The 57,671-nt window shown below is 27.9% G+C and carries 54 protein-coding genes, 1 tRNA gene, 1 other RNA gene and 4 pseudogenes (1 of these 60 running past the window's edge); 54 read left to right on the top strand and 6 right to left on the bottom strand.

Annotation, left to right across the window (positions count from 1 at the left end; translation table 11 throughout):
• A protein-coding gene (locus tag ACTNAO_RS06385; protein WP_441027578.1) for a hypothetical protein crosses the window boundary here: on the top strand, positions 1-747 show its 3' portion. Its footprint begins 312 nt before the window's first position; 747 of the gene's 1,059 nt are visible here — the last part of the coding sequence; its start codon lies beyond the left edge, outside the window; it ends in the stop codon at positions 745-747.
• A 34-nt stretch (positions 748-781) separates the two neighbouring features.
• Here ACTNAO_RS06385 and spoVB read toward each other — a convergent pair whose 3' ends face one another.
• Positions 782-2,272, bottom strand: coding sequence for a stage V sporulation protein B (gene spoVB, locus ACTNAO_RS06380; protein ID WP_441027601.1), 1,491 nt, complete (start codon positions 2,270-2,272; stop codon positions 782-784).
• 219 nt (positions 2,273-2,491) lie between these two features.
• Positions 2,492-3,607, bottom strand: a complete 1,116-nt coding sequence (locus ACTNAO_RS06375) for an aminopeptidase (protein ID WP_441027577.1) — start codon at positions 3,605-3,607, stop codon at positions 2,492-2,494.
• Positions 3,608-3,745: 138 nt separating this feature from the next.
• Here ACTNAO_RS06375 and ACTNAO_RS06370 point away from each other — a divergent pair, with 138 nt between their 5' ends.
• The 23 genes and pseudogenes from ACTNAO_RS06370 to ACTNAO_RS06260 all read left to right on the top strand — a co-directional run bounded on the left by ACTNAO_RS06370 (position 3,746) and on the right by ACTNAO_RS06260 (position 26,518).
• Positions 3,746-5,035, top strand: a complete 1,290-nt coding sequence (locus tag ACTNAO_RS06370; RefSeq protein ID WP_441027576.1) for a hypothetical protein — start codon at positions 3,746-3,748, stop codon at positions 5,033-5,035.
• Between the two features lie 146 nt (positions 5,036-5,181).
• Positions 5,182-5,682 carry a hypothetical protein gene (locus ACTNAO_RS06365; protein ID WP_441027575.1) on the top strand — a complete coding sequence of 167 codons (501 nt, stop codon included), beginning with the start codon at positions 5,182-5,184 and terminating at the stop codon, positions 5,680-5,682.
• A 362-nt stretch (positions 5,683-6,044) separates the two neighbouring features.
• Complete coding sequence (locus tag ACTNAO_RS06360; protein ID WP_441027600.1) at positions 6,045-6,173, top strand: DUF4080 domain-containing protein; 129 nt, start codon at positions 6,045-6,047, stop codon at positions 6,171-6,173.
• Positions 6,174-6,228: 55 nt separating this feature from the next.
• Positions 6,229-6,453, top strand: a pseudogene (locus ACTNAO_RS06355) (DUF4080 domain-containing protein); the annotation flags it as partial.
• A gap of 134 nt (positions 6,454-6,587) precedes the next feature.
• Positions 6,588-6,914 (top strand): ATPase, encoded by a 327-nt coding sequence (locus ACTNAO_RS06350; protein WP_441027574.1) that lies wholly within the window; start codon positions 6,588-6,590, stop codon positions 6,912-6,914.
• Positions 6,901-8,871 (top strand): V-type ATP synthase subunit I, encoded by a 1,971-nt coding sequence (locus ACTNAO_RS06345; RefSeq protein ID WP_441027573.1) that lies wholly within the window; start codon positions 6,901-6,903, stop codon positions 8,869-8,871. The genes ACTNAO_RS06350 and ACTNAO_RS06345 overlap by 14 nt, the downstream gene beginning before the upstream one ends.
• Before the next feature lie 29 nt (positions 8,872-8,900).
• Positions 8,901-9,389 carry a V-type ATP synthase subunit K gene (locus ACTNAO_RS06340; protein ID WP_441027572.1) on the top strand — a complete coding sequence of 163 codons (489 nt, stop codon included), beginning with the start codon at positions 8,901-8,903 and terminating at the stop codon, positions 9,387-9,389.
• Between the two features lie 53 nt (positions 9,390-9,442).
• On the top strand, positions 9,443-10,042 hold the full coding sequence (locus ACTNAO_RS06335) for a V-type ATP synthase subunit E (protein WP_441027571.1): 600 nt from the start codon (positions 9,443-9,445) through the stop codon (positions 10,040-10,042).
• Positions 10,043-10,054: 12 nt separating this feature from the next.
• Positions 10,055-11,056 (top strand): V-type ATP synthase subunit C, encoded by a 1,002-nt coding sequence (locus tag ACTNAO_RS06330; protein WP_441027570.1) that lies wholly within the window; start codon positions 10,055-10,057, stop codon positions 11,054-11,056.
• The gene (locus tag ACTNAO_RS06325) at positions 11,049-11,360 is read left to right on the top strand and encodes a V-type ATP synthase subunit F (RefSeq protein WP_441027569.1); all 312 of its coding nucleotides are present in this window, start codon (positions 11,049-11,051) and stop codon (positions 11,358-11,360) included. Before ACTNAO_RS06330 ends, ACTNAO_RS06325 begins: the two co-directional genes overlap by 8 nt.
• 17 nt (positions 11,361-11,377) lie before the next feature.
• A complete protein-coding gene (locus ACTNAO_RS06320) occupies positions 11,378-13,159 on the top strand; it encodes a V-type ATP synthase subunit A (protein WP_441027568.1) in 1,782 nt (593 codons plus the stop codon).
• Complete coding sequence (locus ACTNAO_RS06315) at positions 13,152-14,531, top strand: V-type ATP synthase subunit B (protein ID WP_441027567.1); 1,380 nt, start codon at positions 13,152-13,154, stop codon at positions 14,529-14,531. The genes ACTNAO_RS06320 and ACTNAO_RS06315 overlap by 8 nt, the downstream gene beginning before the upstream one ends.
• 3 nt (positions 14,532-14,534) lie before the next feature.
• A complete protein-coding gene (locus ACTNAO_RS06310; RefSeq protein ID WP_441027566.1) occupies positions 14,535-15,176 on the top strand; it encodes a V-type ATP synthase subunit D in 642 nt (213 codons plus the stop codon).
• A gap of 123 nt (positions 15,177-15,299) precedes the next feature.
• The gene (locus ACTNAO_RS06305) at positions 15,300-16,277 is read left to right on the top strand and encodes an MraY family glycosyltransferase (protein ID WP_441027565.1); all 978 of its coding nucleotides are present in this window, start codon (positions 15,300-15,302) and stop codon (positions 16,275-16,277) included.
• Positions 16,278-16,336: 59 nt separating this feature from the next.
• The gene (locus tag ACTNAO_RS06300) at positions 16,337-16,792 is read left to right on the top strand and encodes an S-ribosylhomocysteine lyase (RefSeq protein WP_441027564.1); all 456 of its coding nucleotides are present in this window, start codon (positions 16,337-16,339) and stop codon (positions 16,790-16,792) included.
• An 8-nt stretch (positions 16,793-16,800) separates the two neighbouring features.
• Positions 16,801-17,487, top strand: coding sequence for a methionine synthase (locus ACTNAO_RS06295; protein WP_441027563.1), 687 nt, complete (start codon positions 16,801-16,803; stop codon positions 17,485-17,487).
• Positions 17,477-19,876: a homocysteine S-methyltransferase family protein gene (locus ACTNAO_RS06290; protein ID WP_441027562.1), complete on the top strand. Its 2,400-nt coding sequence runs from the start codon at positions 17,477-17,479 to the stop codon at positions 19,874-19,876. The genes ACTNAO_RS06295 and ACTNAO_RS06290 overlap by 11 nt, the downstream gene beginning before the upstream one ends.
• A gap of 383 nt (positions 19,877-20,259) precedes the next feature.
• Positions 20,260-22,536 carry an RNA polymerase recycling motor HelD gene (gene helD, locus ACTNAO_RS06285; RefSeq protein WP_441027599.1) on the top strand — a complete coding sequence of 759 codons (2,277 nt, stop codon included), beginning with the start codon at positions 20,260-20,262 and terminating at the stop codon, positions 22,534-22,536.
• Between the two features lie 119 nt (positions 22,537-22,655).
• Positions 22,656-22,898 carry a DUF1292 domain-containing protein gene (locus ACTNAO_RS06280; protein WP_441027561.1) on the top strand — a complete coding sequence of 81 codons (243 nt, stop codon included), beginning with the start codon at positions 22,656-22,658 and terminating at the stop codon, positions 22,896-22,898.
• 14 nt (positions 22,899-22,912) lie between these two features.
• Complete coding sequence (locus ACTNAO_RS06275; RefSeq protein WP_441027560.1) at positions 22,913-23,296, top strand: hypothetical protein; 384 nt, start codon at positions 22,913-22,915, stop codon at positions 23,294-23,296.
• 119 nt (positions 23,297-23,415) lie between these two features.
• Positions 23,416-23,602: non-coding RNA, 6S RNA (ssrS, locus tag ACTNAO_RS06270), on the top strand.
• Positions 23,603-23,770: 168 nt separating this feature from the next.
• Positions 23,771-24,115, top strand: coding sequence for a starch-binding protein (locus ACTNAO_RS06265; RefSeq protein ID WP_441046098.1), 345 nt, complete (start codon positions 23,771-23,773; stop codon positions 24,113-24,115).
• 141 nt (positions 24,116-24,256) lie between these two features.
• Positions 24,257-26,518, top strand: coding sequence for an alpha-amylase family glycosyl hydrolase (locus ACTNAO_RS06260; protein WP_441027558.1), 2,262 nt, complete (start codon positions 24,257-24,259; stop codon positions 26,516-26,518).
• Between the two features lie 101 nt (positions 26,519-26,619).
• Here ACTNAO_RS06260 and ACTNAO_RS06255 read toward each other — a convergent pair whose 3' ends face one another.
• Positions 26,620-26,829, bottom strand: a complete 210-nt coding sequence (locus ACTNAO_RS06255; protein WP_441027557.1) for a hypothetical protein — start codon at positions 26,827-26,829, stop codon at positions 26,620-26,622.
• Positions 26,830-27,180: 351 nt separating this feature from the next.
• Between ACTNAO_RS06255 and ACTNAO_RS06250 the strand changes: the two genes are divergently transcribed.
• The 3 genes from ACTNAO_RS06250 to ACTNAO_RS06240 all read left to right on the top strand — a co-directional run bounded on the left by ACTNAO_RS06250 (position 27,181) and on the right by ACTNAO_RS06240 (position 30,096).
• The gene (locus ACTNAO_RS06250; protein WP_441027556.1) at positions 27,181-27,399 is read left to right on the top strand and encodes a DUF896 domain-containing protein; all 219 of its coding nucleotides are present in this window, start codon (positions 27,181-27,183) and stop codon (positions 27,397-27,399) included.
• An 11-nt stretch (positions 27,400-27,410) separates the two neighbouring features.
• Entirely contained in the window at positions 27,411-28,334 is a 924-nt protein-coding gene (gene hprK, locus ACTNAO_RS06245) for an HPr(Ser) kinase/phosphatase (protein ID WP_441027555.1), read from the top strand.
• A gap of 370 nt (positions 28,335-28,704) precedes the next feature.
• Positions 28,705-30,096, top strand: a complete 1,392-nt coding sequence (locus tag ACTNAO_RS06240; RefSeq protein ID WP_441027554.1) for an aminopeptidase — start codon at positions 28,705-28,707, stop codon at positions 30,094-30,096.
• An 87-nt stretch (positions 30,097-30,183) separates the two neighbouring features.
• Here the strand turns inward: ACTNAO_RS06240 and ACTNAO_RS06235 are convergent, their stop codons facing one another.
• Positions 30,184-31,020 (bottom strand): PHP domain-containing protein, encoded by an 837-nt coding sequence (locus tag ACTNAO_RS06235; protein ID WP_441027553.1) that lies wholly within the window; start codon positions 31,018-31,020, stop codon positions 30,184-30,186.
• 140 nt (positions 31,021-31,160) lie between these two features.
• Between ACTNAO_RS06235 and ACTNAO_RS06230 the strand changes: the two genes are divergently transcribed.
• Genes ACTNAO_RS06230 through folK form a run of 7 tightly spaced genes read left to right on the top strand, consistent with a single transcriptional unit; the run spans position 31,161 to position 36,631 of the window.
• Positions 31,161-31,751: an anthranilate synthase component II gene (locus ACTNAO_RS06230; protein ID WP_441027552.1), complete on the top strand. Its 591-nt coding sequence runs from the start codon at positions 31,161-31,163 to the stop codon at positions 31,749-31,751.
• A complete protein-coding gene (gene pabB, locus ACTNAO_RS06225) occupies positions 31,741-33,105 on the top strand; it encodes an aminodeoxychorismate synthase component I (protein ID WP_441027551.1) in 1,365 nt (454 codons plus the stop codon). The genes ACTNAO_RS06230 and pabB overlap by 11 nt, the downstream gene beginning before the upstream one ends.
• Positions 33,106-33,117: 12 nt before the next feature.
• Positions 33,118-33,873 (top strand): aminotransferase class IV, encoded by a 756-nt coding sequence (locus ACTNAO_RS06220; protein WP_441027550.1) that lies wholly within the window; start codon positions 33,118-33,120, stop codon positions 33,871-33,873.
• 3 nt (positions 33,874-33,876) lie between these two features.
• On the top strand, positions 33,877-34,437 hold the full coding sequence (gene folE / locus ACTNAO_RS06215) for a GTP cyclohydrolase I FolE (protein WP_441027549.1): 561 nt from the start codon (positions 33,877-33,879) through the stop codon (positions 34,435-34,437).
• Between the two features lie 5 nt (positions 34,438-34,442).
• Positions 34,443-34,973 carry an HD domain-containing protein gene (locus ACTNAO_RS06210; RefSeq protein WP_441048056.1) on the top strand — a complete coding sequence of 177 codons (531 nt, stop codon included), beginning with the start codon at positions 34,443-34,445 and terminating at the stop codon, positions 34,971-34,973.
• A gap of 21 nt (positions 34,974-34,994) precedes the next feature.
• A complete protein-coding gene (folP, locus tag ACTNAO_RS06205; RefSeq protein ID WP_441027547.1) occupies positions 34,995-35,807 on the top strand; it encodes a dihydropteroate synthase in 813 nt (270 codons plus the stop codon).
• A gap of 2 nt (positions 35,808-35,809) precedes the next feature.
• Positions 35,810-36,631 carry a 2-amino-4-hydroxy-6-hydroxymethyldihydropteridine diphosphokinase gene (folK, locus tag ACTNAO_RS06200; RefSeq protein WP_441027546.1) on the top strand — a complete coding sequence of 274 codons (822 nt, stop codon included), beginning with the start codon at positions 35,810-35,812 and terminating at the stop codon, positions 36,629-36,631.
• A gap of 47 nt (positions 36,632-36,678) precedes the next feature.
• Here the strand turns inward: folK and ACTNAO_RS06195 are convergent, their stop codons facing one another.
• The gene (locus ACTNAO_RS06195; protein ID WP_441027545.1) at positions 36,679-37,179 is read right to left on the bottom strand and encodes a DUF4883 family protein; all 501 of its coding nucleotides are present in this window, start codon (positions 37,177-37,179) and stop codon (positions 36,679-36,681) included.
• Between the two features lie 124 nt (positions 37,180-37,303).
• Between ACTNAO_RS06195 and ACTNAO_RS06190 the strand changes: the two genes are divergently transcribed.
• The 17 genes and pseudogenes from ACTNAO_RS06190 to ACTNAO_RS06110 all read left to right on the top strand — a co-directional run bounded on the left by ACTNAO_RS06190 (position 37,304) and on the right by ACTNAO_RS06110 (position 55,443).
• Positions 37,304-38,305: a pyruvate kinase gene (locus ACTNAO_RS06190; protein WP_441027544.1), complete on the top strand. Its 1,002-nt coding sequence runs from the start codon at positions 37,304-37,306 to the stop codon at positions 38,303-38,305.
• A 54-nt stretch (positions 38,306-38,359) separates the two neighbouring features.
• A complete protein-coding gene (locus ACTNAO_RS06185; protein ID WP_441027543.1) occupies positions 38,360-39,151 on the top strand; it encodes a nuclease-related domain-containing protein in 792 nt (263 codons plus the stop codon).
• A gap of 92 nt (positions 39,152-39,243) precedes the next feature.
• Positions 39,244-39,330: transfer RNA gene (locus tag ACTNAO_RS06180), tRNA-Leu, on the top strand.
• Between the two features lie 107 nt (positions 39,331-39,437).
• Entirely contained in the window at positions 39,438-40,151 is a 714-nt protein-coding gene (locus ACTNAO_RS06175) for an IMP cyclohydrolase (protein ID WP_441027542.1), read from the top strand.
• 203 nt (positions 40,152-40,354) lie between these two features.
• A complete protein-coding gene (locus ACTNAO_RS06170) occupies positions 40,355-41,545 on the top strand; it encodes an HD-GYP domain-containing protein (protein ID WP_441027541.1) in 1,191 nt (396 codons plus the stop codon).
• A 38-nt stretch (positions 41,546-41,583) separates the two neighbouring features.
• A complete protein-coding gene (locus tag ACTNAO_RS06165; protein WP_441027540.1) occupies positions 41,584-43,026 on the top strand; it encodes an alpha-amylase in 1,443 nt (480 codons plus the stop codon).
• Positions 43,027-43,106: 80 nt separating this feature from the next.
• Positions 43,107-44,552 (top strand): DEAD/DEAH box helicase, encoded by a 1,446-nt coding sequence (locus ACTNAO_RS06160; protein ID WP_441027539.1) that lies wholly within the window; start codon positions 43,107-43,109, stop codon positions 44,550-44,552.
• A 70-nt stretch (positions 44,553-44,622) separates the two neighbouring features.
• Positions 44,623-46,323, top strand: a complete 1,701-nt coding sequence (locus ACTNAO_RS06155) for a sensor domain-containing diguanylate cyclase (RefSeq protein WP_441027538.1) — start codon at positions 44,623-44,625, stop codon at positions 46,321-46,323.
• Positions 46,324-46,518: 195 nt separating this feature from the next.
• Complete coding sequence (locus ACTNAO_RS06150; protein ID WP_441027537.1) at positions 46,519-47,742, top strand: NlpC/P60 family protein; 1,224 nt, start codon at positions 46,519-46,521, stop codon at positions 47,740-47,742.
• Positions 47,743-47,902: 160 nt separating this feature from the next.
• On the top strand, positions 47,903-49,987 hold the full coding sequence (locus ACTNAO_RS06145; protein WP_441027536.1) for a methyl-accepting chemotaxis protein: 2,085 nt from the start codon (positions 47,903-47,905) through the stop codon (positions 49,985-49,987).
• 501 nt (positions 49,988-50,488) lie between these two features.
• Positions 50,489-50,776 (top strand): YjdF family protein, encoded by a 288-nt coding sequence (locus ACTNAO_RS06140; protein WP_441027598.1) that lies wholly within the window; start codon positions 50,489-50,491, stop codon positions 50,774-50,776.
• On the top strand, positions 50,749-50,904 hold the full coding sequence (locus tag ACTNAO_RS06135) for a hypothetical protein (RefSeq protein ID WP_441027535.1): 156 nt from the start codon (positions 50,749-50,751) through the stop codon (positions 50,902-50,904). The genes ACTNAO_RS06140 and ACTNAO_RS06135 overlap by 28 nt, the downstream gene beginning before the upstream one ends.
• 165 nt (positions 50,905-51,069) lie before the next feature.
• The gene (locus ACTNAO_RS06130) at positions 51,070-52,050 is read left to right on the top strand and encodes an alpha/beta hydrolase (protein WP_441027533.1); all 981 of its coding nucleotides are present in this window, start codon (positions 51,070-51,072) and stop codon (positions 52,048-52,050) included.
• Positions 52,051-52,152: 102 nt separating this feature from the next.
• A pseudogene (locus ACTNAO_RS06125) lies at positions 52,153-52,449 on the top strand (GNAT family N-acetyltransferase); the annotation flags it as partial.
• A gap of 387 nt (positions 52,450-52,836) precedes the next feature.
• Positions 52,837-53,400: a class I SAM-dependent methyltransferase gene (locus ACTNAO_RS06120; protein WP_441027532.1), complete on the top strand. Its 564-nt coding sequence runs from the start codon at positions 52,837-52,839 to the stop codon at positions 53,398-53,400.
• A gap of 10 nt (positions 53,401-53,410) precedes the next feature.
• Entirely contained in the window at positions 53,411-53,968 is a 558-nt protein-coding gene (locus ACTNAO_RS06115) for an NUDIX hydrolase (RefSeq protein ID WP_441027531.1), read from the top strand.
• 50 nt (positions 53,969-54,018) lie between these two features.
• Positions 54,019-55,443, top strand: a complete 1,425-nt coding sequence (locus ACTNAO_RS06110; RefSeq protein ID WP_441027530.1) for a hypothetical protein — start codon at positions 54,019-54,021, stop codon at positions 55,441-55,443.
• A gap of 30 nt (positions 55,444-55,473) precedes the next feature.
• Here ACTNAO_RS06110 and ACTNAO_RS06105 read toward each other — a convergent pair whose 3' ends face one another.
• Positions 55,474-56,808, bottom strand: coding sequence for a DUF2334 domain-containing protein (locus ACTNAO_RS06105; RefSeq protein ID WP_441046096.1), 1,335 nt, complete (start codon positions 56,806-56,808; stop codon positions 55,474-55,476).
• 364 nt (positions 56,809-57,172) lie between these two features.
• On the opposite strand from ACTNAO_RS06105, the pseudogene ACTNAO_RS06100 reads away from it, so the two are divergent.
• The 3 genes and pseudogenes from ACTNAO_RS06100 to ACTNAO_RS06090 all read left to right on the top strand — a co-directional run.
• Positions 57,173-57,379 (top strand): annotated as a pseudogene (locus ACTNAO_RS06100) (1-deoxy-D-xylulose-5-phosphate synthase N-terminal domain-containing protein); the annotation flags it as partial.
• The gene (locus ACTNAO_RS06095; RefSeq protein ID WP_441027528.1) at positions 57,369-57,494 is read left to right on the top strand and encodes a hypothetical protein; all 126 of its coding nucleotides are present in this window, start codon (positions 57,369-57,371) and stop codon (positions 57,492-57,494) included. The pseudogene ACTNAO_RS06100 and the gene ACTNAO_RS06095, both read left to right, overlap by 11 nt.
• 99 nt (positions 57,495-57,593) lie before the next feature.
• Positions 57,594-57,671, top strand: a pseudogene (locus tag ACTNAO_RS06090) (IS607 family transposase); the annotation flags it as partial.

Genomic DNA, 57,671 nt, shown 5'->3' with positions numbered 1-57,671 from the left:
AAAGATAAATTATCAACTTATGATAAAAATATAAGAGCAATATTTGCTACAATTAAGGCTTTGGAGTTTAATGATAATGTATTTGAAAGTATTTCGTTGCCTATAATTGAAGGAAATAAAAACATAGATTATTATGAAAGTATAAAAATTTTATTGAAATATGCCATAAAACTTTTAAAGGAAAGTAAAAACACAGAGGTTTTAAATTTTTACATTTTAAGAGAAACAGAAGAAGGAAATTGGAATAAAGCTTTTGAAAAAACTTTAGGAAGAACATATTATAAGCAAGGAAGTCTTGTTGTAATTGAGTCGTTGATAGTTAGCATTAAAGAAATTATTTCTGATATATTTAAAAGTGGGGAATATAAGGAACTGGAGTATATTTTAAGAATAATTGAAAGTGAATTAGATGAAGTTGATTCCTTATCAATTAACAGTATTGCTATAAACTCTAGAAAAATAAGTGAAATAATCGCAAAAAGTGTGGCTAGCAAGCATAATCTTAATATTTTTAAAATTAAGTATGATTTAAGTTCTATATTAAATTTACTTTCAAGTAAAGACATATTAGCACCATGGATTATTCAGTACCTTCATATGTCTAGAGTTTTTGGTAATAAATCAGCTCATGTTGAAACTTCTAATAAATATGTACCAAAGAAATTTTATAATAGTGATTTTATATCAATATTGTCATCTTTATATAATATATTAGCTTTTTGGTATTATAATAAAGATAAAATTTAATAATCTAAATGGATATATTGGCAAATGGAGAAGTTTAACTTTCTCCAAATTTGCCCCAAAATATGAATATTCCAAAAGTTAAAGCAATAATAAGAAGACTCCAAGTTAAATTTAAAGGGTGTACAAATTTAGATATTAAAATATTTAATATAAAATAGGTTAAAATTGAAAGTAAAATATAAATTATTACATTTGTTAGTGATATATCAATATCTATATTTTTAGTTACTTCATATAAATTTATTATTACACTTACAATGGAAGTTAAGAAAAGTGTTATAACATAACCATAAATATTAATCCAGGAGATTGAGGTAAATAGAAACAAACCTATTAATTCCAATATTGCAACGATTATTGAATTTCTAAGAATTATACCTTGTTTATTTATGCCATTTAATATTCCAAACATTGTTGTAGATACAAAGAAAATCGGGGCAGAAAGTCCTGCATATTTTATGTAATTTCCAAGGTCATTTCTTTGATAAAATATTTGGCCAAGTTCATCTGGAATTAAAAAGCAAACAACGGAAGTTGCTAGTCCTAAAATAAAGGCAACTTTCATTACTTTCCTTATTCTTGTTGATGCACTATAGTAATTTCCTTTACTTATAGTTTGAGAAAGATCAGGGATTAAAAGTGTATTAATAGAGCTTACAACAATAAGTGGCATTCCTATAATCATCATTGCCATACCTGTAAATTTTCCAATCATAGATAAAGCTTCAGTGTGTGAAAAACCAGCATAATTTAAACATCTAGGAATAACTAATGTAGACATGGTATTGAAAATATTACTTAAAAATCCATTAAGAGTTAAAGGGAGACAAAGAGCTAAAACATTAAATAGAAGTTGAGAACGTCTTTCAGGCCTTTCATTTGTATGAGGTATAGATTTTTGAATGTGTTTGTAGTACAAAAATAGTAGAATTAAACTTTGAAGTTCTCCAAGACACAAGGCTACATAACATAATGTAACAAGCAAAGTTAAATCAGTAGCATTAAATGCAAATATTAAAATAGCTACAGTTAATATTCTAAGAGCTTTTTCTAAAATATCTATTGAAGCTGGAAATACTATTTTTGATGTACCCCAGAAATATCCTTTTAAAATATTTGAAAGAGCAATAAATATCATTGCAGGACATGTTACTTTAATAGAATTTATAGTACGTATATCCTTTATTCCATATTCCCCAATATAAGGGGCAAATACAAACACTAAAATTGCTACTAAAATTCCCCATAAAAAATTAAAAAATGCAACTGTTTTGATAGTTTTTCTTAAATTGGTGAATTGTTTTTTTTCTGAATAAACAGCGGATATCTGTGAAATTGAGGCAGATACACCTGCTGACATTATACATATAAATAAATTATATATGGGCATAACAAGGTTATATAACCCCATGCCTTCAGCACCTAATATATGAGAAAGATATATTGAAAAAATAAAACCTAAAATTCCTGTTGTTATATTTGAAGTAGTAAGTAAAAAGGAATTTTTTAAAAAGTCATCTTTGATGACTTTGGCATCTTTCAAGACTTTGTTTTTTGGAATGGTAGTAGAATTTTTTCTATTTGAGGCTATATCAATATTTTTTGGCAAAAATATTCACTCCTAAAACTTGATTATACATTAGTTTATTCTATTTGATAATTAAATATACAATGAAATTTTTAATATATAAGTAAAAAACTAGGTGCTAAAGTGCACCTAGTAGAAATGAAATTTTGCCTATTTTTATTTTAAGTTTTCTGGGTTTAAGCATTCAAGTTCAGGAATTACAAAAATTCCATCTTTTCTTATTAAAACATCATCAAAGTAGATTTCTCCACCACCATATTCTTTTCTTTGAATTAATACAAGATCCCAGTGAAGAGCTGATTCATTGCCGTTATATGCATCATCATAGCAACTACCAGGTGTAAAATGAATAGAACCACATATTTTTTCATCAAATAATATATCTTTCATTGGAGTTAGTATATATGGATTTACACCTAGGGCAAATTCTCCTACATATCTTGCTCCATCATCCATATCAAAAACTTCATTAATCTTTTGTGTATCATTAGCAGTTGCTTCGATTATTTTGCCATCTTTAAATGTTAACTTAATGTTTTCATAAGTAAAACCACCATGAAGAGATGGAGTATTATAGCAAATTGTACCATTGACAGAATTTTTTACAGGGGCAGAATATACTTCGCCATCAGGAATATTCATTTCTCCTGAGCATTTTATAGCTGGAATATCTTTAATTGAGAAAGATAAATCTGTTCCATTTCCTGTTATTCTAACTTTGTCAGTTTTATTCATTAAATCAACTAGTTTATCCATAGCTTTTGACATTTTTGAATAATCTAAATTGCATACATCAAAATAGAAATCTTCAAAAGCTTCTGTACTCATATTAGCTGATTGTGCCATAGAACCATTTGGGTATCTAAGAATTACCCATTTTGTTTTTGGAACTCTTATTTTACCATGAACTGGTTCTGCAAAATGCATATTATATAATTTGTTTTTGTCAGATGGAACATCAGATGTTTCAGCAGTATTATTACCAGCTCTTATGCCGATATAGGCATCCATGTCATTCATTCTCTCACTTTCGTATTTAGCCATAAGATCAAGTTGTTCTTTAGTAGCGCCCATTAGAAGTTCTCTGTCAACTTCTTTATTTTTTAATGTAACTAATGGTATTGCAGAAACTTTATAGGCTTCTTTTATAAGTTCTTTAACTAAGGGCAGGCAATCACCTATTCCTTCAATTAATACTTTTTCTCCAGGTTGCAAATTGCATGAATAATTAATTAAATTTTTGGCAAGTTGTGTGTATCTACTATCTTTCAAGTTAAGTCCTCCTTTTTATTGATTTCTTTAAAAATAGTATAACATTGTTAGATTAAATTTATAAGTATATGTAAAATAAATGTTATATTTTTCTGAAATAAAAATATAAATAAATAAAGCATTATTTTTGGAGGAAATATGAAAAAACACTTAAAAGTAATTATAGTTTTTTTACTTATAGTATTATTTGGACTTGGAATATATAATGTGGTATCTATTTATAATATGAAAATAGTAACTGATAATATGGATTGTACAATTATTAATAAAAACATGAAAAATGGTGTAAGCCTTGAAATAGATAATAGTAATAATATTTATGTGGCCAAAAGGACTCAAATTAAATTAATAACGCCTGAAGGAAAAGAAAAAAATGTTATTTCAAATGGAAATTATGATATTGAAGATATTTTATATAATGATAATAAGCTTTATTTTATTTCTAAAACTACTTTATATAAGCTTGATTTAGAAAATTTAGATATTGAAGATTATTTGGAAAATATTCCTTTAAGCGGTAACAATGTTGACAGAAAGTTGTTTTTGGTTAATGGAAATATGGGGTTAGCTATTGGTGCATGTACCAATTCTGGAGTTTCAGAAGGACCTAATTTTGAAATACCTCCAATAGATATAACTTTAAATGGAAATAATTTTGGGGATAGTGAAGACATTACTTATTGTAAAAGACCTGGGATAAAAGGTATAGTAGGTGAAAAAATAGATGGACAAAGTATTGGAAATGCAGCTATATATTTAATTGATAAAGATACAAAAAAATTAGAACTTTATGCAAGTGGTATAAGAGCAATAACAGGTATTGATGTAAACAGTCAGGGTGAAATATATGCAGCTGTGCAAGGAATGAGTAATGAAGGACTGAGGCCAATAAATGATGATTGTGATTATATATATGAGATAAAAAAGGGTATTTGGTATGGATTCCCTGATTATTCAGGTGGAGATTACATTGAATCTCCAAGGTTTCAAGACAATGAAGGAAATCTTGTAAAACCAATATTACTTTTAGAATCAAAAACTTCTGAAAAAGCAAATGCTCCTTTATTTGTGTCAGATAAACAAAATACTATAAAATCATGTGCTATTGATAAGGATGGTAATATTTTTGAAAAAGATAGTATAGTGTTTTTTGATAAAAGCTCCAAAAAAATTAAAGTGTTGAGCAAAACTGGCAGTTTAAATGATATAGTGACTGTTACAAATAAAAGTGATATTAAAGATATAGTTTATTATAATAAGGGATTCTATATAATGGATAGCTATTTAGGATATATATACAAGATTTCGCAAAAAGAAAATTCTAGAAATTTTTATATACCAAGAAATATATGGATTTTCATCACATTACTTTCAGCTATTTTAATAATTATAGCTATTTACAAGCTTTTAAAAACTACTTCTAAATAGTGAAAGCATTGTTATTTATAATGGTAAAAGAATTTTGTGAAAATGTTTCTCATCACTGTTATTTATAACAGTGCATAAGAATTAAAATATATAACATACAAGATACAAATATTAAAAAATAATAATACTTATAGGTGGGTGAAAAAATGGAAAAAACATTAATAATAAATATGGATTATGTTGCCATCAACGGAGATGTTCTTGATGTTACTAGCGATAAAGCAGGAATAATTTATAATTTATCCAAAGACGTTATAGATGAAATATCAGTAGATTATGTTGATGAAAATAACAAAGATATTTTGCTAAAAAGACGCTACGATATTTGTACTTTTTTCTTTAATTTAAATGAAGTATGGAGTAATAGAAAAAGAGAGTGTATAATAAAAGAGGCTAGCCAATATTTAAAGAAAGATGGTAAAATATATTTGTGGGATATAAATAAAGAAAGGGGTAAGATAGTAAATAGTAAAGTTAAAATAAAAATGCCAAACAAGACATTTAAAGAAACAGATGTTATAAATTTAAATCCATTAATTGAATTTAACTATAAAGATGTAGAAAAGATTTTATCAAAATATTTTGTAATAAACGAAGAAAAAGTTTGGGAAGATATGTTTTATATAAAAGCAACAAGAAAATTATAAACTTTATATAAAAGAAAAATTATAAACTAAGAGGATTAGATATTTATGAAAATTCTACTTGTTGCAATTAAATTGCAGTATATTCACAGCAATTTAGCTGTAAGATATTTATAATCCTTCACAAAAGATCTCCCTTATTATTCTAAAATAAGGGAGTTTTCTATTAATGAAATAGAGGAAAAATTTAAATCTTTTGTAAATTCTTTTGATGATGGTTTTTAATAAAACCAGATGAAATACAACTTTTTTTTAAAAGCTATTAAAGGGATCACAGATGCTTTTAGAGGCAAAAAAATGGTATAGAATATTACCTATATCCTCCATATAAAATACTTAAGACAAATAAAATTTAATATTTTAAAATTTTAATACTTAAGAGAGTTGAAAAAGTAGTCGATAAGTATTATAACAGTCAAAAATTTAATAATATATTTCATTTTTTCTATTATAAATTTGATACTCCTTTTGATTTTTTCTATTTATTTAGGTGATTTTTTTGAGGAAAAGGGTTACTTTAATAGCAATATTTGAAATACACAATATTACAAGGTATTTTTAGACTTTAATAAGGAAATATTAAAAGGAGAGGAAGAATATTTAATAGATATTATTAAATATGATTATTTAAATTATAACAAAAGAAGAGGAATACCTGACTTCTTAAAAGGAGGGGTGCCAAAGAATGTTGAACTTAAAATAAAAGAAAAGTTTAAAGGAATATATTCTTTTAATATTGAAAAAAATATTTGGAGTGTGTATAATGTGATATAAGAAGTAATTAATACTACATAATCAAGTAATCTAAAACAAAAGATATTAATTACTTTTTAATACATTCTATAAGTAAGAAAAGCTAAAGTGCTTTACTTTAGAAAATGCACAGTCTATGAAAAGGTGGTGATATTTTGGCATTAAAAGCAATACAAGAAGTAAAAAAAGCTGAAGCAGAAGCAACTGATATTATAAAAAATGCAAATGCGGAAGCAAAAACTATTGTATCTGATGCACATAAAGAAGCTCAGAAACAATACGAAGCAATTTTAGATGGCGCTAGAGAAGAATCAGATAAAATGATAAAAGCAGCCATAAACGAAGGGCAAAAACAGGCTGAACCTATAATTGCAAAAGGCTCTGAAGATGCAAAAGCAATTTTAAACACAGATGAAAGCCAAAAGAGTAAAGCAATTAATTTAATTATTGAGAGGATAGTGAAAGTAAATGGCAATAGTTAAGATGAACAAATTCACATTGCTTGCATTTGAATCCCAAAGAGCTGAGCTTTTAGAAAAACTTCAAGATTTTTCAGAAGTAGAATTTACAGATCTTCAATCTGAAGTTCTAAATGAAGAAAATGTAAATGAAGAATATGAAGGCTTGGATTTTGATAATGCTGGTTCAAGTTATGAAAAATGTGAAGAAAAATTATCTAAGGCTAAATCTACTCTTAAGTTTTTAAAAGAGTATGTTCCTCAAAAATCAATGATTAAGTCAATGCGAGAAGGAAAAAGAGAGCTTACATTAAAGGAACTTGAAAAGGCAGCACTTAATTCACCTTTTGATGAAATCTGTTCAAAGGTTAAGGATAAAGAAAATGAATTAGCTGCACTTGAAAGTGAAAAGTCAAAACTTCAAACAGAGATTGAAAGTCTTAAATTAATTGAAAATTTTGATGCACCATTAGAAAGCTTAAATGATCTTAAAACTCCTGTATTTTTTGGAAGTATTCCAAAACAATATATGGATGAACTTGCTCATTTTGATGATTATTATATTGAAATAGTAAGTGAAAATGATCAAGATGTATACTTCTTAAGCATGTGTAATGAGGACCAAAAAGAAGAACTAGAAGAAAAGCTTAGGAGTTTTGGATTTAGTCCATTTAAAACTACCCTTAAGGAAAAACCTATTGAAATTATTCAAAACAATATGGATAGTATTGAAAAAATTAAATCTAAGGAATTCTTTGTAAAAGAAGAATTAGCATCTTTTGATGAAGATGTGAATACTTTAGAGTTAATTTGCGAATACTATGAAAATATTGTAACTAGAAAAAATGCAGTAGATAATTTCTTAAGAACTAACAATGTAGTTATTATAAAAGGATGGCTTCCTTCAGAAGAAAATAAAAACTTTGTATCTTTATTAAAGGAAGTTTTAGGTGAAGATTACTATATTGATTTTAGTGAAGTTACTGATGAAGATATTGAATCTGGAATTGTTCCAGTAAAGCTTAAAAATAATGAGCTTAATAGTGCTTTTGAAGACATAACTAAAATGTATAGTACTCCAAGGTATAATGAAATAGACCCTACACCACTTCTTACACCATTTTATCTTTTATTCTTTGGTATGATGGTTGCAGATATGGGATATGGACTATTAGAAATTATAGTTGTTGGATTAGCACTTAAGTTCTTTAAATTTGATGAATCTAAGAGAAGATTTGCTAAATTTTTCTTTTATTTAGGTTTCCCTATATTTGGCTTTGGTCTTATATATGGAACAGTATTTGGTGTTGAACTTCCAATACCAGGACATATTTCACAAACAAATGACATAAATACTGTATTAATAGCATCAATAGTATTTGGTGCAATTCAAATATTTGTTGGACTTGGAATTAAGGCATATATGCTTATTAGAGATGGTAAAGTAAAAGATGCATTTTATGATGTATTTTCTTGGTATTTTGCACTAATTGGTACAGGACTATTATTAGGTTCTATGTTGCTTGGACTTCCAGCAATTGCAAAAAACATAGGAATTGTATTAATGGTTATTGGTATGGGAACAATAGTTTTAACTAACGGTAGGGGAGCAAAATCAAAAGTTGCTCAAATAGGATCAGGAGCATATGAATTATATGGAATTACAAGCTATATAGGAGATCTTGTTTCATATACAAGACTTATGGCCCTTGGATTATCTGGTGGTTCACTTGCAGCAGCATTTAATATGATGGCTGGAATGATTCCTGGAGTTGCAATGTTCTTATTTGCACCATTAATTTTAGTTTTTGGTCATATATTTAACTTAGGATTGTCACTACTTGGTGCATATGTACACACTTGTAGATTACAATATGTTGAATATTTTGGAAAGTTCTACGAAGGTGGAGGAAAAGATTTCACTCCATTTAAAGCAAAGAATGAATATATTAATACAAAAAAAGAAGAAATAATAAAATAATTTTTAATTAAGATTAGGAGGATTACAAAATGGAAATAACAACATGGATACAATATTTTATGGAAAATAACGGAGGATTTATTTTTGGAGCACTAGGAATTGCACTTGCAGTTGGTTTGGCTTGTATAGGTTCTGCAAAGGGTGTTGGTCTTGCTGGTGAAGCTGTTACTGGACTTTTAACTGAACAACCTGAAAAATTCGGTAAAGCATTAATTCTTCAATTATTACCAGGTACACAAGGTCTTTATGGATTCGTTGTTGGTCTTTTAGCACTTGGAAAATTATCATCACAAACTGAATTATCATATGGTATTTACTTATTCTTAGCTTGTCTTCCAATAGCTATCTGTGGTCTTTTCTCAGGTATTGCTCAAGGTAGATGTGCTGCAGCATCTGTTCAAATTTTAGCTAAAAAACCAGAACACAATACAAAAGGTATAGTTTTAACAGCAATGGTTGAAACATATGCACTTATTGGATTCGTTGTATCAATAATATTAGTAACAAAAGCTTTCTAGTTTAAATTAAAGAAAGTTAAAAACAAAATTACTAAGATTGGAGAAGATTAGCTATGTCAGATATAAATAATTTGACTTCCAAAATCTTAAGTGATGCGGAAGCAAAAAAAGAAGAGATTTTAGCTAAAGCTTCAGAAGAAAAGGAAAAAATTCTTCAAAAGAAGCAAAATTCAGCAAAGGCTTTAGAAAAGGAAATTCTTGAAAAAGCTAAAAGCGAAGCAGCTACTAGAAAAGAAAGAACAATATCTAGTGCTGAGCTTACTGCTAGAAATGAAAAGCTAAAAGCAAAGCAAGAAGTAATTGCAGATGTCTTTTTAGAAAGTGTAGATAAATTATCTTCATTAGATAAAGATGTGCAAGTTAAATTTATAAAAGATACTATCTTAAATTTAGATATAGATGGTGATGAAAAATTAATCCTAAATGATGCAGGTAAAGAAATGGTTACTGATTCAGTTTTAGGAGACATAAATAAAAGCTTAAAATCAAAGGGTAAGAAAGGTGAAATATCTTTAAGTACTGAAAATGGAAGCTTTAAAGGTGGATTCATTTTGGAAAAAGCCGGAATAGAAATAAATAATACTTATGAAGCTTTAGTAAGTTCTTTAAGGGAAGAATTAGAGTTTGAAGTGGCTAAAGTATTATTTAGTTAAGGAGGAAAGGTAATGGATGGAAAACAGTTTACTCAAGTTATATCAAGACTTAGAGTATTAGAAACTAGACTCCTTGATAAAGCCAAGTTAGATAGAATGATAGATTCAGATTCTGCTGACGAAGCGATAAAAGTGCTTCATGAAACAGAATATGGAAATGTTATGACAAATGTTAAAAGAGCAGAAGATTATGAAGAAATGTTATCTGCAGAGCTTAAAAGAATTTATCATGAAGCATATGATATGTCTCCAGTGAAAGAGCTTGTTGATATTATGAGTATGAAATATACTTACCATAATGCAAAAGTTATTTTAAAAGGTATGTTTCTTAAGGAAGATTTTTCTTATATGCTAATAAATATGGGAAGAGATGATCTTCAAAAGATGAAAACATCTATTGAAAATAGTAATTTTTCGGATTTTAATGGTAATATGAGAAAAGCTTTAGAAGAAGCAATTTCAGATTTTGAATCTAAAAAAGATCCTCAAAGAATAGACATTATATTAGATAAATATATGTTTGAAGAAATGAAGGATATTGCAAAAAAATTAGATGATAAATTTGTTAATAAGTATATTGAAGCTTTAATTGATTTAACTAATATTAAGAGCCTTTTAAGAATAAAAAAACAAAAAAAGGGAAGAGATTTCTTACTTTCAGTTGTAATAGATGGCGGAAAAATTGATAATGATACTTTAGTAGCACTTTTAAATGATGCTACAGAAAATATTCCTAGTAAGCTTGCATATACAGATTATGTAGAGCTACTAAAAAATGGAGTAGAGGATTATATTAAAAATTCTTCTGCAAGCTTAATAGAAAAGTTAGTTGATAACTACATAATGACAATAATGAAAGAAGCTAAATTTATTCCTTTTGGAGGTGAACCTCTACTAGCTTATATTTACGCTAAAGAAACTGAAATTAAAGTAGTTAGAATTATTATGGTTGGTAAACTTAATAATATTTCACCTGAGGTTATTAGAGAAAGGCTGCGTGATATTTATGTTTAAAAAAATAGGTGTAGTTGGAGATAAAGACTCAATTTTAGCATTTAAAGCACTTGGAATTGATGTTTACCCTTCACTTTCTCCAGAGGAAGCAAGGAAAAATATCGATAAAATGGCAGCTAGTGATTATGCAGTTATATTTGTAACAGAGCAAATTGCTAAGGATATAGAAGAAACTATTGAAAGATACAATAGAATGACACTTCCAGCTGTAATATTAATTCCAAGTAATCAAGGATCATTAAATATAGGTATGCAAAGAATAAGCGATAATGTTGAAAAAGCTGTAGGCGTTAATATTTTATAAGAAGGAAGGTTGGTAAGGTGAGGACCGGAAAGATAATTAAAGTCTCAGGACCTTTGGTAGTTGCTGAAGGAATGGACGAAGCAAATATATACGATGTTTGTAAAGTTGGAGATAAAGGACTTATTGGTGAAATTATTGAAATGAGAGGCGATAAGGCTTCAATCCAAGTTTACGAAGAAACTTCAGGTATAGGACCTGGGGACCCTGTTATTACTACAGGAGAACCTCTTAGCGTTGAGCTTGGACCAGGTCTTATAGAATCAATGTTTGATGGAATACAAAGACCACTAGATGCTTTTATGGAAGCTGCACATTCTAGTTTCTTAACAAAAGGTGTTTCAGTTCCATCACTTAATAGAGAAAAGAAATGGCCTTTTGTTGCTACTGCAAAAGTAGGAGATGAAGTAGAGCCAGGAGATGTAGTTGGAACTGTAAAAGAAACAGAAGTTGTAACACAAAAAATAATGGTGCCTTTTGGTATTTCAGGTAAAATAAAAACAATTGCACCATCTGGTGATTATACAGTAGAAGAAGTAGTTGCTACTGTTGAAACAGAAAAAGGTGAAAAAGAAGTTAAATTAATGCAAAAATGGCCAGTAAGAAAAGGTAGACCATATGCAAAGAAATTAAATCCAAAAGCTCCTATGACTACAGGACAAAGAGTTATTGATACATTTTTCCCAGTTGCTAAAGGTGGAGCAGCAGCAGTGCCAGGACCATTTGGAGCTGGTAAGACAGTTGTACAACACCAAATAGCTAAATGGGGAGATGCAGAAATAGTTGTTTATGTTGGTTGTGGTGAACGTGGTAACGAAATGACTGACGTTTTAAATGAGTTCCCAGAATTAAAGGACCCTAAAACAGGCCAAAGCTTAATGAAGAGAACTGTACTTGTAGCAAATACTTCAAACATGCCAGTTGCTGCCAGAGAAGCATCAATATATACTGGTATTACAATAGCTGAATATTTTAGAGATATGGGATATTCTGTATCAATTATGGCAGATTCTACATCTAGATGGGCAGAAGCATTAAGAGAAATGTCTGGTAGACTTGAAGAAATGCCTGGTGATGAAGGTTATCCAGCATATCTTGGATCAAGACTTGCTGATTACTATGAAAGAGCTGGTAAGGTAGTTTGCCTTGGTAAAGATGGAAGAGAAGGAGCAATTACTGCAATTGGTGCTGTATCACCTCCAGGAGGAGATATTTCTGAACCAGTTACACAATCTACTCTTAGAATAGTTAAAGTATTCTGGGGATTAGATTCACAACTTGCTTATCAAAGACACTTCCCATCAATTAACTGGTTAAATTCATATTCATTATATCAAGAAGAAATTGATGAATGGATGGATGAAAATGTTCATAAAGATTGGGCAGAACTTAGACAAGAATGTATGTCTCTTTTACAAGATGAAGCTAACCTTCAAGAAATTGTTAGACTTGTAGGTATAGATGCATTATCTGAAAAAGATAGATTAAAGCTTGAAGTTGCTAAGTCAATAAGAGAAGATTATCTTCAACAAAATGGTTTCCATGAAATAGATACTTATACTTCTCTTGAAAAGCAATATAAAATGCTTAAAGTTATAATTGAATTTAAGCGCGAAGCAGAAAGAGCTTTAGAAAATGGAGTATACTTAAATGAAATCTTAGGTCTTGAAGAAATTAGAGATAGAATTGCAAGATGTAAGTATGTAGAAGAAAAAGACATAGCAAAAATTGATAAAGTAGCTGAAGATTTAAAAGCGCAAGTAGATGAATTAATCAACAAGGGAGGGGTACAAGATGCTTAAGGAATATAAAACAGTTACAGAAGTAGTTGGCCCTTTAATGGTTGTTGAAGGTGTTGAAGGCGTAAAATACGATGAACTAGTTGAAATAGAAATGCATACTGGTGAAAAGAGAAGAGGTAAAGTACTAGAAGTTAATGGAACAAAAGCTATGGTACAAATCTTTGAAGGTTCAACAGGAATAAACTTAAAAGGAACAAAAGCTAAATTTTTAGGAAGACCACTTGAAATTGGTGTTTCAGAAGATATGCTTGGAAGAGTCTTTGATGGAATGGGTAGACCTAATGATGGAGGTCCTGATATAATTCCAGAAGAAAGAAGAGATATAAATGGTGAAGCTATAAATCCAGTTGCTAGAGATTTCCCATCTGAATTTATTCAAACAGGAATATCTGCCATAGATGGACTTAATACATTAGTTAGAGGACAAAAGCTTCCGGTTTTCTCAGCTTCAGGTCTTCCACATGCTAAGCTTGCAGCACAAATTGCTAGACAGGCAAAAGTTTTAAATTCTGATTCTAAGTTTGCAGTTGTGTTTGCTGCAATAGGTATAACATTTGAAGAAGCTGAATTTTTCGTTGATGAATTTAAAAAGACTGGTGCCATTGATAGATCAGTTCTATTTATGAATTTAGCATCAGACCCAGCTATTGAAAGAATAGCTACTCCAAGAATGGCTCTTACAACTGCTGAATATTTAGCATATGAAAAAGGAATGCACGTTCTTGTTATTATGACAGATATTACAAACTACGCAGAAGCATTAAGAGAAATTTCTGCAGCAAGAAAAGAGGTACCAGGTAGAAGAGGATATCCTGGATATCTTTATACTGACCTTTCAACATTATATGAAAGAGCAGGAAGAATTAGAGGAAAAGAGGGTTCCATTACTCAAATACCAATACTAACAATGCCAGAAGATGATAAGACACATCCAATTCCTGACCTTACTGGATATATTACAGAAGGGCAAATAATTCTTTCAAGAGAATTATACAAAAAAGGAATTATGCCACCAATAGATGTTTTACCATCACTTTCAAGACTTAAGGATAAAGGTATTGGTAAAGGAAAAACTAGAGAGGATCATGCAGATACAATGAACCAATTATTCTCTGCATATGCTCAAGGTAAACAGGCAAAAGAATTATCAGCAATATTAGGTGAATCTGCATTATCAGATACAGATAAAAAGCTTGCTAAATTTGCTGAAGCTTTTGAACTTGAATATGTTTCTCAAGGATTCAATACTAATAGATCTATAGAAGAAACTCTTAACTTAGGTTGGAAACTACTTAAGATGCTTCCTAAGTCAGAGCTTAAGAGAATTAGAGACGAATATCTTGAAAAATATATGCCAAGAGAGGAAGAGTAGTTTATGGCAAAGTTAAATGTCAACCCTACAAGAATGGAACTCACTAGACTAAAGAAAAGACTTCAAACATCTACTAGAAGCCACAAGCTTTTAAAGGATAAACAAGATGAATTAATGAGGCAATTCATTAATCTAGTTAAATATAATAATAATATTAGAAAAGAAGTGGAAGGACAACTTGAAGGCTCATTAAAAGACTTTGTTATGGCAAGAGCTGTAATGAGTTCTGAGTTCCTTGAAGAAGCTATTGCATATCCTAAAGAACACATAAAGGTGGAAGTAGGAGAAAAAAATGTAATGAGTGTAAATGTTCCTGTTATGAACTTTAAGCGTGAGCTTGAAGGGGATGAAGGAAGTATATATCCATATGGTTTTGCAAATACTTCATCTGAACTTGATGATGCTATTGCAAAACTTTATGGTATACTTCCAAAGCTTCTAGAACTTGCCGAAGTAGAAAAATCTTGCCAGCTTATGGCTGATGAAATAGAAAAGACAAGAAGAAGAGTTAATGCTCTTGAATACATGACAATTCCTCAACTTCAAGAGACAATTAAATATATAAGAATGAAGCTAGATGAAAATGACAGATCTGCTACAACTAGACTTATGAAGGTTAAGAGCATGATTGAACAAAGAGGCTAGCAAATAAAAAAGCAGGACTTTATGTCTTGCTTTTTTATTTTACATTAGTGTAACCATTGCGTTAAGGATGATTAAATAGTATAATACGAAATAGGTAAAAGTAAAATTATAAGGAGAGTCATAATGATAAGTATAATAGGAGCTATAGTTTCTTTCGTTATAGTATATTTTACTATTCCACCTATAATGAAGTTAGCTAAAGAGAAAGAATTTACAGATAAGCCAACCAAGAGAAAAAAGCATAGAGGCCCTATTCCACTTTCTGGTGGCATAGGGATATATATAGGATTTTTTATTACATATTTTGTTTTGCTTTTTATATCAAATAATAAAGAAAATTTTGTTGAAAATTTTAAAGAGCCTTTTTGGATTTTTATATCAAGTACACTTATTTTATTAATTGGACTTGTAGATGATTATTTTAAGTCAAAGAAAAAGGAATTCCCAATTTATCCAAGGCTTATTGTTCAGATATTTTCTGCTATTTTAGTTTATAGAGCAGGAATCGTATTTGAAGGATTTGATAATCCTTTTACAGGTACATATATATTGCTTCCAGAATGGATTCAATTTTTACTTACAATAACATGGATTTTTGGAGTAACTACAGTTATAAATTGGTCTGATGGTATGGATGGATTAGCTAGTGGCATTTCAATTATTTCAGCACTTACTTTTTATTTTGCTGCCATAATACTAGGACAAAATTATTCGGCTTTTATGTCACTTGTTTTAGCTGGATCAGTTTTAGGCTTTTTTATGCATAATAAATATCCGGCTAAGGTGTTTATGGGTGATTCAGGAGCAAACTTGATAGGATTTTTATTAGCTATTATAGCAATAGATGGGGCTTTTAAACAAGCAACAGTTTTAAGTATTTTTATACCAATACTTGCACTTGCTGTACCTATATTTGATAATATTTTTGTAATATTTAAAAGATTTAGTGAAGGCAAGCCAGTATATCAAGCAGATAGAAGTCAAATGCATTTTAGATTAGCAGAAAAAGGACTTAGTGTAAATCAAGTTGTATCATGTATTCTTGGAATAAGTCTTTTATTTAGTGCGATTTCTATAATTTTGCTATTTATAAAACATTAACATGAGATATCATTAATATGACATAAAAATAAAGTATTTAATAAAACAGGAGGTTTATAATGGAAAAAGTAGAAAGTTTTGAATTGGATCACAGAAAGGTTAAGGCACCTTATGTTAGAAAATGCTGTGTTTTAGAAGGCGCAAAGGGAGATAAAGTAACAAAATTTGACTTAAGATTTCTTCAACCTAACAAAGAAGCATTCGGTACAGCTGCTATGCATGGTCTTGAACATATTTTAGCCCATGAATTAAGAACAAGATTAGATGGAATTATAGATTTTTCTCCAATGGGTTGCAGAACAGGTTTTTACATGAGCATTTTTGGAGATATAGATCCAAAAGATGTAAAGGTTGCTCTTGAAGACAGCTTAAAGACAGTATTGGATGCTACAGAAATTCCAGCAGCTAATGAAATTCAATGTGGCAATTATAGAGATTTGTCTTTATTTGGTGCTAAAGAATATGCTAAAAAAGTTTTAAAAGAAGGGTTTTCTCTTAATATTTATGGAGAATAGTAAGATAAATGGATAAAATAAGAGAGATAAAGATACCTAAGGATGAAGTCCTTAGGTATTTAGGTTATAAGAAACAAAAAATGGATGATTCTTTTCTAAAACTCATTGATGAAACAATAAAAGAAGCAGAAGATATAATTGAACTTAAATATTTAGCTAATAAATATAAAATAGAGCTAAAGGATGCGGGAGTACTTATTGAAGGAACTAATCTTTTGCTTACAGGAAATGACATAAAGGAGCATCTTAAAAATTCACAGGAAGTAATTTTAATTGCTGCAACCCTTGGGCGTAATATTGAAAAAAAAATATCTTATTATGAAAGAATAAACTTAACGAAAGCTGTTATTTTAGATTCATGTGCTACAGCTGCAGTAGAAGAATTATGTGATAAAATCGAAGTTTTAATAAAAGAAGAAATGATAAGTAAAATGCAAGGAATTACCTTTAGATATAGCCCTGGATATGGTGATTTGCCTTTAGATATTCAAGGAAGCTTTATTAAAAGTATAAATGCTGAAAAGTTAATTGGACTTACAGTTTCAAAGCATAATCTTTTAATGCCAAGAAAATCTGTAACAGCAATTGTAGGCATTATAGATAAAAAATACGAACAGCATAAAAAAGGCTGCGAAGTTTGCAAAAATTATGAAAATTGCAGTTATAGAAGAGAGGGGATAAGTTGTGGACGTTAAAAGTTTTATTAAGGATAATATATTAGTATTTGATGGAGCTATGGGAACAATGCTTCAAAAGAAGGGCCTAAAGCTTGGAGAATGCCCAGAAGGTTTTAATATAAAGGAAAAGGATATTTTAAGGGAAATTCATGAAGAATACATAGATGCAGGTGCAATGGTTATTACAACTAATACTTTTGGAGCAAATGAAATAAAGCTTGAAGAAGCAGGATATGAAGTAGAAGAAATTGTAGATTCAGCTATTTCTATTGCAAAAGAAGCTATTAATGGTCGTGACGTTTTAATAGCACAGGATATTGGACCTATTGGTCAGCTTTTAGAACCAATGGGAACATTAAGTTTTAATGAAGCATATGAAATATTTAAAAGGCAAATTATCCAAGGTGTAAAATCTGGAGCAGATTTATTTATTGTAGAAACTATGACAGATCTTCAGGAAACAAGAGCTGCCATTCTTGCTGTAAAGGAAAATTCAGATTTACCTGTTTTTTGTACTATGTCTTTTGAAGAAAATGGAAGAACTTTTACAGGTTGTACACCAGAAAGTATGGTTTTAACTTTAGAAGGTCTTGGGGTAGATGCAGTAGGAGTTAACTGTTCACTTGGACCAGATGAACTTATACCTATAGTAAAAAGAATTACTGATGTTTCTAATATTCCTATTATGACACAGCCAAATGCAGGGCTTCCAGTAATTGAATTTGGTGAAACAACATATAAATTAACTGCAGCTGAGTTTAAAAAGACATTAACTGAATTTGTAAGCTTTGGTGTAAGTATAGTAGGTGGCTGTTGTGGAACAACCCCAGAATTTATTAAAGGCCTTAGGGAAATTGCAGATTCCACCAAGAGAGTAAAGAGGAAATTGAATAATGATAGTGCTGTCTGTACACCATCAAAGGTTGTTAAAATTGACAGTCCAAAAGTTATAGGTGAGAGAATTAATCCTACAGGAAAGAAAATTTTCCAGCAAGCTTTAATAGATAATAATATAGATTATATTATAGGAAAAGCCATTGAGCAGGTTGAAGCTGGGGCTGATATATTAGATGTTAACGTGGGACTACCACAAATAGATGAAAAAGCAATGATGATAAATGTTATAGGAGAACTTCAAGCAGTAATAGATACACCTCTTCAAATAGATTCATCTAATAGTGATGTTATTGAAGCTGGTCTTAGAAAATATGCTGGGAAAGCTATTGTAAACTCTGTTAATGGTGAAGATGAAGTATTAGATAGAATTCTTCCTATAGTAAAAAAATATGGCGCAAGTGTTGTAGGTCTTACTTTAGATAAGCGAGGAATTCCCAAAACAGCAGAGGAAAGATTTAAAATAGCAGAAAAAATAGTTAATAGAGCAAAGGAATATGGTATAGATAAGAAAAATGTATTTATAGATTGTTTAGTTCTTACAGCATCAGCAGAACAAGATAAGGTAAAGGAAACATTAAAAGCAGTAAGAATGGTTACGGAAAAATTAGGTGTTAACACAGTACTTGGTGTATCAAATATATCTTTTGGTTTGCCATGCAGAGACTTAATTAATGAAACATTTTTCTCATTAGCATTAGCAAATGGATTAACTCTTCCAATTATGAATCCTAATAAACAAGGAATGATGAATGTAATAAATGCATACAATGTACTTTATAATATTGATAAGGGTTCTAATAAATTTATTTCAATGTATGCAGGTGCAGAGGTAAATGGACCATCAATTACACTAGCTCAAAAAAAAGATGATTCTTCATCAGAAGAAAAAAGTGATGATATAAAATATATAGTGGTTAAGGGCTTAAAAGATCAAGCAGCACCTGCTACAAGAAAACTTCTAGAATCATTAGATGAACTTGAGGTAGTTAATAACTATTTAATTCCAGCTCTTGATATTGTAGGTGCTAAATATGAAAAAGGAGAAATATTCCTTCCTCAACTTATACAAGCTGCAGAAACGGTAAAAAAAGCCTTTGATGTTATAAAAGAAAACTTAGTAAAAAGTAGTAGTGAAAACATATCAAAGGGAAAAATTGTAATAGCTACAGTAAAAGGTGATATTCACGATATTGGAAAGAACATTGTAAAAGTTATTCTTGAAAACTATGGCTATGAAATATTAGACTTAGGTAAGGATGTACCTATTGAAAAGGTAGTAGAAACAGCTATAAACGAAAATGTTAAACTTGTAGGTTTAAGTGCCCTTATGACTACTACAGTTAAAAGTATGGAAGATACAATAAAAGCACTTCATGAGTCAGGATACAAAGGTGAAGTATTTGTAGGTGGTGCAGTACTTACACAAGAGACAGCTGATCTTATAAAGGCAGATTATTATTGTAAAGATGCAAAAGAATCAGTTGAAGTTGCTAAAAAGGTATTTGGGTAATTGAGAATTATTAGTTTAGGTCTTTAAAGTTTAATTAGGCTACAAATTTAGCTTTGAAATTAAGAATTAATAATTAAGTGGCTTTTGCGTGATGCTTAAAGCCAATCTCCACAGGAGATAATTAATAATTATTTTAGTTAGTCACAAAGCATTGGCATAATTAGATTTTTATATAGGTTGTTGTGTAGGCACTGAAATATGGAGCTTGTCCACCCATACAATATAATATTAAGATTTTTACGACGTAGGAGTAAAAATATCCTCAATTATTAATTCTTAATCCTTAATTATTAATTATCAAAGTTGTAAGTGATAAAGAACAGAAAGCTTAATGAAGCAAATATTTGAGGCCACATTAAAAAAAGGAGGTGTAATTGTTAACAGTGAACTCAGAGTTAGAGTGTGAAAGAGAAGTTTTAAAAGAAAAAAGAAAATTAATAAAAAAGGAACTTGAAATAAAAAATGATAATTTAGAAAATGCTTTTGAAAAATATAAAGCTTTAAGTAAGGAAGCTAAGGGAAGCTATAGTGAAGAAAAGGAAACATCAGAAAAAATATATAATGTTTTGCTTAAGGATATAAGAAAATATGAATCAGCTATAGATGAGCCTTATTTTGGACGTATTGATTTTAGAGAATACATGGGTGATGAGGAAAGCGTATATATAGGAAAAAAAGGAATAAATAGTAGTAAGGATGGAGAAGAAATTGTAGTTGACTGGAGAGCACCTATTGCGGATCTTTATTATAGTGGCACTGGAGGTAAGGTATATTATAAGGCACCCAAGGGAATAATAGAAGGTGAGCTTAATTTAAAAAGAAAATTTTTATATGATAATAATCATAATTTAGATAGAATCTTTGATGAAGGAATAAATGAAATTATTTTAAATAATGAAGAAGGTCTTGTAGATGAATTTTTAAAAATAAATCTAGAAGAAAATACAGGTAAAAAGCTTAAGGAAGTAGTTGCAACAATACAAAAAGAACAAAATGATATTATAAGATGGCCTAAAAATATTCCGTTAATTGTGCAAGGATCAGCAGGTTCTGGTAAAACTACTATAGCACTTCATAGGCTTGCATATCTTTTATATAGATATAGAGAAGCTATAAAAGGAGAAGAAATTTTAGTTCTTGCACCTAATAAATTGTTTTTAAATTATATATCAGATATACTGCCAAACCTTGGAGCTGATAAAGTAAATCAAAGTACATTTGAAGAGCTTATACTTAAAAAGTTAAAACTAAGAGGCAAAATATACAATAAGGATCAAAAGCTTGCAAATATAATAGAAGAAAAGGATCAAAATAGAAAAAACTTAATGGTAAGATCAAGCAAAATGCGAGGAACTCTTACATTTAAATCTATTATAGATAGATATATTGTACTTTTAGAGGGAACTTCTCTTGAAATAGAGGATATTAAAGTTGAAGGATATTGTCTATTTTCTAAAAAAGAAATTATGAGGCTGTATTTTAACGATCTTAAATATTATCCTATTAACAAAAGAAAAGATGAAATAAAAAAGCATCTTAACGGTAAATTAAAAAATAAAATGGAAAATATATTAATATTAATAGATCAAAAATGGAATAGTCAGATTGTATCAGTAAAAAAGGAAATGGAAGATTCTAAAGAAAGAAGAGAAAAGCTTATAGAAGTATATGAAGCACGTGACAAGATAAAAGATTCCATAAAGAAAAATGCTAAAAAGGTTTTTAATGATTATTTTAAAAACTGGAGAGGAATAAATTCAAAAGATATTTATTATGATTTTTTTAATAATAAAGAAGCATTCTTTTTAGCTGCTGATAAGGAAATTCCTGAAGATTTGTATGAATTTATGAAAGATGAATATAATTACAATTGTGAAAATAATATTATAGATGAAGATGATATGCCTGCCCTTGCACATATTAGGAATTTGCTTGAGGGTATAGAAGAAAAGGAAAAGTTTAAACATATAGTAGTAGATGAAGCCCAGGATTATAGTCCTTTTCAAGTATTTTTAGTAAGTGAATTTTCTACTAACAATTCTTTGACATTAGTTGGTGATTTAGCTCAAGGAATATATTATTATAAAGGTCTAAAAAAATGGGATGATATAACAGAAAAATTATTCTTAGGTAAAGGCACCTTTAAGGAGCTTTCCCAAAGTTATAGATCAACAGTAGAAATAATAGAATTTGCTGATAAAGTTTTAAAAGCACAAAATGTTGGGCTTATTAGTGCAAAGCCAGTTTTAAGACATGGAAATAAGCCTAAAATACTTAAAGCTAGTTGCAAAAATGAATATATATCATTAATAGAGCTAATAATAAAAAAAGTACATGATTTAGGAAAAAGTACAATTGCAATTATTACAAAAGATTTAGAAACTGCAAAAGTTCTTAATAAATTTTTAAAGAGAAAAATTAAATATAAGTATACATTAGTAAGTGGTAAGGAAAAAATGATAGATAGTGATATTATAATTATTCCATCCTATCTTACAAAAGGGTTAGAATTTGATTGTACAATAATTTTTAATCCTACTGATAAGTATTATAGTGATAATATTTTAGATAAAAGATTATTATATGTTTCTCTTACAAGAGCACTTCATGAGGAATATATTATCTATGATGAAAATTTCAGTATTACACAATTTATTTAATTTTAAATTACAAAAGTGTAAAAATATTTACAAGATTTAAAATATTTTTAGATATTACTTGACTAGAAATAATAAAAAATATAAAATTATCATACTAAATTATAAATAGGGGTGATTTTTTGGAACAAAAAAATATAATGAAATTTATGGATGAAGATGGCAATGAAATTGAATTAGAGGTAGTAGAAAGAATAAATATTGAAAAAAAAGAATACTTATTATTAGCACCTTTAGATGAAGATAGTGATGATGTATTTGCATTTAGAATAGATAAAGTAAATGATAAAGAAGAATATAATTTAGTAGAGGATGATGAAGAATTTAATAGGGTTAAGGATGCATATGATAAGCTATTCGAGTAGGAGTGTGACATAAAATGGAAGAAATAGTAGATTATTTAGAAAGTAATGGATTAACAGAATTAGAAGTAGTAAAATCAACTAAAGAATATATAGCAGTTAAATTTTGTTATGATTATGATAAGGATGAAATTAGTGCAGCAGAAGCTTATTCCAATGAAGAGGGAGATTGTGAAGAAGGAAGTACTGAGTGGTATGAAAATTGGTATTTGCCTTATCTAGTTGATATTGCAAAGGACAATATTCAAGAGATAGTAGAAGAAATTTGTGAAGAATTTGATGTGGATGGTGAATTTAGACAAATAGAAGAATATGAAAATCACATAGAATTTTTCAAGGGATTAGTAGTATTTAGTGCTGATTCAACAGATATAGATTTTGAAGATTTCCTAGATCAATAAATATAAATAATTTAGTAACAAAATATTCAAAAAATAGTAACAATAAACGATTACATTATTTAAAATAAGTACTTGAAAAGATTAAATTATATGCTATAATAAATACATAAATTAAATAAAAAGTCCTGAGATGTTCGCCTAGTTTACTGTTTCAACCTACATTACATTTCCGGGATTTGCAATAATATTATGGCTGTTGGACTTCATATTTCACTTTGTGGCAGAAGATAACAAAAGTAATATGAGCAGAACCCACCTGCGAGGCGCAGGTATGGATAAGTAGACAAACGGCATGTTGGGAAATGATTAGTTTTTAGCACCTCAATACTTAGTATTGAGGTGTTTTTTGTATTGAAAAAAATTGAATAATGAGTTAATATAAAAGGAAAATGAATACATTTTTAATAAAAAGTGGGGGATAAAAATGATAACAAAAAAGAAAACAGTAGCTACTGTTTTTGTAAGTATTGTAGTATGCTTACTTTAATAATAACTGCTGCAGGAAGTTCAAGAAGTATATTTGCTTCTTCAACTAGTAATGGGATAATAATTCATTATAAAGATGAATATGAAAATCCTAAAATATATTATTGGAATTCGTTACCGAAAAACTTAGAAGTAGACTGGCCAGGGAAGAAAATGAAAAGTGAAGATAATGGTTGGTTTACAGATGCTATAATAGGTAATAAAGCTGTAGTATCAGATGGGACTTTAACTACTGATGCAATATCTAAACCAAATATGAGAATCTATGTTTTAGATACAAGTAAAACAAAAGCTCCAGGAAAACTTTCTGGATATAGTCCATATTTAAAATAAAAAAATTAAGCTGTAGAATAAAAATTTCTGCAGTTTATTTTTAATAAATTAATTGAAAACGGTTAAAAAACATGTTAATATGATATTATGTAATTGTAAACAAATTTTGAATTAAATTTACAAAAAACTAAGGGGGATATCATGAGTAAATTAAAAAGTAAAAAAAGTTTAATTAGCCTTTTTGTTTGCTTGGTACTATTAGTTGGAAGTGTATTTGTTACTACAACTGCAAAATCAAGTAGTAGTACTATTACTGTTCATTATAAGGGTGATTTTAGTAATCCTAAAATTTACTATTGGAATGCACTTCCTAAGAATCAGGAAGTAGATTGGCCAGGTGAAGATATGGATGAAGACTCAGATGGATGGTTTACTTACACATTCAAAAATGCAACAAAAATCAATCTATTATTTAATGATGGTAATGGAAATCAAACAGAAGACTTAACTGCTAATTCTAGTGAATGGTGGTACAATGATGGTAAATGGACAGATGAAGATCCTACATCAGGTGATAGTGGTGAAGATAAGCCAGGAACTGGTGGCAGTGAAGCAGGTAGCACAACAGGTTCTCAGCTTACTGACAGAACAGATTTTAGAGAAGAAACTATTTATTTTGTTATGACTACTAGATTCTATGATGGTTATAAAGATAATAACCTTCATTGTTGGGATGAAGATACAAGCATGAAAAAAACTGAAGGAGATCCAGGTTGGAGAGGAGACTTTAAAGGTCTTATAGAAAAGCTTGATTATATTAAAGCTTTAGGTTTCTCAGCTATTTGGATAACTCCAGTAGTAGAAAATGCCAGTGGTCTTGATTATCATGGATATCATGCAATTAATTTCTCAAAAGTTGATCCAAGATATGAATCACCAGGAGCAACATATCAAGATTTAATTGATGCATGTCATAAAAAAGGACTTAAAATAATTCAAGATATAGTTTACAATCATACAGGAAACTGGGGAGAAGAAAATCTTTTAAAGACATTTAAAAAGAAAGATACAGGACTTGAAAGTGCAGAAACTTGCATGGTTCCAACAGCAGAAAGTTTAGGAACAGCAGAAGAATATTTTTCACAAAAACCAGGAATTCAATATGATAAGAGACTTGCACTTTTAAAGAATACTGATGGTGTAAACCATGATACTAATTATATTTATCACCACTATGGTAACTTTAACTGGGATGAATATGATTCACAACTTGCTCAAATTGCTGGTGACTGTGTAGATTTAAACACAGAAAATCCAAAGGTAACTAATTACTTAAATGATTGTTATAAGAAGTATATTTCAATGGGAGTAGATGGCTTCAGAGTTGATACTGTTAAACATATTTCAAGACTTACTTGGAATGAATCTATACTTCCAGAACTTACTAAAGCAGGTGGAGATAATTTCTATATGTTTGGTGAAGTTTGTACAAGAGATAGAAATTACTGGTATAGAAATACTCCAGGTTTATCAGCTCCATTCTATACTTGGAAAGAAAGTAAAGAATATCCATGGAGTGATAATCCAGAAAATAATATTAAATTAACAGAAGAAGAATTTAATGATAACAGAGATCCAGAGAGTCAACCAACAAGCGATAATGCTTTCTTAAATGGAAATGACTATCACACACCAGATAGATCAAAGTTCTCAGGAATGAATGTTATAGATTTCCCAATGCATTGGAACTTTAAGAATGCTCGTGATGCATTTAGTGTTGCACTTGCAGGAGATCATTCTTATAATGATCCAACATGGAATGTAACTTATGTTGATTCACATGACTATGCTCCAGATTGTGCTCCAGAAGGGGAAAGATTTAATCAAGATCAAAAGGTCTGGGCAGAAAATTTAAATTTAATGTTTACATTTAGAGGAATTCCTTGTATTTATTATGGTTCTGAAATAGAATTCAAAAAAGGTAAGAATATTGATCCTGCTAATCAAAAAACAACATTTGAAGAATCAGGAAGAGCATATTATGGTGAAAACTTAGAAGGTGATGTTACTGCAACTGATTTTGGTGAATATACAGCAAGTGGTACAGTAGCAGAAACATTAAAGCATCCATTAGCACAACATATTATAAGATTGAATAAAATAAGAAGAGCAATTCCAGCACTTCAAAAAGGTCAATATTCAACTGAAGGAGTTTCAGGAGATGGAATGGCTTATAAGAGAAGATATACAGATAACAAGACAGATAGTTTTGTATGTGTATCAGTTTCAGGTGGTGCAACATTTACAGGAGTACCAGCTGGTAAATATGTAGATGCAATTACAGGTGATACTATAAATAGTGATGGTACATTAACTATTCCAGCTATAGAACAAGGTAACATGAGAGTATATGTTTTAAATGGAAGTGGCCAAATAGGAGAAAGTGGTAAGTATTTAAAATAGTATAATAAAAAAAGGTTGTCCAAATTGCAATAAAAATGCTGTGGACAACCTTTTTTAAAATATATTATAAATAAATATATGTATTTTAAAAATACTATTTATTATGCAGCAATATCTTCTACAAAAAAGTAATTTTGTGAGTTAGCTACCTTATATTTTTTTGCAATAAAATTTTGATATTTATGAATGTACAAATCTAAATTTTGTGACAATTTTACTGACAAAATACATGTTGGAGGGAGGAATAATAGTAAGAAATTTAATAACATTTTCCTCCTCTCAATTTTTTTTAATATTCTTTTTGAGTTCATAATCTAATCTCCTCTCCTTTCATAAATTATTATACTTAAGTATGTATATATTATATCATTTTATACATAATTGTAAAAATATTTCATACGCCATTCTGTGACAATTATTAACAATTTTAAATGAAATAATTATTTTATTTAATAAAACCATATCTAAAATATTTACATTAAAGATATACAAAAAGAAAAATGTCTAAAAGTAATTTTCTTAATATGCCTTTTATATGAAATTAACAATAAAGGTTGATATTATTAGTTCTTATATGCAATAATAATAGTATGTTTTAATTATTAAATGTATGTAGTTTGGATTTTTATAATTATAAAAGTATATATAAGGAGTATCAACATATGGATATTAGAGAAATTAAGATTGAAGAAATAAATATTAGTGAAATGAAAATTGAAGAAGTAATAGAAAACATAAATTATTTATATAAGAAAAGTCAACAAATAGGGTTAACTGATGAAGAAAAAGAACTTCAACAAAAACTTAGACAAAGATACATAGATAATGTAAAGAGAAATTTCAGGGCACAATTAAATGGTTTAGAATATAGAAAAAAATAGGGGGGATTAATTTGGCAGTAACAGTAGGAAAACTTATTGAGGATTTAAAATTGGAAGTTTTAGTTGAAGGGGATAAGGATAAAGAAATTACTGTAAACGATATAAATAGACCTGGACTTCAGCTATCAGGTTATTATAATTACTTTGTCCCAGAAAGAGTGCAGGTTATAGGAAAAGCAGAGTGGAGCTTTTTAGATGATATGCAACCTGAGATTAGAAAAAAAAGACTAAAAAAATATTTTTCTTTTGATATGGCATGTATAATTATCTCAAGAGGTCTTGAGGTCCATGAGGAGCTTATACTAGCAGCTCAAAAGAAAAATGCATGGGTTCTTAGAAGTCAATTAGTAACAACTCAGATAATTAATAAAGTAACAATGTACTTAACAACTAAACTTGCACCAGAAACTAGAATTCATGGGGTTTTAGTAGATGTATCAGGTATAGGAATATTAATTACAGGTGAAAGTGGAATTGGTAAAAGTGAAACAGCTCTTGAACTTATAAAGAGAGGTCATAGACTTATTACAGATGATGCTGTTGATATTAAGGAAATTGATGGAACCCTTATAGGAACATCTCCAAAGGTTACAATTGGTATGCTTGAAGTAAGAGGAATTGGAATTATTGATGTACCATCCCTTTATGGATTAAGTTCTGTACTTCAAGAAAAAGAAATACAGCTTGTTATGCATTTTGAAACATGGAAGCAGGATAATAATTATGATAGATTAGGCATAGATTACGAATATATGGAAATACTAGGTGTAAAAGTTAGAAAGCTTACGGTTCCTGTAACTCCAGGTAGAAATATAGCAGTTATAATTGAAGCAGCAGCAGTAAACTATAGATATTCTTTAATGTCTGAAATTACACCTGTTGATATTATTACAAAGAGAATGGATGAGGAAAATTCTGTTTCTAATAATAATTAATAATTATTATAGTTAGGCTCAAAGCATTAGTATAATTAGATTCTTGTATGAGATTAGGTATCGGCTTTGAAGTTGTAGCTTGTCCATCCATCATCCATACAATATATAATTAAAATTTTTGCGAGGAAGGAGCAAAAATGTCCTTAATTATTAATTATTAATTCTTAATTCTTAATTCTTAATTATTAATTATTAATTCTTAATTCTTAATTCTTAATTATTAATTATCGAAGTTGTAAGTGATAAAGAACAGAAAGTGAAATGAAGTAAATAATTGAGGGCACAATTTAACAAAATAAATAGAAATGTGTTAATATAAAAGAGTAACAAATAATATTATAAAAATTATAATAGAGTTGGAGATGGTAATATGAATAAAAAAGTAGAGAATGCATGGGAAAAGTATACTGAAAAGCAAAAAAAAGAAGTTTTCGCATTTAGTGATGAATATAAAAAATTTATGTCAAGGTGTAAAACTGAGAGAGAATGTGTTAAAGAATCAATAAGAATAGCTGAAGCAAATGGATTTAGAAATTTAGATACAATTATAAAAAATAATGAAACATTAAATCCTGGCGATAAAGTTTATGCTATTAATATGGAAAAGGCTCTAGCGTTATTTGTTATAGGTGAAAGACCAATGGAAGATGGTCTTAAAATTTTAGGTGCTCATATTGATTCACCAAGACTTGATTTAAAACAAAATCCGCTTTATGAAGATACTTCATTAGCATTTTTTGATACACATTACTATGGAGGTATAAAAAAATATCAATGGGTTACATTACCTTTAGCAATACATGGTGTTGTAGTTAAGAAAAATGGTGCTAGAGTTTCAGTTGTTATTGGTGAGGATGAGGATGATCCAGTAGTTGGAATATCTGATCTTTTAGTACATTTATCTCAAACACAACTTGAAAAGAAAGGTAATAAGGTAGTTGAAGGTGAAGATTTAAATGTATTAATTGGAAGCATACCTTTAAATGGTAAGGATAAAGAGAAAGAAAAAGTGAAAAATAATATCTTAAAACTTTTAGATGAAAAATATGGAATAGATGAAGAAGACTTTAAGTCTGCAGAACTTGAAATAGTTCCAGCTGGAAAAGCAAGAGATTATGGAATAGATAGAAGTATGATTATGGCTTATGGTCAAGATGATAGAGTATGTGCATATACTTCATTAATGGCAATGATGGATATAAAAGATGTAGATAGAACATGTGTATGCCTTTTAGTAGATAAGGAAGAAATAGGAAGTGTTGGCGCTACTGGAATGCAATCAAGATTTTTTGAAAATACAGTAGCAGAAGTAATGGATAGAAAAGGAGAATATTCAGAACTTAAACTTAGAAGAGTCTTGAAAAATTCAAAGATGTTATCATCAGATGTAAGTGCTGCATATGATCCAAATTATCCATCTGTAATGGAAAAGAAGAATGCTGCTTACTTTGGTCATGGAATAGTATTTAATAAATATACAGGAGCTAGAGGTAAATCTGGTTGTAATGATGCTAATGCTGAATACATAGCAGAGCTTAGAGATATACTTGATAAAGATAATATATCATTTCAAACAGCAGAACTTGGAAAAGTAGACCAAGGCGGTGGTGGTACTATAGCATATATACTAGCATCATACAATATGGAAGTAATTGATTGTGGTGTTGCACTTCATAATATGCATGCACCATATGAAGTGTCAAGTAAAGCTGATATTTTTGAAACATATAAAGCATATAAGGCATTTCTTATTAATGCTTAATTAAGCTAGCGTGACAATATGGCCACTTAATTCTTATAATAAATAATGAAGAATTAAGTGGCTTTTGCACTGCACTTAAAGTCAGCCTTAATTCATTAATTTCTTCAAAAATTCCTTTAGAAATTCATCATTATATCTATTGCTTATGCATCCAATATCCCCATGTTTTGTATCATTTATTAAATCTCCGTGGAAATCAGAACCTGCACTTATAAGAAGTCCTTTCTCTTTTGCAACATTAATTATTTTTTCTTCAAATTCTTTTGTATTTTGAAAATAAATGCCTTCTATACCATCGAAGTCCATATTAAGAAAATCTGATATAGGTGATTTGTTAATAAGTATAGGATGTGCTAAAAATACTAAAGCATTATGTCTTTTTAAAAGACTTATACCTTCTTCTGTAGTTATTTTTGTAGTAGGAACGTAAGCCTTGCACTCTTTTCCTATTAATTTTTCAAATATTTCATCAAGGGTGTAGTTATAAGAAGAGTCAATTATTTCGTGAGCTATATGAGGTCTTGCGATAACTCCATTACTTCTTTTTAATACATTTTCAAAAGAAATATGTATATTAAATTCACTTTCTAATTTTTGTATCATTTCTTTAGCACGAATTGTTCTTCTATTTTTTAACTTATCCAAAAAATCTAAAAGTTCTTTATCTAAAAAAGATTTATCTTTAAAATATCCAAGTATATGTATACTTTCGTTATTATAATCTGTTGAAAGTTCTATTCCTGGAATAAAATTTATTCCTAGATTCTTAGCCTCATTAATAGCTTCACAAAGTCCAAGAGTAGTATCATGATCTGTAAGTGCATAGTAGTTTAACCCTTTTTCTTTTGCTCTTTTTACCATATCCTTTGGTGATAAAAGTCCATCAGAGCATGTTGAGTGGGTGTGAAAATCAACCTTTTGCATAAATTATCCTCCTAATATTTAAAATTGCGACAAAACTTGCGCTTTTATGTTATAATCTATAATTGATATATTTATAATGTAATTATACATTATAATATTATCTAAAACCATTTTAAATAATATAATAAGGTGATATAAAATTGATATTGATGATAGATAATTATGATTCATTTGTATATAATCTTGTAAGATATTTTGAAGAACTTAATGAAGAAGTACATGTTGTAAAAAATAACAAAATAGACATAAACATACCTTTAGATAAAAAATATGATGGAATTGTTATTTCACCGGGTCCTAAAAGCCCTAATGAAGCTGGTCTTTCTCTTAAAATTATTGAAAAATATCAAGGTAAAATACCAATTCTAGGTATTTGTCTTGGACATCAATGTATAGGTAAATATTATGGATATAATATAAAAAGGGGAAAAAGGCCATATCATGGCAAGGTAAGTGAAATATATCATAATGGTAAAGGTATATTTGAAGGTATTAATAATCCCTTTAAGGTTACTAGGTATCATTCACTTATTATAGAAGAAAATCCCAATAAGTTAAGTGAATTAGATATTATAGCAAAAACAAAGGATGGTGTTATTATGGCTGTAAAACATAAAAAATATCCTATATTTGGTGTGCAGTTTCATCCGGAAGCACATCTTACAGATAATGGTCATAAACTTTTAAAAAATTTTATAAAAGAATGCAAGAGGTTCAAAAATGAAATTTAAAATAGAAATGATGAACAAATACTATGAGCCTTTTTATGTATATAATATTTTTAAAAATAGGGAAGATTCAATATTTCTTGATAGTTCAAAGGAAGATGAAAATTTATCAAGATTTTCATTTATTGCATTAAATCCTATAAAAAAGCTTGTAAAAAGGAAGGATGAACTTTTGGTTGATGGAAAAAAGAAAAATCCTTGTGATTTCTTTTATGAACTTAACAAGCTTGTAGAAACTTATAAAATTTATTATGAATCAGATATTCCTTTTGTATCAGGATTAGTTGGTTATATGTCTTATGATTTAGCTCTTGGAAATGGAATGAATTATTCAAGCTTCAGTGATAATTTAAATATAAAAGAAGAAGTAATTCCAGAAGCAATATTTGCTCTTTATGATAATATAATTATATTTGATCTTATAAATAAAAAAACATATATATCTTCTCTTGGAATATATAATGAAAATATTTTAGATATAATAAAAAATAATTATAAAATTATAAGTGAAGAAATTTTAGAGAAAGATACAGTAAGCGTTGAATCTGATTTTAATGAAGAAAGCTATATAGGAGCTTTAGACAAACTAATTGAGTATATAAAAGATGGTCATGTTTATGTAACAAATATGACAAGAAGGGTAGAAGGTAATACAAATAAAAAAGCATTTTCAATATATGAAGATCTTAGAAAAATAAATAAAGCACCCTTTTCAGCCTTTATGAATTACAAGGATTTTCAAATAATTTCATCTTCTCCAGAAAGATTTTTGAATATTGTGAATAAAAAGGTTATTACAAGACCTATTAAAGGTACAAGACCTAGAGGAAGTACAAAAGAAGAAGATAATATATTAAGAAATGAACTTTTAAATTCAGAAAAGGATAAATCAGAACTTTTAATGATTGTGGACCTTGAAAGAAATGATTTAAGTAAAGTGTGCAAAGCAAATACTGTAAAGGTACCGGAACTTTTTAAAATAGAAGAATATGATACAGTGTTTCATCTTGTTTCTACAGTAGAAGGAATTTTAAAGGATAATATATCATCTGTTGATTGTATAAGAGAATGTTTCCCTGGTGGGTCAATTACAGGTGCACCAAAACTTCGTGCTATGGAAATTATAAATGAACTTGAAAAATCAAATCGTGGTATATACACTGGAATAATAGGATATTTTGATTTAAGGGGAAATGCAGATTTTAATATTGTTATAAGAACTATACTAAAAAAAGATAAAAAGGTCATTTTTGGTGTAGGTGGAGGCATTACTTATGAATCTGTAAAAAAAGATGAATGGCTTGAAACTATAGATAAGGGGAAAGCACTTATTAGAGCGTTAGGTATAACTAATTAAAGAGGTGTTAAAATGAGGGAGATAATATATAATAAGGACAGAATTAACTTAGATGATGGAGTATTTTTTGGAAGAGGAGTTTTTGAAACCATATATTCAAATGGAAAGCTTGCTTTTTTAAGTGAACATATATCAAGACTTAAATCTTCTATGAAAATTTTAAATATGGAAGAATTAGAAGAGGAAAAGTTGTTAGATTTTATAAATTCAAATAAATTTATAAATGGTGCTGTAAAAATATTAGTAACTGAAAAAAATATAATAATAACAGAAAGAAAAAGTCCTTACAATAGAGAAAGCTATGAAAAAGGATTTAATATAACCTATAGCAGTGTTTTGAGAAATACTACATCTATATTGTCTAAAATTAAATCAATAAATTATATAGAAAATATAATAGAAAAACAAAAGGCAGTAAAAGCTGGATATAATGATGTTATATTTTTAAACGAAAAAGGTTTTATTTCTGAAAGTAGTTGTGCTAATATTTTTATAGTTAAGAATGATAAAATTTTTACTCCTGATAAAAATCAAGGACTCTTAAGTGGTATAATAAGAAATTGGATAGTAAAGAATTATGAGGTAGAGGAAAAAGCTATTAGTAAAGAAGAAATTGAAAATGCAGATGAAGTATTTTTAACAAATAGCTTAATGGGAATAATGAGTGTTAAAAGACTCAATAATATAAAATATTCACAAATAAATAAAGCTAAATGTATTATGGCAGCATATGAAGAAATTATAAATAAATATACATCTTGGAGGTAGAAAATGGTAAACAAAGAAAAAGTACGTGAAGGTGTAAAACTTATATTAGAAGCTATAGGTGAGGATGTAAATAGAGAAGGTCTTGTAGAAACTCCTGACAGAATAGCTAGAATGTATGAAGAAATATTTTCTGGAATAAATAAAGAGGCTAAAGAACATTTGCAAAAGACATTTAAAGTTGATAGTGATGATTTAGTACTTGAAAAAGACATTACTTTCTATTCTATGTGCGAACATCATTTAGTGCCTTTTTATGGCAAGGTGCATATAGCATACATTCCAAATGGTAGGGTGGCAGGTCTTTCTAAACTTGCAAGAACTGTAGAGGTATATGCTAAAAAGCCACAACTTCAAGAAAGACTTACAAAGGAAATTGCAGATGCGATAATGAAATATTTAGATGCAAAGGGCGTTATGGTAGTAATTGAAGCAGAACATATGTGTATGACTATGAGAGGTGTGAAAAAACCAGGTACTAAAACTATGACTACTACATATAGGGGTCAGTTTAAAGAGGATTATAATTTAAGAAAAGAAGTACTATCATTAATTAAGGATAGGTAATGACTTTGGATAGAGTTAATGAAATACTAAAAAGCAAAAAATTCATAGAATATGTATCAGAATTAAAAAGGCTTGAAAAGAATAGAGTCTTTTGCAAACATGGAATAGATCATTCTCTAGATGTTGCAAGAATATCATATATTAAGGTTCTTGAAAATAATTTTAAATTTTCTAAAGAAGTAATATATGCAGCTGCTCTTTTGCATGATTTAGGCAGAGTAGACGAATATAAACATGATATACCTCATAATGTAGCAGGTGTAAAAATAGCTAAAGAAATTTTAAATGAAACTACCTTCACTACAAAAGAAAAAAATCAAATAGTAAATGCAATTTTAAATCATAGAAAAAAATCAAATGATTATGAATTTTTTCATAATGAAGAGGATATTTTAGATGATGATTTAAATGATATAATTAAGCTTTCTGAAATTATATTATCAAGCGACAAGGAATCAAGAAATTGTTTTGATTGTGATTCAGTAAATATGTGCTATTGGGACGAAAATAAAAAGAATTTTAAAATTAAAATATAACATAAAAGGAAGATGATTAATTTGAAAATTGGAAATAGGGAATTTGTATTAGGTGAAAGAACATATATAATGGGAATACTTAATTTTACTCCAGACTCATTTTCAGATGGAGGCAAATTTAATAATTTAGATACAGCCCTAGAAAGAGTAGATAAAATGATAAAAGATGGAGCAGATATTATAGATATTGGTGGTGAATCAACAAGACCTAATTTTGAAAAAGTATCTGAAGAAGAAGAAATAAAAAGAGTAGTTCCTATTATAAAAGCTGTAAAAGAAAAATTTGATATTCCGGTATCAATAGATACATATAAGGCTGGGACAGCAAGAAAAGCTTTAGAAGCAGGAGCAGATATGGTAAATGATGTATGGGGATTTAAAAAGGAACCTGAAATAGCAAAAGTAACAGCAGAATTTAATGTTCCATGTATATTAACACATAATAGGGAAAATCCTAAATACAATAATTTAATGAATGATGTTTTAATGGATTTAATAGATAGCATACATATAGCTATGGAAGCTGGAGTTAAAAGAGAAAATATAATATTAGATCCAGGAATAGGCTTTGCTAAAACTTACGAAGAAAATTTAACAGTTATGAATAATCTAGAAAAAATAAAAACTTTAGAGCTTCCGGTGCTTCTTGGAACTTCTAGAAAATCAATGATAGGATTAGCTCTTGATACTGATGTAAATAATAGATTAGAAGGAACTATTGCAACAACAGTAATGGGAATAATGAAAGGCTGTGAATTTATAAGGGTGCATGATGTTCTAGAAAATAAAAGAGCAGCTGTTATGACAGATAAAATATTGCAAGTAGGAAGGTAATTATGGATAAGATAATTGTTAAAGATTTAGAGATTTTTGCAAATCACGGAGTGTTTAAAGAAGAAAAGGTTTTAGGACAAAAATTTGTAGTAGATCTTGAACTTGAAACAGACATAAAAGAAGCTGCGGCTTACGATGATTTAAATAAAACTATTAATTATGGAGCTCTTTCTTTAGAAGTGGAAAAACTTCTTAAAGAAAAAAGCTATGACCTTATAGAAACCGCTGCAGATAAAGTATGCAAATATATACTTATAACTTACCCATCAGTAAAAAAGTGTAGTGTTACATTAAAAAAACCTTTTGCACCTATAGGAAGATCTGTTAAGTATGCCGCAGTAAATATACAAAGAAGCAGTCATGAAGTTTATCTTTCTATTGGAAGTAACATAGGTAATAAAGAAGCTAATTTAAATGAAGCAATAAAAAGACTTGAAAGTTACAATGAAATTACAGTAGAAAAAAAATCAACTTTTATAAAAACAGAGCCATGGGGCTATTTAGATCAGGAAGAGTTTTTAAATGGTGCCTTAAAAATAAATACCATATTTGATGAAAGAGAGCTTATGAAGGTACTTTTATCTATAGAAAAGGACATGAAAAGAGAAAGAAAAGTTAAATGGGGACCAAGAATAATTGATCTTGATATAATATTTTTTGATGATTTAGTATCTTCTGATGAATTTGTTACACTTCCTCATCCAAGAATGGAGGAAAGAGAATTTGTACTTAAACCATTAAATGAAATTGCTCCCTTTAAGCTTCATCCGATACTTAAAGAGAGAGTATTTAAATTGCTAGAGAAATTAAGAATTAAGGATTAATAATTATTAATTCTTAATTTCACAGCTAAATTTGTGGCCTATTTAAATTAATCCTTATAATTATTTTTCTGCCTATTTTCTATAAATGTACAAAAGTTGTAGGGGTTGTACTTTGTAGGAAGAGTATCTGTTTTTATATAATCTTCTGAAAATATACCATCCCATGGATTAATAGAAACTAAAGAAGGACTAAAAATCTTTATTATAAATATTTCACCAGATTCAAATTTTACCTTAAGTTCGTAAGGAATTTCATCTGAAATCTTTTCTAATTCCTCTTCTGATATATAATTTTCATTCTTTGCACTATTTATAAAATTAATTAATATTTTTTTGTCATCATTATTTAATGTAGTAGAGGTGCAAAGATTAGTATTATAAAGTTCTAAAGAGTAATCGTTTTTACTTAAAAGTAGTTTACCTATTTCACATGTATAGTAATTTAATTTGGGCTTTTTTTCAAAATGAATATATTTAGGATTGTTTGCTTTGCAGCCTAAAAGGGTTATTGAAAAGAATATTATAAATAAAAAAAATAACTTTTTCAAAGAAATCTCCTTAATTAATTGTTGTAGTATATTTTTATTTTAAAAAAAAATCAATATGCATAAAGTAATAAAACAAAAAAGAAATCATAAAAATAAAAAGACATTAAGTTTGGGGAGAAAGTAAATGCTTATAATTGCAAGTATTGGACCAGCATCAATTAGTAAAAATATATTAAGAGATATAATTAATTCTGGAGCAGATATTTTAAGGCTTAATTTTTCTCATAATAGAAATGAAGATTTTAGGTTTGTAGTAAGTGCAGCTAGAAGTATAAATAAGAATATACATATTATGCAAGATTTGTGTGGAAGTAAAATAAGAGTGTCAAAAAAATTGTCAAAAACTTTTAAAGTTTTTAAGGGTCAAAAAGTAGTATTTTGTAGTGAAGAAGCTTATAGTAATGAATTTGGAAATAATAAAGATGCTCTTGTTCCAATAACAATAAAAGAAAAGTTAATAGCAGAAATAGAAAGTAAATTTATAACAATGAAGGACAATACAATGGTTTTTGCAGTTAAAAAAATAGAAAAAAACAAAGTATTTTGCATAACAAAAAAAGGAGGAATTATTAGAGCAGATAAAGGATGTAATATAAAAAATATAAATAGGGATGATGTTTTATTATCTGAAAAAGATAAAAAGGATATTCTTTGGGGCTATGAAAACAAAGTAGATATAATAAGTCAATCTTTTGTAGAATCTCCTATAGATATAAAAAATTTAAAAGAATACATTAAAGATTTTAAAGATTTTAATCCTAAAATTTATGCTAAAATCGAATCTAAAAAAGGCATTAAAAATATAAGGGAAATTGCTTCTATATGCGATGGAATTATTATAGGAAGGGGAGACCTTTTACCTGAAACATCTATGTATGAGGTGCCCTTTTATGAAGAATACATTTTAAAAAAATTAAAAAACTACAATACAAAAATTATTTTTGCTACTCATTTGCTTGATAGCATAATAAGAGATTCTAGTCCAAAACTTCCAGAAATTGAAGCTATATATAATATCATAAAAACAAGGGCTGATGGTTTTTTATTAGCAGGTGAAACATCTGTAGGAAAATATCCTGTAAGGGCTGTAAAAATATTAAAGTCCCTTATAGATAAATATGAATAAAATTGATAAAATTGGTGATAATAACTTATATAACATTACAAGTAAGGTGAAAGTATGAGAACTTTAAAGCAGATTATTTATTTGTTGTATGAGATTATTATATCTTATTATGTTTATTGTATTTGTGTATTATTTCTTAAAATAGGGTTTAATGAAATTTCAAGAGATATTTATTTTATATTTTTTGGAATGTTCTTATTGTTTCCTCTTATAAAAAGTTATAAAATTACCAAAGGTACAAATTTATTATTGCTTCAAAATCAGTATAAAATAAACAATAATTTAAAAAAGCTTAAAAATATAAATAAATTATATAATCCCATTCTTAAAAATGAAAATGAAAAACAACAGTTAGATTGTATAGTTATTACAGATAAAGGTGTTTTTAATGTAGTAAGATCTAATTTAAAAGGAAAAATAAAAATATTAAATGATAATGAGTGGTACCAAAAGAATGGAAAAAATTATATAAAAGTAGAATCACCTATAGAAAGAGTAAAAAATTATAGAAAAATCTTAAGAAATGCTTTTAAAGAAGATATAATTTATGATGTTATTGTAATGATGGAAGATAGGGTTAAAATTGAATCAGAAAATAATTCTAATGCTCCAATTATAAGTTACCATGAACTTAAGAAATTTATAAGTGAATATAATAATAAAGAAATTTTTAAATCAGATGAACTTTATGATAAGCTTTATCCATATATATATGAACACAAAGATTCTTCTGGGTATATGAATATTTATAATAAATATATAGAATCAAAATGGAAGTATAGAGGACGTCTTGCAGTAATACTTGTATCGTTTGTTTTTTATATAAAAAATATAATCATAATTTAATACTCTTTTATGTTGGTTAAAAAAATATTGATAAATAAATATTGATAAATAAATTTTACTGTGTTATAATAACATTCGTGCTAGTTTATTAAGCTGGTTTGGCGGAATTGGCAGACGCACAAGACTCAAAATCTTGCGTGGGTGACTACGTGTGGGTTCAAGTCCCACAACCAGCACCAGCATTAAAATGACTTCATGATTATTTTTAATTATGGAGTCTTTTTATTTTTTAATATTTAGTTTATAATATTTTTGATAGTTAAATTATTATGTAAGGAGAGATTAGATGGAATCTATATCTATTGAAAAAGAATTAAGAGAAAATTGTTATCCTGGAAGAGGAATAATAATTGGTAAATCTCAAGATGGTAAAAAGGCAGTAACAGCTTATTTTATTATGGGTAGAAGTGAGAATAGTAGAAATCGTGTATTTGTAGAGGAAAATGAAGGAATAAGAACTGAGGCTTTTGATCCTTCAAAGTTAACAGATCCAAGTTTAATTATATATGCACCAGTTAGAGTATTAGGAAATTCTACAATAGTAACAAATGGAGATCAAACTGATACAGTATATGACTTGATGAAGGAAGGAAAAACATTTGAACAATCTCTAAGAACTAGAGAATTTGAGCCAGATGGTCCAAATTATACTCCACGTATTTCTGGAATATTAAATGTTAAAGATGGGAAATTTGATTATGCAATGTCAATATTAAAAAGTGCAAATGGAAATCCAGAGTGTTGTAATAGATATACTTTTACATATGATAGTCCAATAAATGGACAAGGTCATTTTATTCATACATATAAAACTAATGGAAATCCATTACCAAGTTTTGAAGGTGAACCAAAGTTAATATCTATTCCTAATGATATTGAAAAATTTACTGAAGCATTATGGACAAACTTAAATGAAGATAATAAAGTTTCATTATTTGTAAGATTTATAGATATAGAAACTGGAAAATATGAAACTAAAATAATTAACAAGAATAAATAATTAAAGGCGTGTGCAAATTGATTAATTTTTTAATCATAAGCCACGCTATTTTTTATTATAATTATAGTCTTTAAAATTGTATATGTTGTATATAATAAAAGTGAAATTTTCACCTTTTTTAAAATGATAAACAATGTTATAATATATAATGTTGAAAAAAAATAATAAACAATGGGGGGAAAGGCTATTTGCCTTATTAACATATGATATTAGAAGAACAGTTTTATAATAACAATAGAATGGAAGCAGATAAATGTACAGCATTATGTTTAGATTTATCATTAATTACAATTATAGTAACTTGGATATGTAATAAATTAGGATGTTTTAGTGCTTCTATACCTCAAAATACTATGAATATAGTGTTAAGTATTACAATAATATTGTTAGGTGGTCCTATTATTTTAACAGAAGTATTGAAAATACATAAAATTTGGGTAGCTTATTTAAACATGACAGGACTTGTTATTGTTGTTTCAGTACTTTATTGTGTTTTTAATGTAGAAGCATTATTTGCATTATTATTACCACTATTTGTTGTAGAATTATACTTTGACAAAAAGGTAACTATATATACAATTATTTTGTCTTATTTATCAATAATAGCATCACATTATATAGGAATTTATACTAATTGTATACCTGAAAAAATAGCTGGAACTATTAATACACCTTATGAAGTTACAATTTATGCACTTATTCCAAGGCTTGTAGTATTTTCATCTTTTGTAGTTGTTACTATAGTACTATCTAAAAGGGCTTCTAATATGCTTCAAAAATTATTTGTTACAAATAAAAAAATGCAAACTACTCAAGAAGAACTTGTTAGAAATTTTGCTGAAATAAGCGAATCAAAATCAAGACATACTGGCTCTCACATTAAAAGAGTTGCAAAGTATATGAAATGTATTGCAAAAGCTACTAACTGGGATGATGAAACCTGCGAAAATTTATCAATTGCATCAATGATGCATGATATTGGCAAACTTATGATTCCATCTGAAATAATAGAAAAAAGAGGACCTCTTACTGATGAGGAATTTAACATAATAAAAGAACATGTTATTTATGGTTATGAACTTTTAAAAGATTCGCCAGGGGAAATAATGGAAATGGCAAGTATTATAGCTCTTGAACACCATGAAAGATGGGATGGTACTGGATATCTTGGAAAGAAGGGAGAAGAAATACATATATATAGTAGAGCAATGGCTCTTGTAGATGTATTTGATGCAATGGTATCAAAAAGACCATATAAAGAAAAGTGGCCTATTGAAATAGTTTATGATGAAATAGTATCTCAAAGAGGTAAACAATTTGATCCTAAAATGGTAGATATATTTATAGAACACTTTGACGAATTTAAAGAAATTTTAAGACAATTTCCTGATTAGATTAATAATATTAAAAAAGGCTATATGTAGGTGATATTATGGACAATAAAGTTATGATGCAGTACTTTGAATGGTATCTGCCAAGTGATAAAACATTGTGGAGAAATGTAAAAAAAGATGCAGCTCATTTGAAAGAACTGGGAATTACTGAGGTTTGGCTTCCACCAGCATATAAGGGAGCTAGTGGTGTTACAGATGTTGGCTATTCTGTTTATGATTTGTATGATTTAGGAGAATTTTATCAAAAAGGATCTCTTGAAACAAAATATGGGTCAAAGGATGAATATTTAGAGGCTATAAATGAACTTCACAAAAATAATATTAAGGTTTATGCTGACACTGTTTTAGGTCATAGAACAGGAGCTGACGAGCTTGAAAAAACTTATGCTGTAAAAGATGATCCTTATAATAGAAATGAAACTATTGGAAAAAAGAGAAAAGTACAAGTTTGGACAAAGTTCGATTTTTGGGCAAGAAATGGTAAGTATTCTAACTTTAAATGGAATTGGACTAATTTTCATGGTGTTGATTATGATGAACTTAATCATGAAAATGGAATATTTAGATTTATAGATAAAGAATGGGATAAGGATGTAGATAAGGAACTTGGTAATTATGATTATCTTCTTGGTGCTGATGTGGATATGGATGATGCAGAAGTAATTGAAGAGTTAAATAATTGGGGGAAGTGGTATTTAGATTTTACAGGAATTGATGGATTTAGGTTAGATGCAGTAAAGCATATTAAGTTTTCATTTTATAATGACTGGATTAAAAATATGCGAAAGCATTCAGATAAAGAACTTTATGCTGTAGCAGAATATTGGAGTGGAAATTTAGAGGCCCTTAAAAATTATATTAGTAAAACTAGCAGGCAAATAAAAGTATTTGATGTGCCTCTCCATTATAATATGTTTAAAGCTACTAAAGATTTTGATAATTTTGATATGAGAACTATTTTTGATGGTACTGTTGTAAAGGAAGATGAAGAAATGGCAGTAACCTTTGTAGATAATCATGATAGTCAATATGGTCAAGGATTAGAATCATGGATAGGTGAGAATTTTAAGGACATGGCTTATGCACTTATTCTTTTAAGAAAAGGTGGAGATCCATGTATATTTTATGGTGATTTATATGGAGTTAAATGTCAAAATATAAATAAAACAAGACATTTGGAAGAACTTTTAAGGGTTAGAAGATTATATGCATATGGCAAAGAAGAAGATTACTTTGATGATAAAAATGTAATAGGATGGACTAGATTAGGAGATAATGAACATGAGGGTTCTGCTGTTGCAGTTATTATGTCAAATGGAAAGGAAAAATCAAGCAAAAAAATGTTTATAGGAAGTAAATTTGCAGGAAACATTTTTTATGATTATCTTGGTAATGTAGAAAAAACAGTTACTATTGATAAAGAAGGATATGGAATATTTAATGTTAATGAAAAAAGTTTATCAGTATGGGTAAGAAAATAAATTAAAATATTATAATTACATAAAATATTGGGGATTTAAAAAATCCCTTTTTTTTATTAATTAATAAGGATGGTAATGAAGTGAAAAAAGGATTTGAAAAGTTTAATTTAAGTGAAGAAATATTAAAGGCTCTGCATTTACTTGGATATAATAGTCCAACTAAAATTCAAGATAAGGTAATAGGTGAAGTATTACTTAATAAGGATTTAATAGTAAAAGCTCAAACAGGTAGTGGGAAAACAGGATCATTTGTTATTCCTTTGTGTGAAAAAATAAAATGGGAAGAAAATGATCCACAAGTACTTATTTTAGCACCTACTAGAGAACTTGCTATTCAAATACAAAAAGATGTTAAGAACATTGGAAGATATAAAAGAATAAAAGGGGTTACTTTATATGGTAAGGCTCCCTTTAAGGATCAAGAAAGAGAATTAAAAAGCAAAACTCATGTGGTAATAGGAACTCCAGGAAGAGTTTTAGATCATATGGATAGAAAAACATTAAATACAAAAAATATAAAATATGTTGTTATAGATGAAGCAGATGAAATGCTTAATATGGGGTTTATTAAACAAATAGAAGCTGTTTTTAGAAGGCTTAATAAAAAGAGAGTTACACTTTTATTTTCTGCTACAATAAAAGATGAAATTAGAAATCTTGCATGTAAAAATTTATATAAGCCATTAAATATAGAAATAGAAAGTGATAAACTTATTACTGATAATATTGATCATTATTTAATAAGAACAACTAATGCAGAAAAGGATGACTTTTTATTAAGATTATTAATAAAGGAGAAACCTGATACAGCTGTTATTTTTTGTAGAACAAAAGAAAATGTAGATAAAGTATTTAAATTATTAAAGGATGAATCATATTCAGTAGATAAAATTCATGGTGGTATGATGCAAGCTGATAGAATAAAGTCTATGGAAAATTACAAAAGTGGTAAATTTAGAATATTAGTAGCTACTGATGTAGCAGCAAGAGGTATTGATGTAGAAAATATCACACATGTTATTAATTATGATATTCCAATGGAATTAGATTCGTATGTCCATAGAATTGGTAGAACAGCAAGGATAGGGAAAAGTGGTAAAGCTATTACTATAATAAGTGAATATGAGGAACAATTCCTTCAAAAGCTTCAAGAATATATTGGTATAAATCTTACTGAAATAAATAAGGATAAACTTATGTGTTCTAAGGAAGAAGTTCAAAAGGCTAATGAAATATTAAGTGAAAAACCAAAGGAAAAGGATAAGAAAGATAAAAATTTAGATAAAAATATTACAAAGATATTTTTAAATGGTGGGAAGAAGAAAAAAATAAGGGTACTAGATATTGTGGGAACCATATCTAACATTGAAGGAATTTCTTCTGATGATATAGGTATTATAGATGTAAAGGATAATTGTAGCTATGTTGACATACTTAATGGAAAAGGAAAACATGTTTTAGATGTTCTTGAAAATAAGACTATAAAAGGAAAAAAACTTAAGGTGGAAATTGCAAAAGAGAAATAAATATTATTATAAAGTGGTATAATAAAAATGGATTATTAATTAATAATAATTAAAATAGTGGGGAATTAAAATGAAAAGATACAATATGCAAATTATTTTTTCGAAATTGAATATTATTATTGGTATGAATTTTATATTGCTTTTTATAATTCTTTTTGCTTATGTTGGTGAAAATGATACTATAAGAGTTTATTTATTAGCTATACTTGGATTTTCATTTATTTTAGAAGAAATAACTAAGGAATTAACTGGTGAATACAGTTATATTTTTATTAAAGCAATGAATTTAATTAAGCAGCTATTAATAGTTTTTTTATTCTTTTTGTTAAAGGATATGTTTTTAATGTCTGTATATTGTTTTTCTATACATATTTATACATCGCTTCAATTATTGCTTGTTTTTAAAAATACTAATATAAAACATCGTGTATATGCTTTTGGGCAAATAGTTATTTCATTATTTATTGTTTTTGGGGTAGAAGTATATAAGAAATGTATATCATTAGATGAACTACTAGTATGTGTTTTATTGTTTATTACATATGTATTTATGCTTAAAGTTGTTGAAAAGTATTTACGTATTAGCGACAAAATTATATTAAATAGTGATATTAATGTAGTTTCAGTATGTGAAAATGATAATACAATAATAGAAGATGAATCTCGTGCCTCTTCTAAGGTAATATCAAGAATGCTTGGAATAAAAGAAAGTGATGCTTCAAATTTTAAATATCATAAGGAAATAGATATTGAGAATTTTAAGAAATTTAGCCAAAATATAGATATATCTAATGAAATTAAGTCTTTAGTTAATGAACTTATGAAAAAAATTAAAGGTACTCATTTTGTTTTAGTATTTCTTGAAAATGACTCTCAAAAAACAGTTAATACAATGGGCATAGAAACAGTAATAGGAAGAGATTTAGTAAATAGAACAAAAGAAGCTGTTAATAATGGATTATTTAAAGATATTTTTAATACTAAAAGCACTGTTATAGATAATAATATTGATTATAATAAATACAAATTTTTAAAAAAAGAAGATGGTATAAAATCTATATTATTTACTCCTTTATTAAAATATGATTTAATTGTTGGATGGTGTGTATTAGCATCAAAAAATGAGGGATTTTTTAAGGAAAGTGAATTGATGTTTTATGAAATTTTAACTGACGAAATTATACCAAGATGTGAAGAAATATATTTATTTAAACAAATGGAACAATTAGCAATTAGAGATTCTCTTACAGGAGTATATAATAGAAGGTATTTAACAGAATTATTTAATGAAATATCAAATGAAGTAAGAAGTATAAAGAGTAATAAATTTAAGATGTCTATTATATTGTTTGATTTAGATAGATTTAAAAGAATTAATGATACATATGGACACTTATTTGGAGATACAGTAATAAAGGTTTGTGCAAATATTGCCAAGGATATAGCTTCAAAAAATAATGGAATAATATCAAGATATGGTGGCGAAGAATTTGTTATTATATTTCCAGGAAAGAATGTAGAGGAAACACAGAAAATTGTAAAAAATATAATGGATGAAATAAGCAATTTTGAATTTGTTGTAAATGAAAAAGTAGTTAATGTAAATATAAGTGTTGGAATAACTGCTTATCCTGAAATTACAAAGGAAATTGAAAACTTATTAAAGGAAGTTGATTGGGCTATGTACTATTCAAAACAAAATGGCAGAGGTATTGCTACTGTATATAGTAACAATGTATTAAAATATTTGAAAATGATAGGTGAAATATAAAAATTATAAATTAACAAAATGTTAAATATATACTTTCATTTATAAATATAGTAAGATAATGTGGTATAATTAAATAGTAATTTAATATCATTAAATTTCTATTTAATTATTTTTTAAATTTTATTACAAAAAAAGTAATCTAAGAATTTATTTTGTAAAAAATATATAATATATTAATAAAAGAGGTAGAGAGTAATGTATAGTAGCAAACTAAGAACAGTTGTAGTAATATCATGCATTTTAATGACAAGCTTTACATGGAACACTATTGCATATGCAACACCTAGTGTAGCAGATGAACAAATTCAGCAACATGATGAATTGGACAAGCAATATAATGAAAATGAAGCAAGTATACTTAATTTAGAAACTGAAATACAAAAAATAGATAATGAACTTTCTATGTTAACATTAGAAATGGAAAAAACTCAAAGTGATCTTAATGAAATTAATAAAAATCTTGAAACTGAAAATAAAAATTTAGAAGATGCAGAAAAATTAATGGATAGTCGTATAAGAGAAATATATAAAAATAAAAGTACTTCAATTAATTATCTTGAATTTTTAATGAAGTCAGATAGTTTAGGTGATTTTTTACTTAGAGTAGATTGTGCAGTTAAATTAGCAGATACTGATAAAAAGAATGTTGAAAATATTGAAGAGTTAAAGGAAAATATTGAAAAAAACAAGGAGGAACAGGAAAATCTTAAAACTCAGCAACAAAACCAGCAACAGGAATTAGATAATAAGAAAAATCAATCTAATGAAAAAATGAAAGAACTTATTGAAATAAGAGCAAAAACTCAAACATCTATTAAAGATACTGAAATAGCTATGGTTGAGCCTCTTATAAATCTTGCTAATTCATCTCAATCTATTGAAGAATTAAATGGAATTATTTCTGCATTAGAAGGTGTAAAGCCTAAAATAAAAACACAGGAAATATTAGATAAAATAAATAAGGCAATAGAAGAGATTAAAACAAAGGTATCAGGACTTGTTGGCCATGGAGAAACTCCACCTGCATCAACAAATGCAATTGTATTAGAAGCTTATAAATATTTAGGAATACCATATCTTTGGGGTGGAGATAATCCTGCAACTGGTATGGATTGCAGTGGATTTACAAGTTATGTATATAGACAATTTGGATATGAAATAACTAGAACAACTTACACACAAGTAAAAGTTGGTACAGAAGTTGAAGTTTCACTAGATAAGCTTCAACCAGGAGATTTGTTGTTTTTTGGTGACAAATCTGCACCACATCATGTAGCTATATATGTAGGTAATAACATGTATATCCATGCACCACAAACTGGTGATGTAATAAAGGTATCTTCTGGTGCATTAAGGGCATGCACTGCAAGAAGGATAGTTAATAGTAAAGATGTAATGAAAAAGAATTCACAAAATTAGAAAAGTAAGAGGTTGAGATAGCAGTTGAAAATTATTATCTCAACCTTATTTTTTTGACTATTTTTATAAAAAGAAATTGTAGAATGTCGTAAAACAGTTAAGATATAGAAAATAAGTACGAAAATTAAAGTGGAATTTTAAAATTATGGGGGAATTATGTATGATAAAGATAAGAACAAAAATAGTTGCAGCTATTTCTGCAATATCTATAATTTCTGTTATTTCTGTAACTACTATTGCCACTGCAAATATAAAAAGCATATTAAAAGATTCCACAGGAGAAAATATACAATTAGAATGTGTAAGTAATGGTAATGAAATTAATAGTACAATTTCTGCAATAGAGCAGGCTGTAAATACAATGAATGATATTGCAGTAAATAATCTAAAGGATCTTAATACTTTTAAGGTAGATAATAATTATGTAAATAACTATGTGGAACAGATGAAAAGTTCATTTAAGGAAATTGCAAGTAATACTAATGGAGCTTTAACTTATTATATTAGATTTAATCCTGATTATACAAATCCAACATCAGGAATATTTGCATCTAGGAATACTAATGAAGCTGATTTTAATGATTTAGTACCTACTGATTTTAGTATGTATAGTAAAGATGATTTAGAACATGTTGGTTGGTATTATGTGCCTATTAATAATAATAAAGCAACATGGATGGATCCCTACTATAATGATAATATTAATAAATATATGATTTCTTATGTTGTACCATTAAAGGTAAATGGAGTGACAATTGGAGTAGTAGGAATGGATGTGGATTTTGATGTTATAAAAAACATAATAGGCAAAGATGAAAATTCTGACTATGGATTTTTACTAGATAGTAGTAATAATATAATATATCATCCTGACTTTAATGATATTTTAAGTTTAAGTGAAGTAGATAATGGATCTTTGAAGGAAATTCAAAATTATATTGAAAATGGTGAAAAGTCTAATGAAGTAATTCAATATAAATACAAAAATGAAAACAAAAGACTAGTATATACAAAATTAACAAATGGAATGATATATGCTTTTACTATTCCATATAGTGTTATTACACATAAAATTAATAGCATTATGATAAGGCTTATAATTATTAGTACTCTAGTATACATTGTGGCAATAATAGCAGCAGAAGTTTTAGGAAGAAAATTATCTAAACCAATATCAAGGGTAACTGAAATGATAAAAAAGGGTGGCAAATTAGATTTTAGTTTTGATAATAACTATAAAAATTTATCAAAGTATAGAGATGAAATAGGAGAACTTGCTAAGGCATATGAAAATATGAGAAAAGAAATAGTAAATTTAATTAGCCAAATGAAAGATAATGTACTTAATTTGAACAATAATAATGTAAAAATATCAGAAGATAGTTCAGTTATGGAAAATCACGCTAATGGGATGGAAGAAGATGTTAGTAATATACTTTCAGAAATTCAAAAGTCAAGTGAAGCTACTGAAACTATAACTGTTTCTATAAGTGAAGTAAGAAAAGCTGTTAGGGCCTTATCAGATAAAGCTCTTGAAAGTAGTAATAATTCATTAAGTTCAAAAGAAAGAGCTTTAAATGTTAAAAATAAAGGTGAAGAATCAACAAATACAATTAACAATGTTTATAAAGAAAAACTTGAAAAATGTAATAGAGCAATAGAAGAAGGTAAAATAGTTAAGGAAATAGAAGTTATGGCTGAAACTATAGAAGAAATATCAGAACAAACAAATCTTCTTGCATTAAATGCAGCTATTGAATCTCAAAGGGCAGGAGAAGCAGGAAAAGGTTTTGCTGTAGTTGCAGAGGAAGTTAGAACTCTTGCAGAAGCATCTAAAGATGCTGTAGTAAGTATAAAAGAAACTATTAAGAAAGTGGAAAAATCATTTGAAGATTTATCAAATAATAATATGGAAATTCTTCAGTTTGTAGGAAATGATGTATTAGATGAATTACAATTTATAAAGAAAACAGGTGATGAGTATTACAGTGATGCTGATAGCGTTAACAATATTTCAGAAGATTTAGCTTCTATGTCAGAGGAACTTTCAAGTGTAATAGATGAAGTTAATAATCTTGTTATAACTTCAAATGATGCAGCACAAAATTCTTGTGACAGTGCTGGTAATATTTCAGGTTTAATTAAAGAAAATATTGAACATATAGAAAAGGTAATTGAAGCGCTAAATAAGGAACAAGAAGTATCAGAAAATATAAGCAAGCTTATAGATAAATTTAAATATTAATTACATTTTGTGTAAATATTATTCTCCATTACTATTTTCATTTTAATTTGTAATGGAGATTTTTTATTATTATTAATTACAGTTTTGTTATAATGGCAATTGCACAAGGCATTTTTCCTTTAATCAAAATATAGTCTATGTTTTTATACTTAGTTTTTTCAAAGAATTGTTTATATGAAGAAAAATCAAACTGATTTTTAAAATTAGCTCCAAACTTTTTCAGACAGTGAATGAATAGACTTGGTTTTCTGAAAGTCATGGTATACACCTATTTACTTTTTTGAAATAATCTATGTACTCCTGCCCATATATACTAGTTGTAATTGTCAATCTATATTTTTGTACTTTTAATTATAGGAATATGTTATAAAAAGCATATGCAATTATTCCAATATAAGGTATAATAAGTTTAATAAATTGTTTTTTTGATGATTAATATGTTAATTGTGCCATAGGGCTTGATTATAAATGCAAAGATAAAAAAGCAATGTACATTCAAAAATACTATTTAGTTTACAGTTTAGTCTAGCTGTTGATACTGTTGTAAAGGACATAAAAAGAAATCCTAAGAGGATGCAGCGTGAAGTGAAAAAGCAGATGAGGGAAAATGGCATTGGAACAAAATCTCAGCAAGCATTGAAATTACAACGGCAGCAGAGCAAACAGGAGTGCAAAGCAAGAAAACGAAAGAAAAGAGAAGTGGATAAGCAACGAATGTTTGAACTGAAACAGCAAAAGAAAAGAGAAAAGCATAAGGGCATTTGTTTCCTAGAAGAAGTGGAGATATAGAAGACTATGGAAATAATGGAAAGGGACCTGTTTGGTGGTATTCCATGAACAAAATGTATAGTAATGATAATAGACCCTCAAATGAAGAGTTGGAAGAAATGAAGTCAAGGTGCAACTGTAATGACTGAATTGTTGGCAAGGAATAAAGTGCAGATTGATTATGCTTTTTTAGATGGATTATATTGTAGCACATTAAGGAAAATTGAGTGGTATATGTTCGTCTATTTTATAACATCATATATGGCTATTCCTATATTTTTAGCCATTTTGTAGTTGTAGGGGGAAAAGGATATATGAGTAAAAAAGTAAAAGTAATATGGATAATTGTGTGTGTCATATATTTGATTATTATCCCAATTATTATTGCAATTATACATAGCATAGTAATGGGAAAATATACATATGCCAAGTATGATTCTGATAAATACTTGCTGTATGCAGATATTGCAGATAAATATCCTCGTGAAGAAATAAAGATTCCATCTGGAAATAATATTTTATCAGCGTATCTTTATGGAAAAGAGAATACGAAGGGTGTCATCATTGTTGCACCAGGGCATGGCGATTCAAATGATATAAAATTATATGAAGTTCGATATTTTGTAGATGCAGGATATCAAGTGCTTGGATTTGATTATACAGGATGCTATACAAGTGAAGGTAAGAGATTAGGTGGGTATACTCAGGCAGTATACGATTTGGATTCAATACTTACATATTGCGATAATAATGATTCATTTTCTAATTTGCCTATATACTTGTTTGGCCATAGTATGGGAGGATATGCGGTAACCACAATTTTGAATTTTGAACATAGAGTGGATGCAGTTGTTTCTGCATCTGGATTCAACTCGGCTTCTGAACAGTGGGAGTGCTCTGTAAAGCGATTTATAAGATTTGCATATCCAATTATAAGACCATTAAATCTTGCATTTATATATTTTGAATATGGTGAGGACAAGGATTTATCGGCAATAGATGGAATTAATACGGTAGATATTCCTGTACTTGTCATATCCGCAGATAAAGATGTTTTTTATAATGAAAAAAGAAGTGCTATTTATGAAAAAAGAGATTTAGTTAAAAATAAAAAATGTAAATTTATGTTAATGAATAAGCCGAATCACAATGAACATTATACATATTTTTTGACAGATGCAGCACTTCAATATCAAAAAAGCAATCCTTCCGAAAATATCGACAAAGAGTTATATATGGAACATGATGAACAAATATTAAGTATGATTATTAATTTCTTTGACACTTCAAGGTAAAAAAAGAGCAGATATTAGTAATATTCTGTTTGGAAGGTCAAAGCTATTGGATATTATGCCATAGTTTATGGAATGAGGGTTAATTAAAGCAGTTTATACTTTGTTGCTGAAGTTGATAGTGCAATAGTTGGAGTTGTATGGATTCGTATTATGAATGACTATGGTCATGTTGATAATCAGACTCCATCCTTTGCTATTTTGTTTTTGAAAGAATATCGCAATTATGGAATAGGTACTGAGTTAATGAAAAGGATGTTGGCTCAGTTGAAAGAATGTGGGTATAAACAATCTTCATTATCAGTGCAAAAGCAGAATTATGCTGTAGGGATGTATAAAAAAGTTGGTTTTCAAATTATTGATGAAAATGAAGAAGAATATATAATGGTTTGTAAATTATAGTGGATATTTAAGTATGAATTAAACAATCTTATTTAATGTGAAATTAACAATTGCTTAGTTGAGGCCCAAAGCATTGACATAATTGAGTTCTTATATAAGTATAGGTGTAAGCTTTGAAAGTGGAGCTTGTCCACCCATACAATATATAATTAAAATTTTTACCACGAAGGAGTAAAAATGTCTTAAATTCTTAATCATTAATTATTAATTATTAATTATTAATTATTAATTATTAATTATTAATTATTAATTATTAATTAACCGAAGTTATAAGTGATAAAGAATAAAAGGATTAATGAAGTAAATATTTGAAGCAACATTTAAAAATAAGATAATATATGTGTATAATTAATATGTAAAAATTTTAATATTTTAGAGGTAGTAATTATGAAAAGAATAACAATTACAGATTGGTCTCACCAAATAGTAAAGAAATATGTAAAAGAGGGCGATAATTGTATAGATGCAACTGCAGGAAAAGGAAATGATACGCTTTTTTTGTCTAATTTAGTAGGAAAAAGTGGGAAGGTGCTATCTTTTGACATTCAACAGGAGGCTGTAGAGGCTACAAAAAAGTTATTATTAGATAGTAAAATTAGTTGTAATTATAATGTTATTTTAGATAGTCATGTAAATATGGATAAGTACATATTTAAGGATTCTGTAAGTGCAGTAATGTTTAATTTAGGATATCTTCCAGGCGGTAATCATAACATACAAACAAAATATAATACTACCATTGAAGCTATTAATGTAGCTCTTGAGCTTCTAAAAGCAGGAGGCATTATAAGTATATGTATATATAGTGGTGGTGATAGTGGTTTTATAGAAAAAGACAAGGTACTTGAATATTTAAGAAAATTAGATAATAAAAAATATCTTGTAATTTATAATGAGTTTTATAATAAACCTAATAATCCTCCAATACCAGTATTTATATTTAAACTTTAGGAGGAAAATTATGGAGTATTTTGATATACTAAATGAAGATGGAACAAGAACAGGAAAAATCAAAGAAAGATCCCTTGTACATAGGGATGGAGATTTACATGGAAGTGTAAGAATTTATATTTTTAGAAAAAGATATAATAGTAAAAAAATTGAAATTTTACTTCAAAAAAGAAGTGATAATAAAGATTCATTTCCTGGATGTTTTGATGTATCCTCGGCAGGACATGTTGATGTAGGAGAAGAATTTATAGATGCAGCAGTAAGAGAATTAAAGGAAGAATTAGGTATAGAGGCAAAAAAAGAAGATTTTATATTTCTTTTCACACAAAAACTTATGGCAAAAGATGTGTTTCACGGTAGTATTTTTGTAAGTAATGAAATAAATAATGTATATGTTTTAAAAGATAATGTAGATGTATCTTATATACATTATGAAGAAGATGAAATTCAAGATATATTGTGGATGGACACAAAAGAATTGTTATGCAATTTACAAAATGCAAACAAGAAATTTTGTATAAGTTTAGAGGAATATGAAAAAGTATTAAAAAGCCTTAGTATAATCTAATGTATTTCTTTTTGCAGTGATATTATTAGTAAATTACTTGGGGGTAGGTTATGGCAAATATATTTGATGGGTTAAAAAATATTTCAAAAGAAGATTTAGCACAGGAAGTAGCTATTTTAGAAACAATAAATTCAAAGAGTATAACCAAAATAATGGCACAAAGATTTGGAAAACAATTTTTAGAAGCTTCAAATAGTATTGCAAAATTATTAGGAAAAAGGGATGATATTAAATTTCAAGAAATTAATGAAATACCTATATTAATTAGCAATACTGAAAAGGAATTAAGAGATCTTCCAATGAAGTACGTTCTTAAAAGATATATATCAATTCTTATAGATAAAGCTGAATTTAACTTAAAGCAGACAAATAAGGAAGCTTTATATGAAAATTTAGCTGTTAAAATGATAAATGAGGCTGCTATTATCTTTAACATACCACAGTGTTATACCCCTGCAATGAAAGCGGATACGATATTTGTAAAATACGTTGATAATATGAAAAGGTTGATTAATAATAATGAAAAGCTTTCTGCATATAGTAAAAGATTAAATAGAGAGCTTCTTGCAAGAGAAGTAAAAGTACTTGTGAAAGCTTCCCAAAGTACAATGACACCTAGATTTAAAAATATGCCAAGCTTTATAAAAAGTGCTGTTGTACGTGAAGATGCCCTTAAAAGTTATAATAATTACTGTGAACTTTATAAAAAGCTTACGGAATATAAAGAAGAACTTAAAGGTGATGAAATAATACTAAAAAAGTACAGAGACCAGGATGAAAAAATTCAAATTAAATTTGATAAAGAAAAAGAAATTATAAAAAGATATAAAATAGAATTAGAAAATTTAAAGAGAAAAAGAGTACAAATTGAATTAGAAAAGGCATATAAGGGCAATGAATTTTCAGAATGTCTACAACAGTTAAAATACGGATTTAATGAAAGCAACGAAAACTTAAGAGATAGAAAAGATAGGTTAAAAGAGGAAATAATATTTTTAAATGCAAACTTAAATAAGGTTATAAGTGAATATAACTATAAACTTAATTATGTAGAAGAATTTAAAAGAAAAATAAATAATTTAACAGATGATAGTATAATATACGAAGGATCAAAAATTGAAGCAAGGTATCATGATTTAACAAGGGAATATGATAAATTGCAAGTGGAAGTAACAGAAATATATGAATATAGAAAACATGAACTTTTAAATAGGTGGAGTATAGCTTTTGAAACGTTTAGATTTACAGAAGAGGTTATAAATCAATCACTTCTATTAAATCCACTTAATGATTTATTATATTTTGAAAGAATTCTTACAGAATTAAAAGGATATTTTGATAAAACAGCTATAAGTAGTGGTAAAAAGGACAATGTATATTTTATTAAAGCTGCATTTAATGGTAATGAAAAAAATATTTATTATAAGATTTTAAGCGAACCAGTAAAACAAATAGAAATTATACGAATTAATTAAAGTAAAATAAAAAAAGCCCTAGGGCTTTTTTTATTCTATATCTGTTACATGAATTGTTGCATAATGGTTATCATTAATTAATTTTGTTATTCTATAAAGAGGAGAAGAAGCACTATAATCAACATTTAATTTATCTCCATCAATAGAAAAATTAACAAAATCAAGTTCTACAGATGGATGATAGAAGAAGCTGTTAAGCTTTGTGGGATTATTAGCTTTTAAACCATTTTCTATAGATGATATATCATTTGGATCATTTACATATCCAAGAGCAGTTGGAATGTAAATATTTGTATCATTAGGACTATAAATATTTGTTTTATTATTGTCATATGGTTCATAAACATATTTAAAATATTCATTAATTATATTTTTTTGAAGGTCTGTATCTTTATAATGAGCACTTTCATAAAAACTTATTGGAATATTTAAAGCTGAAGCTGTATCTATACCAGATTCAATAACTTGTCTACATTCTTCCTCTGTGTTATTAGTGTTTTGATCCATATCTTCTCCAACAGCACTTCTTTCATCACCATGTTGATGAGTATAACCATGAAGACCTATTTCTCCATCTTTATTAAGCATATAATCAAGTATGTTTATAAAACCTGCATTAACCATGTTTTCATTTGTTAATAAGTCATTGTCAATGTTACTATCAGGAGCCTTAAATCTAGGTATCCAGCCTGTATGAAATTTTATGCCGTTTTTATACAATAGATTAACCATTAATTTTACTCTTGTTTGGTTGTCTGATTTTAAATTTGTATCACCGCATGTAAAGTCTTCAAATCTTACAAGGGCAATTTTATCTGTAGTAGTATCATTACTATTTACTTTAGAATTTGTAAGATCACTATTATCTAGAAGAGTTATTGTATTGTCACTTGAATTAAATACAGCAAATAAATCAAATATATTTTCTATATCAGATACTGAAATAAAAGGATTATTATTATATGTTAATAAATCTCCTCTTAGTTTTTTTACAGCTGAATTGTAGGTAAAGCTGTTTTCTGATAAATATATATCCTTATCTCCATTTGATAAAGTATAAATATTGTTAGCCTTTTTTATAGAATAATTAAGAGCATTACATATGTCTTTTAATGGGAAGTAATACCTTTGAGCTTTAAATAATACAATGTTAGAATTTATAATTGTATTATTTAATAGGTTTAGAGATACTCCATTTACTTCAGATATTTTTTGATCTGAAAAATTAAGCTTCGAAGTATAATTACTTGTGAAAATTTGTTTGGTAGGGTTTGTAGTTTTTAAATTTCCATCTTTCATGTAAATTGAATATTTTGTTAATAAATTATGTTTTGATATTGGATTATAAAAAAATATTCCAATCATAATTATCACTAATAGTGGCACAATAAAAGTATAAGATGGAACTTTTTTTATTTTTCTTTTTTTTAAACTCATAAAGAATACTATATATAAAATTATATATAGTCACACCTCCTTAGAATCCCGTTATTTTAAAGTAGAAAAAGCAACAAAAATATATTATCTTTAAAATATATTTTGAATAATATTATTATACATCAAATTATTCAAAAATAAATAAATTATTACATAAATAACAACAAAAAAACTTGACTTAGAGTTAACTCTAAGTGGTAAATTTAAATATGTATAAATATTAATTAGAAATGGAGTGATATTTGTGATAAATATTTTAAACAAAGTGAATGAACCAAAAGATTTGAAAAAATTAAATAAAGAAGAATATGATACTGTTACAGGATATACAGAACCAATAGAAAGCTATCATGATTTCTTTGCAGTAGGTCATACATCCACATCAGTAAGTCTTGCTTGTGGATTGGCTAAGGCAAGAGATTTAAAGGGAAATAAAGAAAATATAATAGCTGTAATAGGAAATGGATCATTAAGTGGTGGTGAAGATTATGAAGGTATTGAATTTTGGAGCAACAAAAAAATTTACAGATAAGGTTCCATTACAGGAGCTTTTAGAAAGATATCATTTAACAAAAGACTTAATAGTTTCAGACATTATGAAAATACTTAAATAAAAGGAGAATATTAATAGTTATTAAAAATATATTCAAATATAATCAAATGTAATATAATATATTTAGGGGGTGATTATATTTGAGTAAAAATTATAAACCAAAAGAATTTGCTATACAAGAGTTTCAACTTCTAATCAAAAAGATGATTTAAAAAATCAAGTAGAATTTCTTAGACAA

Origin of the sequence: Clostridium sp. HCP1S3_C6 (assembly GCF_052066735.1) — a bacterium.
Classification (GTDB): Bacteria; Bacillota; Clostridia; order Clostridiales; family Clostridiaceae; genus Clostridium.
This window is presented reverse-complemented; position numbering and strand designations above follow the sequence as displayed.

Excerpts from the sequence above, each read along its gene's own strand:
- ACTNAO_RS06370 (WP_441027576.1), top strand. The coding sequence starts at position 3,746 with ATGAAAAAACACTTAAAAGTAATTATAGTTTTTTTACTTATAGTATTA.
- ACTNAO_RS06365 (WP_441027575.1), top strand. The coding sequence starts at position 5,182 with ATGGAAAAAACATTAATAATAAATATGGATTATGTTGCCATCAACGGA.
- ACTNAO_RS06345 (WP_441027573.1), top strand. The coding sequence starts at position 6,901 with ATGGCAATAGTTAAGATGAACAAATTCACATTGCTTGCATTTGAATCC.
- ACTNAO_RS06340 (WP_441027572.1), top strand. The coding sequence starts at position 8,901 with ATGGAAATAACAACATGGATACAATATTTTATGGAAAATAACGGAGGA.
- ACTNAO_RS06335 (WP_441027571.1), top strand. The coding sequence starts at position 9,443 with ATGTCAGATATAAATAATTTGACTTCCAAAATCTTAAGTGATGCGGAA.
- ACTNAO_RS06330 (WP_441027570.1), top strand. The coding sequence starts at position 10,055 with ATGGATGGAAAACAGTTTACTCAAGTTATATCAAGACTTAGAGTATTA.
- ACTNAO_RS06325 (WP_441027569.1), top strand. The coding sequence starts at position 11,049 with ATGTTTAAAAAAATAGGTGTAGTTGGAGATAAAGACTCAATTTTAGCA.
- ACTNAO_RS06315 (WP_441027567.1), top strand. The coding sequence starts at position 13,152 with ATGCTTAAGGAATATAAAACAGTTACAGAAGTAGTTGGCCCTTTAATG.
- ACTNAO_RS06310 (WP_441027566.1), top strand. The coding sequence starts at position 14,535 with ATGGCAAAGTTAAATGTCAACCCTACAAGAATGGAACTCACTAGACTA.
- ACTNAO_RS06305 (WP_441027565.1), top strand. The coding sequence starts at position 15,300 with ATGATAAGTATAATAGGAGCTATAGTTTCTTTCGTTATAGTATATTTT.
- ACTNAO_RS06300 (WP_441027564.1), top strand. The coding sequence starts at position 16,337 with ATGGAAAAAGTAGAAAGTTTTGAATTGGATCACAGAAAGGTTAAGGCA.
- ACTNAO_RS06295 (WP_441027563.1), top strand. The coding sequence starts at position 16,801 with ATGGATAAAATAAGAGAGATAAAGATACCTAAGGATGAAGTCCTTAGG.
- ACTNAO_RS06275 (WP_441027560.1), top strand. The coding sequence starts at position 22,913 with ATGGAAGAAATAGTAGATTATTTAGAAAGTAATGGATTAACAGAATTA.
- ACTNAO_RS06265 (WP_441046098.1), top strand. The coding sequence starts at position 23,771 with ATGCTTACTTTAATAATAACTGCTGCAGGAAGTTCAAGAAGTATATTT.
- ACTNAO_RS06260 (WP_441027558.1), top strand. The coding sequence starts at position 24,257 with ATGAGTAAATTAAAAAGTAAAAAAAGTTTAATTAGCCTTTTTGTTTGC.
- ACTNAO_RS06255 (WP_441027557.1), bottom strand. The coding sequence starts at position 26,829 with ATGAACTCAAAAAGAATATTAAAAAAAATTGAGAGGAGGAAAATGTTA.
- ACTNAO_RS06250 (WP_441027556.1), top strand. The coding sequence starts at position 27,181 with ATGGATATTAGAGAAATTAAGATTGAAGAAATAAATATTAGTGAAATG.
- ACTNAO_RS06240 (WP_441027554.1), top strand. The coding sequence starts at position 28,705 with ATGAATAAAAAAGTAGAGAATGCATGGGAAAAGTATACTGAAAAGCAA.
- ACTNAO_RS06235 (WP_441027553.1), bottom strand. The coding sequence starts at position 31,020 with ATGCAAAAGGTTGATTTTCACACCCACTCAACATGCTCTGATGGACTT.
- pabB (WP_441027551.1), top strand. The coding sequence starts at position 31,741 with ATGAAATTTAAAATAGAAATGATGAACAAATACTATGAGCCTTTTTAT.
- ACTNAO_RS06220 (WP_441027550.1), top strand. The coding sequence starts at position 33,118 with ATGAGGGAGATAATATATAATAAGGACAGAATTAACTTAGATGATGGA.
- folE (WP_441027549.1), top strand. The coding sequence starts at position 33,877 with ATGGTAAACAAAGAAAAAGTACGTGAAGGTGTAAAACTTATATTAGAA.
- folK (WP_441027546.1), top strand. The coding sequence starts at position 35,810 with ATGGATAAGATAATTGTTAAAGATTTAGAGATTTTTGCAAATCACGGA.
- ACTNAO_RS06190 (WP_441027544.1), top strand. The coding sequence starts at position 37,304 with ATGCTTATAATTGCAAGTATTGGACCAGCATCAATTAGTAAAAATATA.
- ACTNAO_RS06185 (WP_441027543.1), top strand. The coding sequence starts at position 38,360 with ATGAGAACTTTAAAGCAGATTATTTATTTGTTGTATGAGATTATTATA.
- ACTNAO_RS06175 (WP_441027542.1), top strand. The coding sequence starts at position 39,438 with ATGGAATCTATATCTATTGAAAAAGAATTAAGAGAAAATTGTTATCCT.
- ACTNAO_RS06170 (WP_441027541.1), top strand. The coding sequence starts at position 40,355 with ATGATATTAGAAGAACAGTTTTATAATAACAATAGAATGGAAGCAGAT.
- ACTNAO_RS06165 (WP_441027540.1), top strand. The coding sequence starts at position 41,584 with ATGGACAATAAAGTTATGATGCAGTACTTTGAATGGTATCTGCCAAGT.
- ACTNAO_RS06155 (WP_441027538.1), top strand. The coding sequence starts at position 44,623 with ATGAAAAGATACAATATGCAAATTATTTTTTCGAAATTGAATATTATT.
- ACTNAO_RS06150 (WP_441027537.1), top strand. The coding sequence starts at position 46,519 with ATGTATAGTAGCAAACTAAGAACAGTTGTAGTAATATCATGCATTTTA.
- ACTNAO_RS06145 (WP_441027536.1), top strand. The coding sequence starts at position 47,903 with ATGATAAAGATAAGAACAAAAATAGTTGCAGCTATTTCTGCAATATCT.
- ACTNAO_RS06130 (WP_441027533.1), top strand. The coding sequence starts at position 51,070 with ATGAGTAAAAAAGTAAAAGTAATATGGATAATTGTGTGTGTCATATAT.
- ACTNAO_RS06120 (WP_441027532.1), top strand. The coding sequence starts at position 52,837 with ATGAAAAGAATAACAATTACAGATTGGTCTCACCAAATAGTAAAGAAA.
- ACTNAO_RS06115 (WP_441027531.1), top strand. The coding sequence starts at position 53,411 with ATGGAGTATTTTGATATACTAAATGAAGATGGAACAAGAACAGGAAAA.
- ACTNAO_RS06110 (WP_441027530.1), top strand. The coding sequence starts at position 54,019 with ATGGCAAATATATTTGATGGGTTAAAAAATATTTCAAAAGAAGATTTA.
- ACTNAO_RS06105 (WP_441046096.1), bottom strand. The coding sequence starts at position 56,808 with ATGATTGGAATATTTTTTTATAATCCAATATCAAAACATAATTTATTA.
- ACTNAO_RS06095 (WP_441027528.1), top strand. The coding sequence starts at position 57,369 with ATGAAGGTATTGAATTTTGGAGCAACAAAAAAATTTACAGATAAGGTT.